The organism is uncultured Winogradskyella sp. (genome assembly GCF_937958655.1).
Taxonomy (GTDB): Bacteria; Bacteroidota; Bacteroidia; order Flavobacteriales; family Flavobacteriaceae; genus Winogradskyella.
In genome coordinates, this window is the sequence record NZ_CALGNH010000055.1 from 1 (window position 1) to 45,257 (window position 45,257).

Consider the following 45,257-nt stretch of genomic DNA (forward strand, 5'->3'; position numbering starts at 1 on the left):
GGCTTCTGTTAGAAATTACAGAAATAAAATTTCTCAAAAAGGTTTTTAATATGCCCTATTTCATCATAGACAGAGAATCGAAAGAATTTAACTTCTTCGGTTCTTTGCCTGTTATGATTGAAAGTTATGATTTAGACAAATCAACTTTAGAATATCATTTCAGCCGAAAAAAAGAAACGAAATTTGAAGATGAACACTACGAAATTTTTAAGGGTAATTTAAAAAGGGGTGGAAAAAAAATAAAAGAAAAAGATGATACGCCCGAACCATCAAATGGAGCACCTACTTAGGCTATAATTTATATGCGGTGTTGTGGTGGTGAAGCGGACGTTTTGCAAACTAAACTTCAAATCTTGCAATACATTAATTGCAAAATGCACCACAACGTTTAGTATAACACATCGTTTTAATGTGTGTTATACATTGTTAACTACTGGGCGTGAATTAATCAAAAAACTTTATTAAATGAACAAAATAAACAAAATCAAAAAAGACTTACAGATAAAAACGAGCGAGGACTTGTTTGATATAAGCGACCAACCAAAAGAGCAATGCCCTTTAATAAACGAAGTTATAAGCCAATTAGTTGATAAGAGTAAAGAAGTAAAAGATGTTTGGCAAAATTTACGAGATGTAGAAGAAGCAGAAAGCTATTTAAGTACACTTGACTGGGCGGAATATAATATAAGAAACTTAGAAAGAAATATGGAAGAAATACGAACCAATGTAGAAAAGCTAAGAGCTTGGGGTGAAGAATGGAAAGATTTTGCTAAACAGCTTGTGATAGATAGACAAGACTTTTTTGATTTTGTGGCAAGCAAACACCAAATTAAATTAGAAGAACTAAGTGAGCCTTGTAGTTAACGTTATACATATATGAATAGTTGCGATAATAATAATTTAAAACAACAAAGAATGACAGAACAACACTTAAAAAATTTAGGGTTAAAAGACTACATTATGAACCCAAACGACCACGCTGAAGACCAATACTCTTTAAGTGATTTATTAACTGACTTTGCAAGAGAATACCATACCAAGCAATTATTTATATATGGTGTTGTAGGTAGTAAAAAAGACGTGCCTAAAACACTAAATATTTTGCTTGAAATGCTTGAAGCGTATAATTACCACGATAAGTCTTTAAAAGAAGTAAAACCATTAGGAAGAGAATACTTTGAAATATTGGGTAGAAGAGAAGGATTTTTGAATGCGATAGAAATCTTTACAGGATTAGAATTTTAGCTTTTTTATTACCTACAACGGTTAGCATAACACCTGTACGGCAAGTAAGCCCGAAACATTGAACAATCACAGAACTAAAAATAATTAAACATTTTAAAGCGATGGAAAAAACTAAAAAGAAAGATACTGGTTGGCGCAATTATTACCAAATAGCAAATAGTAACGGAACTAGGTGCGGTAATATGAAATGCCACAAATGCAAAAAGACTATTCAAGGAAATTACCTTATTAGAGATAAACAAAACTTTATGCACCGTGGAAATGAAACTGACGAAAGGTATTTGTACCACAGGAACTGTAGTAACAACAAAAGTATTTGGGAAAAATTTGACAGGGAAGAGGCTGAAAGAAAAGACAAACTTAAATTAAGGCAGAAACAAAAGAAAGAGGTTATGGCTTTGATTAATAAGTATGGATTTGAAGCTGATGACTTGTTTGATATTTATTACCATTATTAAAAATAGCGTTGGCAAAAAATGTTTAATTATTTCGGATATGTACTACACTTTGATTAAGCAGCGACCTAAGTATAGGTGTTATGCATTGTTAGTATCTGGTGCGCTCATATTCATTTGAGTGAGCCTACCCATAAAGCGCACTTGATACTAACGGTTAGCATATGATTTGACACGACTTTAAAAAGAACTAAACTTAAATATAAACGAAATGGAAGCAAAAAAATTAATGGTAGGTAATTACGTAAAAGACCCTTATGACAATACAATTAGACTTGTGTCGGTAGAAAAAGATGCAAGTATGCTAAGACCACTACCAATTACCGAAGAATGGTTAAATGATTTTGGATTTGAAAAGACCCAAAGAAGGGATGCTCATGTAATTAATGTTGGCGAATATTATTTATACGTTGCCGTTAATGCATTCTCTGGCACGTTGGAAAAAGACCCTTCTTGGCATTGTAGTGTTGATACTGGATATGGAAGCCAACCAATGTCGATTATGAAAATGTATGTTCACGAATTGCAGAATTTATTTTTTGCGCTTACCGGTACTGAACTTAAAATTAAGAAAGAAGTAAGTGTTTAATTATATGCATTGTTATCTTATGTTGCGCCTAAGCGGTGGGCTAATGCACTTGGCGGATGTACAACGTCATTTACGGCAGGACGAGGTGATTTCGATTATCACGGGCGCAATTGAAGATAACGATTATCGTATATGAAACGTTAAAATTTAAAAAAAATATATAAAAATGAATAATAAAAAAAGTTTACTATTTGGGTTAATTGAAATGAATGCAACTATGTTTAATGTTTTATATACGTTGTTATGTTTAGTTGTTTTAGCAAGTACAGGAATACTTCTATTAATAGCCTTAATGCTTATAAATGATACTGTTTTTTGTAATGAATATACAGGAAGGTTTGTTGTTTTATGGCTTAGTATGTGGTGTTTTTTGATATGGAAAGTTTTCGACTAAGTAAAACAATTGAATATAACACAAAACTATGATTTGTTGCTTTTTCTGCAATAAATTATAGTGACTGTTATCGACAGTTGCAAAGCTATTGTCGAAATGAAATTTTAATTGTAAAAAATAACTGTAGAATCTTAACACGTTTTCAGTTCATGTTAGGAAAATGCAGAAACATTAACATATATAAAAATATTAGTCAATTAAACTATTTCAACCATTAAAAATATTCAGTAAATTACTATATTTACAACTCAAATAGTTTCAAGTCCAAGCATCTTCTGCAGGGTAAAATAATTTCAAAAATACTTTCCTTCAATATTTGCATATCTGCAAACAATAAGGCATAAATGCAAACGTAGCTCACTTGGTTAGAGCTGTACAAAAAAACTTAAGCGAGGTTTTAAAGTTTTACTTTTAGTACGTGTATAGGTTCGGTTCCTATCGTTTGTCCAATATATTGATGATAGATTGAATTTTAGAAAAAACCCCTCGGTTTCATTGGAATTAAAAAAGCCGAGGGGAATCATAGCACAATGACACAAAACCCAAAACGATTTCAAACACCAGTAACCTTTGGTAATCATGGTTGCATACCATTAGCAATAATAAAAAGTGGATTGACTTTAGAACAGATACTAAAGGACATCAAAAGACAAAAAGAAATCGAAAATAAGATCATGCACCTGTATAATAAAAACAGGACACCAGGTGAAATATCGAGACTTCTAAAATTAAAATTGAGCAAGGTAAAGCATATTATAAGGTTTGACAGTTTAGGACTGACGTATAGAAAGGTTGGAAAGAAAAAATAAAATGATTTGGAAAACCCTTACATAAATACAAAAGTAGTTCACAGTCAAATTAAATCTTCATATAATATTGTAAGTACAACTTTAGGTAGTAAGTATAAAATAGCAAGAGTTCCTTATATAATCATAGAAGGAAGTAAAATGCAAACAGAAATTCAAAAAAATGAAGCATTAAGACATGCTAAATTCATTAGCTACTGCTTTAATAATGTAAATAGAAAATGACAGATTCTACCTTTAAAAAATATTGCCTAGTTATAGATGAATGGTTTATCAATGGATGGAATGGTGTTCAAGCATATCTTAAATTCTACCCTAAAAGTAAATACGAAAGTGCAGATTCTTCATTTAGACAAATCCTCGAAAATAGTCGAATTACCGAATATGTTAAAGAAAAAAAGAATAGTGCACTAATTACCCTTAAAACGTCTCACGAAGCACTTTTAAAAGAGCTTGAAAACTGGGCATATTCGGATATTACGGAAACAATATGTTTAAAGCCGGATGAAGTCAAAGAATTACCTGGTTACATAAAACGTCTAATCACAAAATACAAACACACAAAGCGCGAAATAAAGAATAATGAAGGTAAAACCATTGAGACGATTGAAATTATTGAATTGCAATTCGTTTCAAAAGAACGCGCTATGGAAATGATACACAAGCATACAGGATTCTACGAAAAAGACAACCGCCAAAAGACTTTACCTCCACGTCAAGTCGTAGATATGAGCGATTATAAAAACAAAGTCAAAGAGTGAGCCTAGCCTATACTACGACATACTGGAAGATAAAGGAACTCGAAGCAAATCCAGACATTAATATCTATTTGCTTCAGGGCGGTCAATCCGCGGGAAAAAATGTGGCTATGGCCGTGCGGTTATTGGAACGTGCAGAGGATGAAAAGATATTCCGTGACACCATCACCATAATGACCGACACCTATGAGAATCTAAAGGATGGTGCTATTGCCGACTTTGAATTTGTGTTTGGGCTTTGGGGAATAGAATTTTATGATTATTACAACAAGCAAGAAAAGACCTGTTACTATTGCGATACGAAAATACAGTTCCGTTATCTCGATGATAATAAGCCCAACAAAGGTAAAGGTCCAAGACGTGGGGTTCTATACATCAACGAGGGCAACCGTGTAGGTTGGGAAGCTGTAAAACACTATATCGCAAGGTCGAAAGAAGTATATGTAGACTTTAATCCAGATTATGAATTCTGGGCGCACACACAGCTTGAAGTCATGGACAACTGCGAAAAAATAATCATTACCTACAATGATAATGAGATGTGCCCAGATAACGAACGTAATTATATAGAAAGTCGAAAGGATAATGAAGAATGGTTTAAGGTATATGGACGTGGTGAAACTGGAACCTACTCAGAGCGCAGAATGTACCAATACAAAACCACTGATACTCAACCACCAAACGCTATAAGATTACCTAATGGTATGGACTTTGGTTCGTCGCCAGACCCTACTTGCGAAGTGGAAATATACTTGGACGGTGCAAACCTGTACTTAAAAGAAGTCTTTACAGAACACAACCTACTCACCGAGAAAATAAAAGGCGCTGAGCGTGACAGTATCGTGGATTATAAAGATAGATTGATACTGAAAAAAGTAAGAGAACAGTTCGATGCCAAGGATTTCACCAAAGACGAAGCCTATTATTTCGGTTACGATAAGGAAAAGTACAAAAACGTCAAGGAAACTGAAACGGATAAAAAGATTAAGATTGCTATCCAAAAACTTAAAAAGCATTTGACTATTGGTGATAGTTCTGGTGCAACGGAACTTAGGGATATGCTAAAACACGGCTATACTGTAAGAGGTGTAAAAAAACCTAAAGGCTCAAAGATGACAGGCGTAAACCGTATGCGAAGCTATAACATCTTTGTACTGCCAGATAGCCCAAATATTATTAAAGGCATGAACAGCTGGATGCGAAAAATAGATAAAAACGGAAACATCATCCCAGAACCCGACGGCCACGAACCCGACTGTCTTGCAGCAGCTCGGTATGTGATGTTGGCTAAAGCACTATGGTAATTATGTTCAGAATAGTAAAAAAACCAAGAGGATGGATAGTGGAAAGACAAGTCTTTAAATATAACTTTTTAGGGCTTCATTTCTGGAAGGTTTGGCGACCATTTGTAAAAACAAGTGGTATGGATTGTGCTTGGCATCATGCAGACCAAGACTACGCACTTATGAATTTATATCACGAGATTAATAAACAGTTAATAACTATAAAATGACCGAAGAAGAACAAATAGAATTAATCGCAAAAGAACTTCAACAATATTGCCACAAAACAACCGAAAGAATATTAAAGGAAAATCCTACTGCGGATATAAGAACGTGCCAAGCGGTTTGGAACTTTAAAAAGCATGCGGAATACGAAATTAGATTACAACGCATAGAATCGTTACTGGCTATTTAAAAGATTATTGTAGCATGAAAATCATAAAATTAACAGAAAAAACCGAAGATATCAACAGTTCCTTGGAAATTCTTAAGAATAGAAACCTATCATTTCAAGAACTAGATACCGACTTCAATATTATCAACAGCCTTAATAAAACCAAAGTAGTTAAAGTTGTTGAATCCTCTAAAACAGGTAAACTAAACAAAAAAATTAATAAACAAATAAGATTGCACCAAGAACAAGGTTTTGAACTTATGGATATCAAACAATCATCCCATGGTTATGGTAATTACGGAAGTGAAACATATCTCATAACACTTATATTTCAATGAGTACCACCACCGAAATACGCTGTCCAAACTGCCAAAAGAAAATTGCCGAAGCTACTGGTCCGACATCGGTAAAGTGCGTATGTCCAAGATGCAGAACGGATTTTGAGTTTAGCAACATCAAAAAAGATAAAATAGTAGTAGAATCTAATATTGAAAAATAAGTCTCACGCTCGAAAGAAACCGCAAAAATTACTACATTTATGAGAACGGTAATTATACTAAAAAAGGACAATACCTATGAGTGTTTTACCACGCTCACAAAATTATGTCGTAGCAACCCTAATATTTTTAATTACGGTTATCTGAAAAATAAAACTTTTCCTTTTGCGTACAAAGGCTATGAATTTTTAAAACTGAAAGTGATATGATACAACCCAACGAACTTAGAGTAGGAAACTACGTTAAAGGCATAGATGATGCATATATAGACCGTGATAATAAAATAAATGAAAACATATTTAGAGTCTCACTTATTGCTAAAGATGTCGTAAAGTTGGATATAGGTTTTGATGCAGTACAACGTTATGAACGTAATCCTATAATTTCACCAAGTTTAAAAGAGCTAAAACCCATTCCCCTAACCGAACAATGGCTAATCGATTTTGGATTTGAAAATAAATACTGTGATGATGAAGATAATCCTATTTATAAATTTAACAGTATTGAAATTGTAAAATTACTTTTTAAAGATAAGTTCAACTTATATGCTTCTTTTCCTTCTATAGAGATTAAACACATCCACCAACTGCAAAACCTCTATTTCGCTTTGACTGGTGAGGAACTAAAACTGAATCAATGAGCAATATAGGAAATTATAAAAGCACACTAACATGGCGAAATTTTCATAAAGCAAATGCAATTCGTAAAAAGTTGGAAGCTGAAATAAAAGAAGAAAAAATACTACTTAGTATTAATGCGGTTTCTAATGAAGATATCGATATAATAAAAGAAAAAATAGAAAAGCTTAATATGTCTAGTCAAGACATGTTAGACTTTTATTGTTCCTCAACACTAAGCTGAGGGTTTCCCTAACTAAATAACTAAAGTTTCAAATAATGGAAAAATCAATTCACTACAAAGCTATGAATAATTTTACTATTTAGAAATATTCTAAATAAACAAAAAATACTATATTTGCAATAGAGTGCCTAGAGTGCCATTTACAAACCAATTCCTTAAATGGCAAATAGGCTCAAAAAATGGTATGATAAACAGATGCTCAAGACAATTGACAAGGCATCTTTACCCATTAATAACCAGTCCTTATCCTTTTTACCACCTACCACGTTTATAAATAAAGGCACACCCGTTTGGCAGAACTTTTCAGAGCTTAGATATCTTCTTAATTGCTACTATGAAAATCCTGTAGTCAACGCCGTCATAAACATTAAAGCCGAAGCCTTTGCGAATATGCGCTTTAAGGTCAAGGATTTAAAGAGTGAAGAAATCATTCCTTTAGAGCAATACGATGCCGATGGTGGAAAGCTGAAAAAGTTATTAATCAAACCCAATCCATTGCAAACAGGGTCCGAATGGTTAAGACAGCTCAAAGTTAATTATGAAGTTTTTGGTAATGGTTATATATACGGAATGGTGCCTGTAGGCTGGGAAAGCAATTTTACTTACGAGGATATCCAAGTGCTTAACAACCTTCCACCCTATTGTGTAAGTCCAGTATTAACAGGTAATTGGTTAACAGCCACTACCAAATCGGACATCATACGTAAGTACGTGCTTAAAAACTTTAACAGTAAGCATAAGGATTTAGATCCTAATCTAGTGATGCACTTTAACAACGTCAATATCAAATTTGATAACGAGTTTACCCAAGGCAAGTCGGATTTATTGGCACTTACAAAACCCATCACCAACATCAAAAAGGCTTTTGAAGCTAGAAATGTGCTCATTGAACGTCGTGGTCCTCAAGGTGCATGGACATCTGATTTAAAGGATGATGCTATGGGAAGTATTCCCCTGACAAATAACCAAATCGAAGATGTTCAGAAAGCATTTTCTAAGTATGGTTTAATGGAAGATCAATACACTCAGATTATTAGTAATATGCCATTAAAGTTTCATAAAACGGGATTCAACACTAAAGAGCTACTGCTTTTTGAAGAAGTGGAGAGCGATGCTATCGCTATTGCCAATGCTAAAGGTGTACCAGAATTATTGGCTAAATATTACACCAAGGGCGGAACTTTCGAAAACCTAAACGCATCAGAAAAACGTCTGTACGATTCTACCATTATACCAGAAACGGACGACTTTATGCAAAATTTTAACCACTTCTTTAAGACCTCAGAATTAGGAATTGAACTATTAGCGACTTACGATCATCTCAACATCCTACAAGCCAACAAAAAAGAAGAAGCCCAAACTACAGAAAAGCATTCCCAGACCGCAGAACGTGCCTTTAGAAGTGGTGCTATTAACTACAACAGCTATCTCACGGCCATTGGTTTACCACATAACGAAACCATTGGCGAAATGCATATCTGGGATTTATCCGCAGAACAGCTCAACGCTATTAACATAAAAACCGAAATCGCTCAAAATGAATAGTACAGTACTAAAAGGTCATATAGGAAACATGAATATTTCAATCTGTCCAATCACAGGTTACAAATATAATTTTCAGCCTTTTTATAAAAGAAAGACCAGAAGAGACCGCAGAAAAACAAAATGATATGGAATCGAAACTTGAAAAATTAAAAGCACTAAGGCGCAAAGCTGAAAAGAACGGTGATGAACGGTTGAAAGATTCCTTAGATAACAAGATAAAAATATTGTCCAACGCTAAAACTGTGACAAAATGAACTACATCATCAAACAATATCCGGATAAGAAGTTTACGGACAAGATGGACCAGACCAGGTTTATCAAAAAACATCTTGAGGAACTCAAAGAAATCAAAAAGGCAGAATACAAAACCAATTCACAGCCTATCATTTCTGGTCTAAAAACTAAAATGTTCGAGCCTGAAATCGAGGATATCACATCCGATTTTATTGAAGTAAAAACGGTTATTAATTCCACCAACATCATAGATAGTCATTTAGACTTGCATATGCCCAAGATTTGGAACAAAACGGTAAGCGACAATCCATATAGTCATCATTTAAAACAGCACGAGAATAAGTTCGAGAGCGTCATCTCAAAAAAAGCTAAAAGTTACAACGAAGACTCAAACTTTAACCTATTAGGTCTAGATGTAGATTTTAAATGTGTGGCTAATATCAATCAATTCATATTAGAGCGTTCAAAGATACCTTTTATGTTCGACGCCTATAAAAATGGTGATGTAGACCAACATTCTGTAGGTATGCTCTATGTGGATTTAGATATCGCCTACTACGATGAAGACAGTCAAAAGCAAATGGACTTCTTCAACGAAATGAAAGAAAAATCAGTAAACCCAGACGTTGCAGAAGAGTATGGCTATTTCTGGGTCATTTACGAAGCCAAAAAAAGAGAGGGAAGCGCAGTTGTATTTGGCAGCAATAGCGTTACACCTACCCTTTGGGTAAAAAACTATGAGCCGCAAAACAGCACTCAAAAAGAAGCCGCAAAAGCACTTCACGCCAGAAAACAATTAATTATTAATCATTTAAACAATTAAAAATGAAACTAAATTCAAAATTAAAAACAGCACTTCCATTTTTATTAAGTGTGTTGTTTTTTGTTGCATTGACCCTTTTAACTTCATCACCTGAAGTTGGCGGTATGGGTGCTATTTCTATGGCAACATTAATACCTATTTGGGGCAATATTAAAGACGGAACCTTTAAGGAACTTTCCGTAGATGAAATCGCAAAGCTATCTGACGAAGACCAAGCGAAGTATTTTTCGGATAAGGCTGCTAACGACCAGCAAAAATTAGATACGCTTAAAACCGAACTAGTTGGTTTGATTGCTAAGTCTAAAGCCGATTTGATTTCTAAAGAGGATTTTAACACCGAACTAGAAAGTATCAAATCACAATTAAAAGCGATTGATGCTGAAAAGTTCAATAAGTTTAAAGAAACGCTTAAGAAATTAGAAGAAATTTCAAAAACTCAAGGTACTGAACTAGCGAAATTAAAAGATGGTGGAATACCTACATCATCTAAAAACGCTTTCAAATCAGAAATTAAAAAAGCTTTAGAAAGTGAAGAATACAAAGAGTTTGTAGATTCTAACGGAAAAAAGAAAGCTTCTTTTAGTTTAAAAGCAGTATCTATTACAGATGATTACACAGGTAATAGTCTAGTTCACATTACTTCAAGAGATAGCCGAGTAGTTGATCATCCTGAAGTAACACGATTGAACGTTAGAGACTTATTAACAGTAATTCCAACTGATTTACCATACTTAGCATTTACAGAAGTTTATGACTGGGATAGAAGCACTGGTACAATAGGTGAAAACGGTGAACTAGCAGAATCTAGTTTTAAAGTAAGAGAAGCACAAGTAGATGCTAAACGTATAGGTACGCATATACCACTATCTAAAAGAATGCTTCGATCTGCATCTTTTGTCTTAGGTCACATTATGCAGAAAATGCCAGCAATGGTGAGATATCAAGAGGATTTCCAATTATTATATGGTGATGGAAATGGTGATAATGTATTGGGTGTTGACAAAAAAGCACAAGATTTCGCAACATTAATAAATACATCTATAACAGGTACCGCTGGTTCAATTGCTTCAGTTGCAACTTACGATGGTGGTGCAAAAGCTTTAATCACTTTTGCAGCTAATCAAAACCTTAATAATGGTGATACTATTACTATTGCAAATGCTACGGCTGGTGCATATAACGCGTCACATACAGCAATTGTAAAAAGTCCAACAGAAATTTTAATAGAATTAGCTTATGTAGCCGAATCCGATACGTCTGAATGGACATTTACGGTTAACAGTCCGTTTAAAGATTCTATTGAAGCCGCTCAAGAAATCGATGTACTTAAAGTCGCTAAAACTTTAGTAACTGCACAAGAGTATATGGCCACAGGTATTGTGCTCAATCCTATAGATGCAACCAAAATCGAGACGCTTAAAGGTAACGACGAGCATTACATCGATGTACAGCGTTTAGAAAATGGTGTGTTGACTATTGGCGGATTGCCCGTTGTAGAAACAACAGCAATGCCAGCAGGTAAGTTTATCGTTGGTGATTGGGTATTGGCAGCAGCTTTAGCGCAATTTTCAGAATTGACCTTGGAATTTTCAGAAAGCACTCAAGAAAAACTCAAGAATATGGTTGAAGCCATAATTCAAGAGGAAGTCTTGTTCCCAATTTACAACCCTTATATGTTCGTTAAAGGAAACTTTACAACAGCTAAGGCAGCAATCGGTGTATAATGGGAAAGTTGATTTTTGAAGGTGATGATAAAACACTAAAAATCGTTTACAAGTCTAACAGACTTCGTGTTAAAAAATACGGTTTAACAGTGTGCATGGAAACTGAAGAAGGCGCCATGATAATACCTTCCGAAGAATCACCAGAAACAGAAGGAGAAGAATCTCAAGAAGAATCTCAAGAAGAATCTCAACCATATCCATACCAAGGTACTCCATATTTAGAAGTGATTGCTTTGGTTAATGCAGTGACAACTCTTGAAGAACTTGCGGTTTTTGAATCCGACACGAGAGTAACGGTACAAACTGCCGTAGAAACAAAAAGAGCCGAAATATCGGCATAACAAATGATTACAACTAGAGCATATTTCACGCTTAATTCTGAACTACCGTTTGTATCGGATGATGTTCCTAGCGCAAGTCTCGTTGGTAATATATCCGAAGCAGACAATGCCATAAAACGCTATGAGCCAGAAATCCTAACAAAAACTTTAGGATATCCACTTAAAAAAGCATTTATGGACCAGTTCGATTATAACTCGCAAACCAATTTGAATACCATAAAAGATGACGCAGACCAAAAATGGAAAGATTTGCTTAAGGGTAAAACTTACACCATGTACGGTAAAACGGTCATTTGGCGAGGTATCATATTTACTGACGAGGACGTTGATCGTAGCTTCATTACTAATTACGTGTATTGCAAATGGTTAGAAAAAGATACGAGCAAGCACCTTGGCGTAGGGTTGAGCAAACCAAAAGCCAAGGGCTCGACTCGTGTACGTCCAACCTATAAGTACACCGAAGCTTATAACGAATTTGTAAGTATGGTAGTCGGCAACTATTGCCATGGTAATAGCGATGTTATCGGTACAGGTGAAAGAAGTCTTTATGAGTTTTTAAACGATATGAACGAACTAGATGCTAGTACGTACCCAAATTGGTTGCCAAAAGCATTTAGTAAAGTCAATGTGTTTAGTCTATGATACAGTTAGAGGATAGATTTATTGAGGTGTTCGATACCATTCCAAACATTACATTTCAAGGTGTAAACCTTAAAAGTAAGTACGATTTTGGTACCGAAACCGATTGCATACGTTTTTTAACTGTGAACAGCAAGGGCAAAGATAAATACCCTTTGATTTGGTTAGAAACACCAATCAATCTAAAAGGTAAAGAGCCTTTGTTTAACACAGGTCTAAAATTCATTCTGGCATATCCAACGGAAGCTCAAATGGAAAACAGACAGCGTTTACAGACCTATTTTAAAGACGTTTTAGACCCGTTGTACGCTTATGTAATTACCGCTTTGCAACAATGTGGCTTTGTAAGGTTTATTAACCAGAAGCAAAACACGTTTGCCAGGCATTACAATTACACCAACGTTACCGAGGATAAAACCGAACTCGACCTATGGGATGCCATAGTATTTGGTAGAGCATGCGAAATCAACTCAAGTTGTGATATAAAAACAATTAATTATTAAAATCATAAAACAATGATAAACGATAGATGCGGAACTACTACAGGTTCCCAAAAAAAAACAGGTGCGGACAAGCAATGCTTAACCAAACCAACTGTAGGCTATGCCTTAGCAAAGTCGTCTCAAGCGTTTGCCGATGCAGCAGCATTTAGAAGTAAAACAGCCTGGGATACTGCCAAACAAGCAGAGGATGTCATCATCATGTATTTAATAGATACCTCTGAACTTGCTAATGTTGACCCATCGTATTACGAAGGTAGAATCTCCAAGATTGAAACTAAAGAAGGTCGTAAGGGATTACGAGTAAAACATCTTTTAGGGTATTGTTCCCATGGTGCTTTGTTAAGCTATAAAGAAAGTGAGTACAACTACATCTATGAATTTACTGAAGACGGTTTAGTTAAAGGTATAGAGCAAACAGATGGAACAATTAAAGGTCAGGAACTAAGTAATTTCTTAGTGGGAATTGCCCAAGAACCAGTTATTGAAGGTGATCCTCAGCATTGCTTTGTAGAGATGATCTATGCTGACCCTAACGAAATGTCTAATAACGGAGCTGAAGTTAAGCCAGACTTTAATGTATTAAAGTACAAGGGTGTTTATCCAGCAACCTTAACAGTAGTTGGTTCGCCATCTGCTACGGAATTGGTAGTAAGAGCGACTTACGGTTGTGATGGCAAACCTTTAACCGGATTAACACTTTCAGACTTTGTGCTTAAAAATGGTTCTGGTACAGCACAGACACCAGACAGTGTTAGTGCTGGTACAGGTGATGATGCCAACCTTTATACGTTCGTTGATACGGATTTAGCTACAGGTACTATTGAGACGATTATCGTATCACAAACCTTGGCAATGTTTGGTACGGAAGAAGCCGTTGCATTTACAGTAAGTTAAATTTAAAATCCAAAAACAATGAGCAAATTAAGAAGCTATAAAGGCAGAACATTTAGAGAAGGCTACAACCCAACAAAGGCAGAGTTTAAGAAAAGCCACGGAAAATTCTATTCCGAGGAAGAACTAGAAGAGGCCTTTAAAGTGTTGCAAGGTAAAGAGGACAAAAAGTAAAATGATGCATGGCCACACTTCAACAGCAACTTGCAAGGGTGCAGAAGTTAACGCCAACGCATATGAGCAATGTACTTTTTGAATATCTCAAATCCTTAGAAGATGAAATGGCGGAACTCAACCGCCAACAACTCTTTAAAAAGAGTGAGGATATATTCGGACAGCCTTTGGGAACATACTCAAGGGCTACCGAATACATCACCACAAACGAGGCTTTACTTGGTAAGGAAACTATTATAAAGCGTGAGGGCGAACCCTACGATTTTAAACAGACTGGTGTATTTCTACCGTCCATTTTCGCAAAGGTGGTAAATCAACAAGTAATTTTTGGTAGTACAGATCCAAAGCTCAGTGAGATTTTCGACAACATAAGGCTAAAGAGTAAATCCTTTTTTGGGCTTCAGGATGTTAACAAAGTATTTATACTGCAAGAGCGTGTCCTACCCTATTTACAGAATTATATCCGCAAGGAACTAAAACTATGACCTATACCTATACTTCATTAGACACCGTACCGCTAAAGCTGTTCTTTCAGGCTTTAAGCACTAATGATGCGTCGTTATTAAGCAACAATAAGGACGACCTGTTGCGGATGCCAGAAGTATTAAAGCAACTAAAAGCAGATTTTGAACAGTTAGATCCTAACAACAAAATCCAAAAAACCTTTAGAACGCTAAAAGAAATAGAGGAATACAGGTCACAGTACAACGGTATTCAGTTTGCTATCGAAGCTTTAAGATTTGATAGAGATTTAGACCTAGAAAACCAATTGCGTGAGTTTGGTTTTAAACTCACAGAAGACAACTTTATCAATAACCTCGATGTTATAAAAAATGAAAGTCAAGCGTTGCTCATGTTCATCGAAGAACTAGAAGTGTTGCTACCAAAGCACAACGATAAAAAAGCAAGCAACATAGATGAAGTGATACTAGGCTATTCAAGCTACACCAATCTACAATATACAGACACCAATAGCATCACAGTAACACAGTTCTATGCACTAAAAAAGGTGTTTGACGAAAAACTAAAAACTGCACGAGAACAGGCTCGTAAAAACAAAAGATAATGGCAGAAGGTACACTCATAAAAGACCAATTAATTACCAAAGATGCTTTAGGTTGGGGTTTAGAATATGAAAAAAACCTCAATATTGCCATTGCCAAAAATGAAGAACTTAAAAAGTCTGCCATAGAACTATTTGACATCTACAAACAATTGCAAGGTGTTTCTAATAACAAGCAACTCGGCACACTACAACAAAAACAGATCACCATTACCCAAACCGCAACCAAAGCCTATGAAGATCAAGGTAAGGCATTGGCAAAAGTAGATGAAGAACGCCAAAAATCATTAACCAGTCTATTGCGCACTACTAATAAATTACAAAATGTCAATACCCAGACCAATAAACAAAATATTGAAGCACGCGAAACCCTTAGACTTCAAAACCTAGAGATAAAGCGCAATCTCACGTTTATGGGCAGGCTTACTAATGAGCGTGATAAAGCACGTAAGTCAGTTCAAGAACTTCAAGCAAAATTGGCACTTGGCAAAAAACTGAGCGACCAAGAGCAAAAAGAACTTAGGGAAAGCACTAGAGAATTCAATAAATACGATAAAGCTGTAAAAGGCATCCGTAAATCAACCAACCAATTTCAAGAAAACGTTGGTAACTACCCTAAGTTTCTTCAACCTGCCATTGCGTCTTTAAAAACGTTTATTCCATTAATAGGCGCAGGTCTAGGTTTACGTGAAGCCTTTAACTTTGCTAACGAAGCAAGACAGTTAGCCTTACAAGCAAAAGGTATAGAGTTCGCTTTTGATAGAGTTAATAATTCAAGTGAAATACTAAACAGAACCTTAAAAGCCACTCGAGGTCTGGTTTCAGAACTCGATGTTAAAAGAGCAGTTGTACAATTAGATAATTTTAATCTAAATGTAGAACAAACTGATACTTTATTAGAATTGGCGGCAGTTAGAGCAGCACAAACTGGAGATTCTTTCGAAGACATGCTTAATCAAGTGGTTTTAGGTCTCGGTAGAGAAAGTACAGCTAGGTTAGATGATTTAGGTATCACCCAAAAACGAATAAACGAAGAAGTCGATAAAGGCAAGGAATTTATGCAAGCCTTTGTTGATGTAGCTAAAGAAGAAATTCCAAGAGCTGGTGCTGTTTTAGATGAAGCTGCAAACTCACAACAGAAATTTAATGCCGCTTATGAAGATTTTCAACTATCTGTTGGAAAGGGCTTGATTTCAAAAGCTGGTGATGCTTTTAATAGGCTTGGTACTTTTATTTTAAAAGCTATTACACCAACGAAATCATTAACCGAAGAAGTTATACAACAACAAACAGAATTACAGACGTTACGATTTAGAATATTTAATGTTAATACCACTAATGAAGAAAGAGTTAGGTTAATTAATCAACTCAAATCGGTATATCCAGATTTATTAAAAAATATAGATGCTGAAAAAGTATCAAACGAAGAACTTCAAATAGCCATTAAAAGTGTCAACGATGAGTTAGTGAACAAAATCCTAATAGCTCAAGCAGATGATAAAATTGCAGAACAAGCTATAAAAACAGCAAAGGTCAAAGAAGGACTTTTATTAAATCAAGTTGAACTAGAAAATGCAGTTGCTGAAGGTTTAAAAAAAGCCGAAGGTTTTAAATTAGATTCTACCAAAACTGATATAGAAAACGCAAGAGCTTTGACAGAGTACTTAGATTCTAAAGAAACTTTTAATAATCAATATGCGGAACAAATAAAACTAATAAATTTTGGTATCAATAATATAGAAGTTCAGCAAAAGAGATTAAATAAGCAAGAAGAAGAAGGTATTAATCTATTATCAGCTAAGGATGAACTGCTAAAGCGTTTAGGAATTGAAACCAAAAAACAGTCCAACGACACAGGTGAAATAACCGAAGCCCAAGCTAGAAATGTAAAGTTCATTCAAGAATTAATTAATAAAGAACAGGAAAAACTAAAATTAGCAACTAATCGAGACGAAGCTAAAGCGATACAAGACCGTATTGTATTATTGCAAAAAGAACTACAGGCAATTCTTGGAAATAATAAAGCTTTAAAATCAAAACAAGATTTTTCACAACAAGACGCCTTCAACCTATCCAAACAACAACTACAATCCCAAATAGATGCTCAAAAACGCATTTTAGATAGCGACGACGAAACCACATCAAAACGTTTAGCATCTGTTGTTAATTACACGGACAAGTCCATACTTCTTTTACAGTTAGAACGCAAACGTGCTATTGAACTCGCCAAAGGTAGAACCGACGAAATAAAACGTATAGAACTCGCCTATTCCGATGATTACGATGCACTAATACGAGAACGTGAGGATAACGTACAGGTCATACTGCAAAGCAGTTTTGAAAAGACAAAAGCTAGAATTGAAGCCGAAAACCAGTTACAGGTCAATGCGACGAACCAACGTATCAATGAAGCACAGGCAAGATTACGAGCAGATTTAGAAACGCTTAACGGTCCTGCACGTTTGGCACGCATCCAAGCCTATGAGGATGAAGTGACCAAAATAGAACGTGAAGCTGCTGAGGAACGTCTAAGAAATCAAATAACAGTTATTGAAAAGGAACTAGCAAATCCGATGCTAGACCCAGAGCAACGTATCGCATTAGAACGTATGCTTACGGATGCCAAAATAGCACTATCCGACGAAGCAACCGAAAATGCCATTGCCAACGCAGAACTGCAAGCACAAGCCGAACAACGATTGTTCGACATGAAGCAACAACTTATCGTTCAAGCTTCACAAAACATTGCGGACAGTTTGGGTCTTAACGCAAGGAATATTGAGAACTTCTTCAATGCCTTTTTATTAAAAGCCGAAGAAACAGGTGATGCAGTTATAGATAAATACAATCAAGTATCGCAAACTTTATCGCAAATCGGATCAATAGGTGCAGTTACTGGTGATATCTTACAATCTGTATTCGAAGCCAACATTCTAGGTATAGATGAACAAATAGACGCACAAGAAGACTACTACGAACGACAAATTCAATTAGCTGGTGAAGACGAAAGCCAACGCGAAGCATTAGAACAAGAGCGAGAAATAAAACGTCAGCAGTTAGAAGAAAAGAAACGTCAGGAACAAATAAAAGCTGCAAGATTCGCAAAAGCATTTTCAATTTTTAATATCGCTATCACCACAGCTCAAGCAGCAATAGGCGCACTTGCTCCACCTCCTATTGGATTAGGTCCAGTATTAGGTATTCCTTTAGCGGCAACAGCAATCGGTTTCGGTGCTTTACAAATAGGTGCTGTACTTGCAAAACCTATACCTAAGTATCGATATGGTACTGAAGATCATCCAGGTGGACCAGCCGAAGTTGCAGAAGTACGACCAGAGGTTATTTTAGAGCCTGGTAAAAAACCATACATCCAAAAAACGAGGGCTACACTCAATTTAGCACCACATACACAGGTAATTCCATCCGTAGAAGAATTCTCAAACCAAATGATTGCAGCGTCTATTATGACGAGTTTAGCTTACGAAAAACGTAATCTCAACGACTATGAGACCTTACTCGCTTTTGAAAAATATAGCGGTGAAATGGTAGATGAGCTTAAGAACAATACCAAAGCGGTAAAAGCCTTAAAACTACGAGTTAATGTGCATAACCAAAAGTATGACATACCCTATCAGTTATTTCGTTCACAAAACATTAAATGGCCATGATAGATACTGCATACATTAACCGTACAGAATATGAAATCCAAAATACCAACATCGGTAATTTTGAGGTGGCTTCTGAGGATATCATTGGTTGGAACGACGACGAAAAAGAGTATGCACGTAACGATGATTACGAAGGTATTTTCGCTAAATTTTCCAATGCGCTGAGTTTTAAGGGTGATGCCAAAAACTGGCTTAATAATGCTAGAGATACATTAGGTATCAATGCTAAACTTAGATTGGTAAAAAACGCTTTAGACAATGAGCTAAAATGGCATCGTGAGTACACAGGATTTTTATCGATGCGCTCTTGGGAATTTAAAGATAACATTACCTCAATGAAATTTGAGTCTGGTGGATTAGAAACTACTCTAAAAGCTAGACGCAAGGATAAAGTAGAAATAGAACGTACACAGACCTTTGATGGTCGTATAATACCAGCATTGGAATTAAAGCAATTGAGTCTACCTGGTCGTCGAATTTTTTTAGAAACCAATACTGCAACTGACGATATCAATAATCAAGCCAATTGCCAAGTAGAATCCAACGCAGGTAATACACGTCATCAAATCACAGGAATTCCATTACAAATACAAGGGCAATCCCATGATCTAGCCAATAATGTGTTTTTACATTCTTCAGGTACAGAAACCCAAGGAACCACAGGAATGATGTTCTATGCCCTTAATGACAGAGAGCGAAACATGAATATTAGTTTAGATGTTGCTTTGGATGCATTTTTTCAACAGTATGAAAATGTACAATGGTGTCGTTATAAAATATGCTTGACTACCTATCAAGATGGCGCTAATTATAACATAAAAGAACGTCGTGTCCTGTATGAATTGCGATCTGAAGACCCTATAGAATCCGACGATCCTAACGACTCAGAATTAGTATTACCTAATAATGTTGATTATAATTATGGAAGTTTCATAAAAAAAATCGCCTTTAGTCATGTGGAAGATATCACGCTTTTAGAAGGTGAAAGCCTAGCTTTAGAATGTTACTTAAAATCGGATATGTTTGGTTCAAACCTCAATCCTAGAAACAATGCAGGGGTGAGAGTATTTGCACAAAACATTGTTGCTAATCTTAAAATTGAAGAAGACAGCTACTACCCACCTACCCTAACCAATGGTGTATTGGCTTATGAGTTATTAGAACGTTTAGTAGAGATTATGACGGGTGACAAATCTAATTTTAAATCCGATTATTACGGTCGTGTAGATAGAGGTTATCCGGTAGATGGACCTGGGGCTTATACATTTTTATCTCATGGCCATTGGATAAGACAATTCTCCGCAGGTGATGACCTGTACAAACCATTTTCCACATCGTTCTTAGATGCTTTTGAAAGTTTAGAGGTACTGCATGATGTAGGATTAGGTATAGAACGCATCGGTTTTAAGGAACGTATTATTCTTGAAGACTCTAAATACTTTAACGACAACAATGTTACCCTACGCCTGGGTAAAGAAGTTAATAACACATTTCAATACACCCAAGTTAACAATGTTGAGCGTAAAATAGCCGAAGATTATTATTATTCCTCAATCGTAATAGGTTCAGAAAAAGGTGGTGATTATGAAGAAGTGATGGGCTTACAAGAAACCAACACTCAAGCCAATTTTACAACCATAATTGAAGGTGTTGCCAATGAATATAAAAAAACAGCAAAATACCGTTGGGATCCTTACGGTGAAGAAATCATTAGACGACGCAACAAAATAACGGCACCGACTACGGACCAAAGTGGCGACCTAGATATCTGGGCTCACGATGTAAAACCAAGCTTATCCAATGTTTTAGAACTGAAAACATGGCAGGATGTGCTCGATGCAGAACCTATTGGAATGTTTGACCCAGAAAGCAGTTACAATTTCCTTTGGTCACCAGTTCAACTCTTATTAAAGCATGGCCATAAGATAAGCGCTGGATTAACTAAATATCCATTGAACAGTATCATTTTTGGAAACTCTACAGGGAAAAGTCAAGTTATAATTCAATCCCAAGGTAATCCACCTTATGCAGAAAATGGCAACATACCAAATGCCGATTTAGAACCAGCTAGGGACGTGCCTGAAGAAATAAAGTTCAATTATAAGGTAGACAGAAATTTCATTCAAAACGTAGAAGGATTCACGACGTTGCCTAACGGAAACAAAGTGCCAAATCTCTATGGCAAAGTTGAATTTTTAAATGAGTTTGGCGAATTGGAAAAAGCAAAAATAATCAACTTAAAGCCAAATGGTGATGGTGAATTTACAGTAATAAAAAGCGCAATATGACCTACTCACAAATAACATTGATATTCGATACAGATTTAGCGATAAACGAAAGTATACTGTTTGATGCCACAATCAATAATGGGTTTACCTTTCAAGAAATTTGGGTCAGTCTTAGAACTGGTGTTGGTAAAGTAACCCAAGGTACACCAACAAATATAGATGGTGAGCGTTCAGCAATTAATTTTGTAACAGCTTTTAATCTCGATTTCAACAATTCTAATATCTACGAAGTTACTAGAACTTATAACACGGTAGTTATTGCATCGACTATTGCTAATAATGATTTTGACAACTTTAGCAATATTGCCGATGTCACTGCAAATCCCACTACAGAAAGCACTAATGTAAGAGCAATAATAGACAATTTCGACGGTGATGTTCTGACAATAGATTCATATAGTATAATTCAAGCTACTGAAAACGGTGCCTGTTCTCATTATAGATTTCAAGTAAACACAAGCATTCAAGCAGATGAATATTATTTCTTTAATGATTCAGAAAACAGCGTCACGGTTAATAACAATCCGTTCTTTTTCGAAATACAGCGCAGTATTGGTTTTAGTATTACAGTAGTTAAAGATGAACAAATACAATTCTTAACACTTCTACCAGATGTTATTCCAAGTTTATGGAATAGCGCCAACATTAATGTCATAAGTAATTATTCGCCTAATGGCGGAACGGTAACCATAAATCTTAACAATGTTAATAATGTCGGTACTATAGAATATTCTTTAGATAACAGCAATTGGCAAACCTCAAATACATTCTCTGGTTTAGTTGCAGATGACTATACGATTTATGTTAGAGATGGCTTAGGATGTTTTCATAGTCTCGATTTTACGGTAGATAGTAATAACATTACAGAACCCTATTCTAAAATTAGTAAAAGCAACTCTATTCGTTTTGCGGTTCAAGAATCCTTTGAACCTTGCAGCGCATCGGTAAATGATGAAAATACGCTGAGCTATCAAGCTTTTGCACGTAACCAAAGACTAGCTTATAAAGAATCTTGGAAATTTAACAGTTGTGATATTGTTCCTAATCAAATATGGTCCAATTATGCCAACATCGCTATACAAGTATTAAAAGCTGATGGTAACACAGATGTAATTATTCCAACGCAATTGACCTATAATATAGGCAGAACAGATGCTAGGGATGCGATGGCTTATGGATTGGAAAATGATAAAACAGGGATTTATTTTCTTACTGGTAATCTGTATGATTTTGACACCAATTTAGATACTGGGAATGACTATACTTTAAACGGAGGTCTGCCTGAATGGGGCGTTATTGGAAATTATATGCATTATAACAATGCCTGGTATCAAATAGAAAATGTGTTTTACGATGATGACCTACAAGCAGAAGTTTTAGCTATTAACACCTTGTTCACACAATTAACTGCAACAAGCAGTATCGTTAAATGCCAATACAATAGACAGAATTTTGAGGTGTATGAATTTAATGTTGCTATGGCAGCTTATAACAATACCTGCATTCAGGTACAAATTGTAGAAACCGATAGCAGATTTCCAACTAAAACAAGACTGTCGGAATTTATTAGCGTAAAGACCGAGCATAAGGACTGTATTAAAATGATTAGTTATTCTGTAGATAATACTGATGTGTATTACCAATCTGGCATACAACACATTGCCCACTTACCAATAATAAATATCGAAGGTGGTTACGATCAAGAAAGTGAAATAAATAAAGGTGATAACGCCAGTGGCTTAATTTCAGGATCCTTATATGAAACCAATCTGTTCATTATAGGTCCTGTAACAAAGGAACACTACAGGCAAATTGTAGAACAAGCGAGTAATGAAATTGTAATTATCAACGGAACGTATTATGTAAAGAATGGTAATGTGGAAAAAGATGGACCATTAGAAGAAAGTAATTTATATGAAGTGCGATTGAATATGTTGAAATCTAAAGGTAGAGGCACATTGAATGCTTCAGATGAATTATTAAATACAAACGAAAACTTAGAGGTGCCTAATCTTGTGATTGATTCTGATGGTAATGTTGTGAGTTATCAACAATAGATTTTAAGGTCTGTTTATCGATATGAAGATGGTTATGTGTTTCGGACGTATAGTGATGATTTATAAAAGTGGTATTGGATTGCTGTTCAGCATCAGGAATGCATGAAGCAATGACTTTACCGATAAGATAACCACCAAGTGTAAAACTGATAAAAATTAAAACAACCATAATTCAAAAGTAATTGAAATAGTGAAAACTATATGATTTTTCAATTATTTAGAATTATTCTAAATAACAAAAATTAAGTATATTTGAGCATGTCTTGGCAACAACAAATACTACAGCAATTAAGTAGCATACAGAGTTTTATATCCAACTTAAATGCCAATAAAAAAAATGTTAATGATTTCGACCCTGTTTCTAATATTGAGGGTTCGGATGTATTGCATATTTCACAGAATGGTATTGATAAAAAAGCTTCCTTTACCACCGTTTTAAGTTACCTAGACAACAGTAATCTGTTTACAGAAAACAGCTATGATACTTTAGAAGGTACCAATCCTTTGCTAACTCAGCAAAACGAACAAACTACGGGTAAAATACAGTATGTAGAAGATGCTAGGCTACCGGACGAGATTACAAATGGTGATGACGTGTATTATGCCTATTACGAAAAGTTATCAACAAACACACAAAGCTTATCAGACTATAGAGAATTGACCAATGATGAAGTTAGTGTTATCGAAAACTCTCAATCTTGGCAAAACAAACTACTAAAAGTTAAGCAAGCCGATTTTTCAGATTACAACAATATGGGTGATGGTTTGGTATTTGCTATTGAAACCGATGGCAAAATAACCTCTCTAATATTTGATGTTCCGTATTCCGAGGTATTAAGAACAGATATCGGACTTTTTGAAAGTGGTAAGTCGGTTATTTTTAAGTTCTACAATGCAACTCAAGGTAAACAGATATACGGTGAAGTTAGTAATATAGAACTGGTACAATCAGACACTTTAGTTAAAGTAGATTTTGGTAATGACATTGATACGCTTGATCTTTTAGAGTATGATAATTTGCAGTTGGGTTTGCCACTAACCAATATAAGTGATGATTCTAGTGGTGGTGGTGGTGGTTTATTAACAGTAGAATCAATCACAGATTTAGCTTCTGTAGATATTAGTGTGCGCAATATAGTTTACGTTTTAGAAAATGGTCGTGGCGGAATATTTTATTATGATTCTGATGCATCAGCGGAAAATGAAGATGTAGCGTTATGTGGTGTAAAATTTCCATCTACAGGAACAGGAGCTTGGGTAAGAGATTTAAACAGTTCAGAGGGTTGGATCAAAACCGAATGGTACGGTATGAAATTCGATGCTGATTATGATGAGTGGGTTAATAATGGTACACTTAATAACTCTACAGACGAGCAGGATAAGTTTCAAGCCTGCGCAGACTATTGCTATCAAAACAAAAAGAACATGCTTTTACAAGAAGGCACAATCCTTTTGAATGGTGGTATTCGTGCATGGGTCCGTTCTACTTCGGGTGAGAAGATTGTTTGTAAAGGACAAGGAAAGGATAAGACATTTATATTTAACACCGCTATAACTTCTACTGGTGATTTGTTAGTTAATATTCCTGTAGGCGGTCAAAATACAGATGCACCAGGCATAACTGAATGGCGAGATTTTACAATATTAGAAACAAATAACGGCAACGCAAACGGTACAGGTGGCACAAATCCAATTGCATCTGCATATTGTGAGGGATTAATTGTTGAGAATGTAGATATTTTAAAGTCAGGTAATAGAGGTGTGACGGCTGAAGCTTTTGAGCGCCTTAGATTTTTTAAAGTTAAAAATGTATTTATTGGTAATAGTAATAAAAACGCTATACAGGTTGGAGGTGTAGAGCATACAGGTGAGTTACGTTGTGATATAGTTTTAGATAACGTTAAAATTGACGGATACAACTTAGTAGCTACAAGACCTAACGGAAATGTTACAGAAAATGCAGGTTTTAAAGTAACCGCATCCAATACGTCCGATTGTCACTTAACAATTATAGGTACATTGGATATTAAGAACGGACACGCCAAAGCAATAGACTTGGGCGGTTGTCAAGTGAGCAATAGCGGTGCTATTAAGATTAATAATATAGACACTCCAGATGATAGTACTATTATTAATCAGGTAGCTATGGAGGTAGGTCAAGTCAATCAAGATTTACCACCAATATTTATTGAGAATGTTACCAATGGTGGTGGTATCATTTGTCAAAATAATGATAATGGTCAAAAGGTGACATTTAACGGTGTTTATATTAGGGGCGCTGAACTCTTCGATATGTGGTCGAGATACACAGCCACCTTTAATAACTTAGATTTTAATAGAGAAGATTTAAATGCCTCATTTATAAGTCAAGAGCAGAAAAGGTCAACAATTACAGGTTCAAAAATAGATGCAGTGAGACCTTTTGAAAATGTGAGCGGTGCTTTTCTATATCCATCTAATTTAGATATAGATATTGTCGGTAGTAAAATTACGCATAAAGGCAGTCGTTACGGAGAAGAATTTTTCTCTAAAGCTAATTTCAAAGACACTCGATTGATTTGGTCGGGAAGTGGCGACCTTTTAGACGACTTTGTAATTAAAGGCGCAACCAACGCTATAGGTGTTAGTCGAGAACCTAACGGTATTCGTATCAAATCAGAAAAAACAGGAAACGGTTATATTCAGTTAAACACTAAAGTCAATAATATTGCTGGAACTTATACCGTAAAATTTAAGTTAGCTGAAACTAATGGTCAACCAATACGATTACACGCTACGCATGGATCAATTACAGACGATCAAATAATAGAAACAACAAGTACAACGGAAGTTATAGTAACTCAATACGAATTTAGAGATCAAGATGTAACCTTTAAAATAGGAAAGTTAGACGGCTATGCAGGAGACGTAGTATTGGAATATTTTAGTATTGAGCTAGATAATTTTGAACTTGTAGATAATGGTGATTTTGCAAATGGAACAGCAGATTGGCTTGAAGAGCGTGGTATATTTAGCGTGGTCAACGAGCAGGGTCAGTTACAACCGCAAAACTCTCAAACAGCTTTTGTTGTAAATAATTTAGGCTCTGTAAATTCTGGTACAGAACTCAGGATTAGAATGAATTACGTATCTGGAGCGCAAGGTTTACGTGTGCTTATAGGAAGCTCGAAGGGAAGTGCTTCAAATGGTGGGTTTCAGGATTTTACAAATACAGGTGAAATAGATTTTAATATCACAACAGCGAACACACGTACATTCTACATTAGCGTAGTGACATTAGGATCAGCGGACACGGACATAGAAACTTTTGATAATGTAAGTGTACAAGCAGTTATAAATTAATTTATCATGAAAAAACTAATAGCAATAATAGCAATAGTATTCACACAATTTTGCAGCGCACAAGAGCTAATAGAAATTACTCCAGATAGCATTGCAATATATTTAGATATTGTAGCAAAAGGTCGTTATAATTATGTGTTAAGGGATGGCGACAGCATTTCAAGAAGCACCTTAATAAACAAAGCGAATAGTCAAGCGTTATTGCAATCTATCAAATATCCAAACAGTAATATTACAGTAAGTCAACCAGACTTAGAGCCACGTACAAATTTTAAAGTCTTTATAGATAAATCAAAATTACAAGCTGGTGATAATTCGGATTTGCAGGCCCAAATAGATTCTCTAAAACAGGCTGTCGAATTTCAGGCATCTGCTATTAATAATTTATACTTAGAAGAAATACCAAATCTAAAAAGGCAGATGCAATTTGCGGATAGCCTTAACTCTAAAAAAATTGATGTGCTGAAAGCGCGGATAGAGACCTTGCAAACTTTTATAAGGGATAGCATTGCATTTGTAGTTGAAAACCCAACACAACCTACTACCAACTTATTAGGCGATTTAAGAGGTAATACAGGCGACTGGCAAGTAAGTGATAAGAGTTACACTTACATGGGCAACGTCAGTAACCGATACATTACATTTAATCTTAAAGAGCCTATACAGGTTGGTGAACGTATTAAGATAAGTTTTCATATCGAAGCACCAGACAAAATCGCAAGGCTTAGTATATGGCTATATGAATTAGAGGGTGTGGAATTACCCGCCGAATGGGAAAGCCCTAAGATTACAGATGAGATAGAAGTAGAAAATGGTTACAATGAAATTATATATAAAGTGAAATACGTCGCTAGAAATAGCATAGGATTTAGGGCAAATATAGCAGGCGGTCAGTTCACTAAGTCTAACATAAAATTAGAGCGATTATGAGTGTTCAAGCAAACGCTGTTAGGGAAGATATAATTTCTTATTTAAGTTTTTTAAAACAGTATAATTTAGAGCCGTCAGAGAGTAGTTTAGATACTTATTACATAGGGCGAACACCAAAACATCTTTATAGAACAGTAATTATTATATACTGTTTTAGATATGTAAAAAGGGTTTTTGCAGTTCAAAAAATAAGACTATTTGACGTCAAAGAATGTATCATTGAAGCAAAGCAAAAAATAAAATTGTTTGCAGATATAAATAAACGAAAACAAGAGTGGGACACTATATATAGTGTTATATAATAAAAAATAAATTTATATGGAAACCGTAATTAATATTTTATCTCAGTTTGGAGTAAGCCTTTTAGGTATGTTGCTATATACTTTTTTAGCATTTCAAAGATTTTTGAATTTAACAGATTTAAAATCATCTGTTTTTTGGGAATCTGTAAAATCAGAGTATGGTTTATCTTGGAAGATACACACCTTAGTTTCAGTTGTAATCGTTTTAATAATTGTGATAATTGTTAATGTAGTTCCAAAATCTGATGAAGCAATACAATCAGTTTCTGGCTTAGCTGTTGCTACAGAGATAGCGTCTTTTCTAACACTTGGATTTACAGTATTAGCCGGAAAAGACTCTAAAAAATAAAATAATGTCATTAAAGTGATAAATACATTACTACAAGTAGAGATTGCAAAAGATTTATTGAGCGCAAGGGATATAACGATTATAGGTGTCCTTTTAGCTATAATTGTCATACTTATATACTACATAAGTAAAAAAGATAAAACAATTGAAGCTAGAGATGCTTATATAAGAGACCAAGACAAAGAGACTTTAAAGATTTTACTAGAACTTACGAATACTCTTAAAGATAAGCAAGAATATGATAAGGAATTGAAATCGGGTGTCAATAAAATTAAAAATACAGTTACAGATAGTAATAGTAAAATAAACACACTTAATAACGTAATTCATCAGAAGTTGCTAAATATGAATTAATGAAACCACAAAGCGCACTTAATATAGCTAAAACCAACCTAAAGTTAAGATTGATGGCTGGGTTAACAGGCTTTAAAACTATTGAAACTATTGATATCCCCAAAGTAATAACAAAGTTTCCAAAAACAAAGGATGATTGGTGCTCTGTAGATATTCCGCAATTAGATAACGTTTCTTCTTGTATTTACAAAGGTTGTAAAAATAGTGTTTTTGACCCTCATTTACACAAAAAAAGACGAGAGCATTTAGCAGTGATGAATGAGGGAGGTAAGTTAACACTTTACGTTAAAGATTATGGTACTTATGTTTTAGAATACCCTAACGCTATTGTAATTCCTGAAGGTGTTGTCCATGCATGTGAATTTAACACTTATACTGTTTTAATGATATTCTGGCATCCTAGATTTAGGAAGTCATGGGATGCAGAATTTGAATCCAGTGATGATAAAATTAAATAGTTATGAAAGGCTTAGAACTAAATATTAAAATATGCGTAACCATTGCAGTCATTTTAGGTGTTTTTATGGCTATATTAAATCTTTATGGCAGTTGGTCTCAGCATCATCTTACCGTTTATGATCCATTTTTATATGCCACGCTATGCTGTATTGCATTTGCTTTTATAATGGCGTCAGTAGCTCATAAAGATCAAGATTTAAGACTTACTAAAATTTTATGGTTCAATTATCGTTTAGAACACGCTCTTAGGCTTACCGCTTATTTTTTTGGTGGTGTTATAGTTTTTGGTGTTAATAGTCCTTTAAAATGGATAGAGATAGCGCATTTTATTTTTACGGGATTAGGTATAATAAGCGGATATTTTAGTTTGCTTTTTTGGGCTAAAACTAAACAGCAAAGATTCTGGTCATACGCTGCCCTTATTGTCTGAATAGGCGGCTTTGTTCTAGGTTTTATTTTTAAGATATATAGTACAAGCTGGGCAGAAGTGATTGCTGCATTACCCTTGGCTATTTGGTTATATAAAAGTTTGAAATGATATGATCTTAAATCCAAAAATTAAAGGCGTTTTAAATCGACTATATGACAACGACCATAAACAAACATTAGGTCATTTTATATTATACGATGGTATAAATATAATTTTTGAATGTAAATCTTTAGAGCTTCCAAACAGGAATAACCAAAGAAACATAAGTCGCATAAATGCGAAATGGTATCAATGCGAATTGCGTTATTCTAAAAAATACAGTTGGCATTTCCATGTTTTAGACGTAGAGGGTCGTAGTTGGATTCTTATACACTTCGGAAATTACTACACAGATATTAGAGGTTGTATTTTACTCGGGAATGATTATGTAGATATTAATGGTGATGGGCATTTAGATGTGACAAGTTCAAGAAAGACTATTAGACGACTTCTTGAGGTTGCGCCAAAAAGATTTAATTTATTAATTAATGATTTAGACAAGCCAGGATGACAACACTATACACATGGTTTAAAATACAAAAGCCTTTGGTGAAAGTTCTAATAATTGCTTTAGTGGCAGCTATTAGTTATGGTGCTTATATCACAGCAAAAGCGACTTACAACGAGTACCGATTTATAAAAGAACGTGCTCAGCGCGTAGAATTTATTGAAACTAGGATTGACACCTTAGAAGCTCGTAAACAAAAGGAACTCGAAAACATTGGCAAAACCGTTAAAAAGTCTAGGTCCAATATCTCTAAAATCAATAAAAAGAAAACTCAAGATGAAAAAACTATTGATAGTCTTGGTGTTGATGCTAATAAGCGTAAACGCTTTTTGTCAGATTACGAAAACTGATAGCACAACACTATCTAATAAAGCGCTGGATAAGATGATTCTTGATATTGAAAAATACAGGAATTTAAAAATACGTTATGCGGAATTATTAGAAGAAGTTTCTCAACTTCAAGACGAAGTGGATGTTAGTTTGGGTAAGATAAATCTGTTAGAATCCGATAAATTAAGTTTAACTTCTGAGCTTAAAACAATTAAAGAAACAAAACCTTTAAGTGATTTTAAACGCTTTAATATTAGTATTCAATTAGGGGCTGCTCCTTTGTTTAAAGAAGATGATTTTAGTATACGGCCTTACTTTGGTTTGGGTGTTGGTTGTACAATTTTTAGATTTTAATTGTTTAGCTCTTGCATAAACAACAATAACTGATCATTAAATTACTTATAAGTGTGTATCCTTCCGGACAACATAATTAAAATTCTGGTGAGTTTTCAACAATATCTCGCTTATAAATACCTTTAATCTGTTTTACGTAATGTTCTGTCATTCTTTTGGTGCTATGGCCGTATTGATTTCTAATTGAGTCTAATTCGACACCAGCTATGATTTTATCGTCACCACCTTTATGCTTATAGCTGTACATGTTAACATCGATGCCTAAACCGTTCAAATTCAATTAATTATAAATTAATGTGAAATTTTAACATATTTTGATGTGAAAATATTTCTTAAATGTGAAATAACTTCATATATTTGTATTCACGGACTACAAAGTAATAATAAAACAGGGAATTAAAAAAGGTTTGCTAGTCAATTTAACCCTAAAGCATAATACAAATGGAAACGAAACAAACAACATATCTCAAAAATATCTACGCCAAAAGGCTGTGCATACTTAGGCAAAGATGGAATGCTTTAATGCAAGAGCAAGATACTCTTAGTCACGACGAGATCATTTCTGACAGTTTCCAAGCCAAGCGTAAACGTATAGGTAACTTGTATTCAAGATTGCAAAAAATCATTAACGAACCCACAAGCAAAGCTTTACGTGCCATGCTTACCAGTGTTCATCAAAACAGATTTAAACTACCAACTGGCATTATTACTTATAACATCCAATAACATGAAACTATTAACTAATAATTTTTCTGGATATACGCCAAGCGGCAATAGATATAAAATTACCATGAAAACTGCACCATGCGCTGTTGAAAAATACACAGCAATACACGTCTGTTTGTTTGAAGAAATTGAAGGCATCAAAAACTCTTTTTGGTCTCTACAGGATAACGTATGCAATGTTTATGTAAATCAAGAAGAATACAACGAAGCATTAAAAGTTGCTCTAATAGATGCTGAAAAAAAATTCGGAATCCAATTATTAAAATCACCTTTAAAAGTAGCAAGTTAATGGCACTAGAAGCAGGAAACTATATCAGTGTAGACATGTCCAATTTCATAGAACTATGGACATCTACCGACGAGCAAAAGGAAATTGCCATTAAGCATGATTGTTCCGTGGACCTTGGACGAAAGCTTATAAGACGAGAGCGCAAAATCACTGATAACAACCTCAGTTTTGTTACGGATATCATTGCCAAAGCTGTTGAAAATCGCAAGAATAGAATTTCATCAGATAGTAAGACCAATAAAAAAGCTTTAAAAATAATTTAAAATGTTAAAAGCACTTACACCATCAGAAAACGAAGTGATACAACTTAAGGCATTAGGCTTTATTGAAAAAGAGATAGCAGACCAACGCTGTGTATCTATCAATACAGTAAAGGCACAAGTAAAAAGCAGTATAAGAAAGTTGCGAGTACGTACAGGTTACCAAGCAGTAGCAAAGTATGTAGCAACGCATCCAGATAGGTTTAAACACATGATCGTAACGCTGTTTATAGCAATACAGAGTATCGTAATGTTCAACGATTACCGAGAAGATTACAGACGACCAGCAAAGCAAAAGACCTATAGAGTTTTTAAAGCAAACGGTAGACGAAAAAATTAGGTAAATGAGCCTTGGATACTTCTTCATGATTTGGTTAATGGTTAGTTAATAGCACCAAGGCTCAGATACCGCAATAATAAAGCAAATGGCAAACAAAAAAGACATAACAAGTCTGCGGAGACTTATCAACGAGAGTGAAGCTTTTGTAAAAAAAGGCAAAGCCCTGTTAAAAAGGCTCGAAGCTGGGGAAGAAGTTGAAAGCCCTTCCCCTACTCTGAGCAAAAAGAAAAGACGAGAGGCCTTGATAAACGAACTACTAACAACAGGCAGACGAGTTAAGAAAAAAGATATAAAAGGACTATGAAAAAGCTAAAAGCACTTTTAAAATGGTTTTTTGAGCCAAAAGAACAAGAGGATTATTACGATGATAATCAGCCTTGGTGGAACGGACAAATCTAAAAATTAACCTACTTACTTATGGACATTATTATAGGAATAGCATTAGGGCTATGCTTTTACCGATTGGTAATTAAACCCTTGAAAATAACATAAAATAATTCAATAAATCATTAATACTAAATCTTTAAAAAATGAAAACAGAAACACAAAACCAAACAGGAATAGCAACATTAGATAGCTTACCTAATCTTCACAACGCTAAAGTATCACCTAGAGAACTATCCTCTACCTATTGGACTCCAGAAGTTGAGGGCGAATACAAAGTAGGTGTTATCATGGAAATCAAAGAAGAAAACTATACAGATGATAAGTCTGGCGAAACGGTAAAACTGCCATGTATCATCATGTTAAACCAAGAGGAAGATGGAAGTTTCAATACCATCAGAAACGGATCTAAGCGATTGGTAGCAACTATTGAAAGTGCTATTGAAAGCGGTGAGCTTGTTTTAGGACAAACACCTATACGATTAAGCTACTTAGGAAAACGTAAGAACAAAACCAATTCTTACCAATCAGATAGATGGTCTGTTAAACCAATAGTACTGTAATTATGAGTGTTATTGAACAACTTAAGAAATCGATGCCGAATCTACATTCGGCTGCGGTTTCTGACGTAGAACTGTATGAAAACACCATACACGACGACCCTAAAAAATTAGGCTGTGTTGGTGCAAGTGAAGTGTCAAAACTTTTTACAAGAGCTGGATTAGATGCTAAAACTGCTCATTCATTTGCTTACGAAAAAGCATTAGAGTTAATAAATGGCTATAGAGATTATGTATCTACAAACGCCATGCTTCACGGTATCAATTCAGAGATTGATGGTTATAGAGATGTAGTAATAAAGAAATATCCTAATGCGACTTTAAGATCAGATGTTTCAATCTTTATTTCAGAAGTAGAACAAAAATCTTATTGGGCAACACCAGATGTTACAGACGAATTTGAAGGGCTTACCATAGATATTAAATGTCCTTACACACCTTACACATTTTGGAACAACGTAAAGAAAATTAACGAAGGTTACAAAGCCCAAAACCAAATGCAGATGATAGCTACAAAGCACAAAAAAGGTGCGATATGCCTTTACTTAACAAGTGCTGATGTAGATGAATTTGGAAATAAAAAGGAATACAAGATAGCACCAGAAAAACGCTCTAATTTCTTTTACCAAGATGCAGATGAAGCCATGCAAAAGGAAATTGTAAAGCGTATTAATGGCTTCTTTCCTATGCGAGACATCATCTTTAAGGACCTTACAAGCGCACCAGAAATAAGCGACGAAGAACTCTTTGATATGTGCGAAAAAAAGCAAGTCAAAAAATTTAAGGAAAACACCAATCTATTGAATCTTAACGGATCAATAGTAAAATGCAGTAACGAATATTACACTTATAAATAATGGACATCACAGGAAAATTACACTCAGTAGGCGAAACAAAAACTTTTGATAGCGGATTTCAAGTACAGGAATTCTATTTAGACCTAACAAGATTTAACCAAATGACTGGCGAAAAATACAGTAATCATGCAAGGTTTAAAATATTCAACGAAAAATGCAACCCAGACCAATATAAAGTTGGTGACATCATTAAAGTAGGATTTTCAATTAATGGAAAATCATTTGCTAAAGACGATGGTTCTGTAGGATTTGCACAAGACTTAGTTGCTTATAAAATAGACTTTGTACGTGAAGGTATAAATCAAACAGAATCACAAGAACCAATTGAAGAAGATCACGACGATTTACCATTCTAGGTTATGCTTAAACTAAATAAACATAAAGTGAAAGAGTTTTGGAAAAACATACCAAATCACGAAGGTTATGAGGCTAGTAACTTAGGTAGAATAAGAAGTAAAAAAAGATATGTTAAAAATGGTGATGATTCTTACAGATTAATTAATGATAAAATATTAAAGCCATACATGGGTAATAAAAATTTATACACTTCTGTATCTATTAGATGTAATGGCTTAAGGAAAACAAAAAGAGTACATCAGTTAATTGCTATTACATTTTTAAAAAAAGAGAATATAGACGATGTTATAAATCACAAAAATTTTGATAGAACTGATAATAGGCTTTGCAATTTAGAATACATAAGCACAAGAAAAAACACAAATAAAAAGCATTTAAAAAGCTCCAGTAAATATGTAGGTGTTTGTTTTATGAAAGACAAAAATAAATGGGCTTCATATATAACACACTTAAAGAGAAATATTCATTTAGGATTTTATGAAACAGAAATTAAAGCTTTTGATGCTAGAAAAAAATATATGATTAAAAATAATTTATATGTCTAATACCTACCAAACCTCTACAGGCGAGCGCGTAACACAAAGCCAAATAGAAATCAGAATGCGTGTAGCAAAAGAAAATGTAATACAAGCCCAATTAGATGAGTATTCTTATAATTTCTGTGTAGAGTGTGGTAAAAACGGTAACGGAACCAGGCTAGACATGAGCCACAACATCAGCATAAAATCCGCTAAAGAACAAGGTAAAACTGAATTATGCTGGGATGAAGAAAATATAAAGGTACGCTGTAGAAGCTGCCATGAGAAATTAGATAAACTCATTTTACAATTCAATAACAGATCATGAAACAAATAATTTACATCTTATTATTTCCAATAGCATTATTGGCACAAGAAAGCAATAACATAAGTGTGGTACAATCACCAGGTTCTTATAACGATGGTTTTAGTATAGGCTTACAGTACGAATACCAAAACAACACCGTATATGTTGGTGGTGAAATTTACCACTTTCCGAAGCTGAACAATTTAGATTATTCACATCTCATAACTAGAATAGGACTTAACACAAAAGCATTAAGAGTATTTAGGCTATATGCTGGTCCTAGAATAGGTGCAATTTATAGAGAAAGCAGAATACATGCCTTATTAGGCTTAGAAGCTGGATTAGATATTAACATCACCAAAAACATCTTTATAGGTGCATCGTATGCCAGTGATATGAAAACCGATAGTAAGTTATGGGGAAATGAAGATTACCATACAGTTAATAGTGGACTTGTAAGACTTGGATTTAAATTTTAAAGCCATGAGCAAAAAAAGAGACATAACACAGTCTGTAATCCTGTTAGTGATACTTGCAATACTTAATATCATTTTGAAATGAATAGAGAACTAAAATTTAAGGCTTGGGATAGCTATAAAAAAGAAATGATTGACCTAATCAGTTTTGATACTATCTGTATAAATCCAGATTTAGACTTTGCAAATTATGAAGTGTTACAATTCACAGGCTTTAAAGACAGCCAAGGAAAAGACATCTACGAAGGTGACATTTTAAGCGATGAAGTAATGACAGACGAAGGCTTAAAAATGAGCTTACAACAAGTCTTTTTGGATGATAATAAAGGATGTTGGATGTTAGACTTTAGCCACTCACAAAACAAATCAGCTTCAGATATGCTCTACAGCCAATTATTGGCTTACGATTATAAAATCATTGGGAACATTTACGAAAACTCAAAATTAATTAGCCATGACAAAATGTAGCACAGAAGCCTTTTTAAAAGGTATCAACAATGGCACGTTCAACAGCCAAAAATCAAAGATATACGCTTACATAAAACGCAACCCAAATCATACCATTGAAGATATAAAGTTCTTCTCTACAGGTATGCGAGAAAGCTCAATAACTGCAAGAGTATCAGATTTGTTAGATATGGGTGTTATAAAGATTACAGGACAATTTGAAAGCAAAGTATCAAAGGTTTCAAAATTAGTAATCGTAACCGACCCAAAAGAGATTGAGCAACTAGCAAAGGACCGTAACAGGTCCAAAAAAAACCACGCTATAAAACGTCTTTTAAAAGAGGACATCAGCGACGAAACCAGAGATGTATTATTAACAGAATTAAGCGCATAGATGCCAACGATTATAGGGAAAATAGGCAGAACCATAGCCAGCGAAAACAAAAACAGAATTTTTAGCAAGGTAGAGATTATAGACTACCAAAAGCATAGGTCTTTTGTAGAGTTTAGAGGTGATTTAAAGCTAATGGTAGATAGTATAGAACCAGGTAACAACATTAAAGCCGAAGTCTATATACATGGCAAGTTATCCGCTTCTGGCCATCCTTATAACAATATCATTGCAACATCAATAGAGAAGTTATGACACCATTAGAGACCATATACAAAACAGTTACAGACTTCTACGGAAAAGAAGAAAGTTTTATTGTAAAGAAAGACATGAATAGAGAAAGAACTTACATACGTCAGTTATTTCACTATATCTCAAAATCATTAAATGGGTATCTAATTTCATTAAGTGAAATAGGCGCATTCAATAACAATGACCCTTTTAATCATGCTACAGTGCTTTATTCTGTAAAAAGGATTCAAGGGCTTATAGAAGTCGATAAATACGTAAGAAGTGAGGTTTTGAACATTTTAAAAAAACTACCATCAGACCGAAAAACAGAACACGTCATTAAAAAAATTGAAAGGTTAGAAAATGGCAGATAGGTATCACGACATCATAAAAGATGAAATCATGTACTGGTTTGATGTATTGCAAAATAACAGCCTTAATAACATTTCTGAAATAACAGGAATACACAAAGACAAAGTGAGAAAAGTATTAGATAATAAATTAAAAATGTCAGCTTAATGGATTACATAGAGTTCTTAGAAAACAAAATCATAATAGCAGAGAATTACGGCTTTGAAATCTCAACCGATGTTCTACCAGAAATCATGCTACCACACCAAAAAGACATTACTAAATGGGCTATTGAAGGTGGACGTAGAGCTGTGTTCGCTTCATTTGGATTAGGTAAAACCGTAATGCAGTTAGCTATAGCACAACAGATCATCAAAAAAACCAATAAACCATTCTTAATTGGTTTACCACTTGGTGTTATTGGTGAATTTAAAAGAGATAACGAACTCTTAGGTTCAGAGGTTGAAATACAGTATATCACAGATAGTGATAGTATGGAGCTTCAGAAGGTTGAAAAAGCAATCATAAACTGTGGTAACACAATACCAGAATTAGAAGGTAGATATATTGATACTTTAGAAAAACAAGATGCTATTGATTTTGAATTTCAACCTAAAATATACCTTACAAACTACGAGCGCATCCGTAAAGGAGATATCGATGCTAGTAAGTTCGGAGGTGTATCTTTTGATGAAGCATCAGTTTTAAGAAATCTAAAGACCGAAACCACTAACTATGTTTTAGAGCATTTCGGAAAAGTACCGTATCGTTTTGTATTTACAGCCACACCTACACCTAATAACTACATAGAGATTTTAAACTATGCTCAGTTTCTTGGTGTTATAGATAGAGGTCATGCCCTTACACAATTCTTTAAACGAGATCCTAAGAAAGCTGGAAACTTAAAAATCAACGACACTCAGAAAGATGAATTTTGGAAATGGGTTAGCAGTTGGGCGGTTTTTATTAATAAACCTTCAGATTTAGGCTATAGCGATGAAGGCTATGACCTACCTAAAATGCATATCCATGAAATTGAAGTAGAAAACTTAACAGGTAAACCAATTGTAAATAAAGATGGTGACCTAGTAATGTTCAAGGACGTAACAAAGAGCCTTAACGATACATCTAGAGAGAAATCTGAAACCGTAGAACTTAGAGTTAATAAAGCCTTTGAAATCATAGAAAATGAATTTCCAAACTCTAATGTTATTCTATGGCATCATAGAGAAGCCGAACGCATGGCCATCGAAAAAAGATGTCCTGATGATGTAGTTTTAAAATCTGTTTATGGTAGTCAATCCAATGACCTAAAAGAAAAGCTACTAATAGATTATTCAGAAGGTCGATATCAAATACTATCTACAAAACCACAGATTGCAGGTAGTGGCTGTAATTTTCAGCACCATTGTAATCGTGCCATATTTGTAGGTATCGATTATAAGTTCAATGACTTTATTCAAGCTGTACATCGCATATACAGATTTAAGCAATTTAAGGAAGTGCATATCTACATCATTCACACCCAAAACGAGCGCGAGGTCCTTAAGGAACTCAAGGCAAAATGGAAACGCCATATAGAATTGCAGACCGAAATGATCAACTTGGTACGCAAGTATGGTCTTAATAATAACACACTAAGTAGCGACATGAAACGAAAACTGTTTAAAGACACTATAATGCATACCGTAGGTAATGCCACGGTTTATAATGGTGATTGCACGATTGAAATCGATAAAATTGAAGATAACTCTACTGGATTAATGGTCACCTCTATTCCGTTTGGCAATCATTATGAGTATTCTAACAACTATAACGACTTTGGGCATAATCCAAATAATGAAGGATTCTTTCAGCAAATGGATTATCTAGTACCTAAGTTATTGGATAAGTTAATGCCAGGTCGAATCTGTGCCGTGCATGTAAAAGACAGGATCCGTTATGGTTATCAAAAAGGTATAAGCTACACAACTATAGACGATTTTAGTGGCGAAACTGTGCGTTCATTTACTAAGAACGGCTTTCATCTTATAGGTAAAATTACGGTACCGACAGACGTTGTTCAAGAAAATAACCAGACGTATAGACTTACTTGGGGAGAATTGGTAAAAGATTCAACAAAAATGGGATGTGGATTACCTGAGTATATTCTACTCTTTAGAAAGTCGCCAAGCGATGATAAAAACGCTTATGCAGATTTACCAGTGAATAAATCTAAAAGAGAATACACTTTAGCACGTTGGCAATTAGATGCGCATGCTATTTGGCAAAGTAACGGTAATCGATTTTTAACCTTAGAGCAAGCTGAAATTTTAGACCCTAAAACGATATACGCATGGTGGAAAGAATACTGCCGTGTGGTGCCTTATGATTATCAATTACACTTGGATGCATGTGAAACTTTAGATAAAGCAGGGAAACTCTCTAAAAAAATGATGAGCCTTATGAACCGTCCTAATGGACCAGATGTAATGAACGATGTTAATCGATTAAAAACACTCAATGCTAATCAAAAAAACCGAAAGAAAGAAAAGCATATCTGTCCGCTTCAATTGGATATCATAGAACGCTTGATATTTGAGTACAGTAAAGAAGGTGAATTGGTTGGTGATCCGTTTGGTGGATTATTCAGTACAGCATATATGGCCTTAAAAATGAAACGTAAGGCATGGTCTGTAGAGTTGAATCCAGATTATTATGATGATGGGCTTTTTTATCTTAAATCCATAGAAGCCGAACTTTCGGCACCCACCTTATTCGATTTACAACCAATAACTAAAACAGCATAACATGACAGATTTTGAAAAATTAGTAAAAGCAATGCGTACAGCGCAAAAGGAATTTAAAAAAAGTAAGAGCGCAGCGTCTAGGGAAAAGAGCGGACGTTTAGAACGCCAAGTAGATGCAGAACTTGAAAAATTGAAAGGATGAAAAAGAAAAAATGTTTTGTTCTAATTATATCAGAACGATTCCCAAAAACTCACCCTAGAGCTGGCGAGGAAACTAAGTTTTATAAAAAAATATTACAGCTTTTAAAAAAGCATACGATTAGGATGAACTATGAACTTTGGAAAAATCGTGTAGAGTTAATTAATAAAGGTGAAGCTTATTTATCTATAAGAACTTGGTCTGGAAAGCCATACAGAAGCCCTCAAGTTGAGTTAATCGATTTTCATAATGTAGGACTTCAAAAGTTAGAAGCCAACATCATGGGATGGTTTATTGATGACTATGATAGCGAGATCACTACAAAAGAATTATCTGAAAACGATGGACTGAGTTTAGATGATTTTAAAAGTTGGTTTAAAAAGATACCTCAAGAACCCATGGCGTTAATCCACTTTACGGATTTTAGATATCCAAACTCAAAAAACGAAAGTGTTTCATTTAAAATTCTAAGTGAATGAGTAGTAAAAGATTTATAAAACAAATCATTCCTCTTAAAGTTTGGCGTAAGCTAGATTCAAGCTTGCGTGAAGCTTGGTATTACATGTGGATGACTTGTGATGAAGCTGGTGTGTTTTATATAGATGAGGATTTGTATGAGTTTAACAATAAAACTGAATTTCCATTAAATCAACTAAAATCAGAACTAAATGATTGGTTAGAGTTTACTGATGAAAAAATATTAATAAAAGCATTTATTCAAGTGAATTTTGGTGAAAAATTAAATCCAGAATACAATCCACATAAACCTCTTTTTAGGGCAATTAAAAAAAATAACCTAAAGCTTCATTTAAGCTTGAACCAAGCTTCATTTAAGCTTGTAGATGAAGAAGAAGATGTAGATGAAAGTGTAGATGAAGATGAAGATATAGAAAAAGCCAAAATCAAAAAAATTGAGGTTAAGGATCCTGTTGTACTTGTACCAGAATTAAAAATGCCTTTTGCTTCAAAAGAATTTAAGGATCAATGGGATTTATGGAAAGTCTTTAGAAAAAATAAAGACAAGTTTATATTCTTGAATATTGATTCTGAAAACCGAAAACTAAAAGAACTTCAAAATTTATCTAACAACAATGAGAAAACCGCAATAGCTATAATTCAACAAAGCATAGATAATGGTTGGAAAGGATTATTTGAGTTAAAATTCAAATCAAAAGGTAAAAAAAAATTCGTAAGTAACCGATGAGAGAAAATAGAGTACATAAGGTAGGAAACATCCTCGATAGGGAATTTGGCAACATCGAAAAACCAAAGGGCGCTAATCAGAATTCTAAACAAGTAAAGTCAAAGCCAATTCAGAAAAAGGTATTTAAGATTACAAAGGCATATATCTGGAAACTTTTTAAGCAATTCTACCAATCCGAAAACGGAAAGTTATTTATTGAAACTGAAGACTCCTTAAAAAACATTGAGCCCATCATCAAATATTTTGTGCATGATGAAAGCTTTTTTGATTGTGAAAATCTCGTAAAATTATTTAATAAACCATCTTTCGATAAAGGATTGCTTGTTATTGGGCCTTATGGTAACGGTAAGACCACGATAATGAAAACCGTATCAAAACTGTTTAAGCATTATCAATTACCGATGCGGTTTAATACGGTCAATGCTCACGACCTAGTTACAGAATGGGAATGCATAGCTAACCAAGGCGATAAATCACTATTCTATGAACGCTATACCTGCAAGGTTTTATTGATAGATGATGCTAAAAAAGAACGCAAAGCATCTAATTACGGCATCAGTGATGTTGTAGGTGAATTGCTTCAAAAGCGATATGATCAAAAATTATTAACACACATCACCTGCAATCCGGTAGATGGTGATGAAGAACGATGCATTGAAAATGCCTTAAACGAATTTAATCGATACGGTGGACACATGCACGATAGATTGTTCGAGATGTTTAATATCATTGAATTTAAAGGTAAAAGTTTTAGATAATGAGCTATTTACCATAAATGACATTCACAACAAGCATCGGACGAACCTATACTAAAGTAATTAAAAAAAAACTTGACTTGTATTAGGTATATACCTATATCTGTAGAATAATGATTTAATAACCATTTAAAAATAAATATCATGAACTTTCAAGTAACAGAAACATTTAGCAACGGAACTTATAACGAATTAGGAACTTTCAAAACTGAAACAGAAGCAAGAAACTTTTTTGCTGAACAATTAAAAGAAGATGGTTTTCAGCCAACAGATATGAAAAGTTGGGATTTAGAGTTGAATAAATTAAATCTTGACGAAGATGGTGATATAGAAGGTATTGAAAATATCGAAAGTCAAACACTTTATAATGAAGGAACAATTGATAGAAAAAACTACAAAGGTGAAAGTGCTATCAATTACGGATTTGAAAGTGTTTGGAATGCAGAAAAAAAAGAATTAGAATACACTTTCTATTTTCAAGGCGAAAAAGAAGAAGGAACTGTTTTAGAATCTGAACTTAAAAACTGGTATTTCTAATGGATTATAAAGAAATCAAAAAAGAACTTAGCTTAACCGATGCGGACATATCCGAGTTCTTTGATTATAAAAACGCAAACAGCTTTGCCACGTCCAGCGCAAAGAATAGGATTGAAAAAGGTTTAGCAACTTTTTACACGCACTCAAAAAAAGCGTGGGAAGAAAAAATGAAAGGCTTAAAATTATTTATTTGGAAAGATGTACTAGCTAACTATACAAGTGGAATTGCAAATGCAATAGTTGAGCAATGGTTTTTAAAAAGCGTTGGCGAAAAAATATTATTACGTGATGATATACACGAACCTTCAATTTTAGCACAAGTCTAAGCACTTGCAGGTATCGTTAAAATATAAGAATAGTAGTGTTTGACATACAAAAATGATAGACAAGATACTTTGACTATCACAAAAAAGAAATAATGATAGACTAAAACACTGCCTTAGCTATTATTTCACGTTCTAAGCATATGAATTGTAGCCTTTGAAATCACTAAATTATGAATTTAGAAATAGTAAAAAAAGCATTATTAGAAATAGATGATAGTATTGATTTATTGTCTACTTGGTTTCAAGTAAATAAAAATCTAAAACTTAAAATTGATAATGGTGAAGAAAGTGATTGGGACTCTCCAGAAGATATAGAAATAGAAAGTTTTTTATTTGTAGCTACTTTTTATGATGGCGAATATTCTTTTGCAATTGATAAAATTGACATTAATAATAACCAAATAAATATATGGGGATTAGAAGGTGATAGTAAATTGTTTTCAAGTTTTCAAGAAACTATTGAAGAAGAAAATAATTTAGAATTACTAAAGCTAATAGCTTTACGTTACGAAAAATTAGAGCAATTATCTTACGCAAAGCCACAAGAGTGAGCGCCTATTTTTTATTTTTTATTGCAGGTAATGTTAAAATGTATGGTTAGTGCTTGAATTAATTACTAAAATTAGAAATAATGAATAAAGAAATAACAGACTTAATAGAAAAACTTACAAAAGACAAAGCATCTAATAGTAAGTTGACAAACATAGACGATTACAAAGCTGGTTTAAAAGCAATGGCTAAAGCATTAACTATACATAGTGTTGTTGTGCCGAAGGGTACGTTTGCTTGCCAAGAAGAATTAAAAGGTAAGCAAAAATGCGATAGACAATGTAGTAGAATAGATTGTCATTACTTAAACCAAGAAGCAAGCTGATGCACTACAACGGGCAGCGTGTATGGTTTGTGGATGCGCAGCAGACACGTAGAAACCGATTGAGCTGTGCATCTATAAACTTTACACTTTGTTAGGTTGTAGTTGACCAGCGATTTAGAAAATAATTAAATAAATAATCTATAACCTAGTCGATGCATAGCCATACGCTGCCCGTTAGGTAGAATAGAGTGTAACAATAGAAATTTTAAAAATTTGTAAATATGACATTTCCTTTAGAATTATTAAACGACCAAGCAGAATTACTTAGAGATGAAATGATGTATGCAGAAGGTGAAGAACTTATTGAGAATAAACAACGACTTTTAGAAGTAAACCAAGCGATTAAACTGCTTGAAAATTTTTAATGTTTCGTTACACGTCCCTCGATGGGCTATTCTACCTAACGTTTAAATATAAGAATAGTAGCGTATAAATAGACCATTTGCCCGACGTTGGGAATATGGTTAGTAAATAAAAACAGAAGTAATAGTTAAACACTGCCTAGCTATTATTTTTATATAGTGTTGGCAGTAGTTAATTTTAAAGCAATGAGCAATTTAGCAAGACAAATAATTTTAGATGAATTAATTGAAAACTCTCACGTTGAAAAAGTAGAAGATGTAATTTTCTGGGCATTAGAAAAATATTACAAAGATAAAAATACAAATGGTTCTTTAGTAGCTTATTCTATTGTGCAAAGAATAAAAGACGCAGAAAATGGTGATAATGACGGATTCTTAAACCCTGTAACTGTAAAAGAAGTATTCTCTTAATTACTGCCAACGGTTAGCATAAGAATAGTTGCGTATTTAGAACAGAATTTAGTAAATAAACCAAAAAAATAAAAGGATGAGCCTTAACAAAAACTTTAAAAAATGAAAATAGGAACATATAAAGACAAACCAGTAAAAGTACACGATAGCGGATTTAACTTTATTATCGAATTTGAAAACGGTGCAACTATAACAACCACAGACGTTTCGGAAGTGCAATTTGATGAATAGGCTTATTGTACATAACGATCTACGCATATGAATTGTAGCCCTTGTAATCACTAATCTTTGAATTAAGCACCTACCTTTTTTCTTTTATTTTTTTGAGCGGTGGCAAATGCCTGATAAGGCAAGTATTTACAAAATAATTAAAATATTTTGCTTTTTTATTTGGTAGTTACAAAATAAGTCATATATTTGTAGTGTAATAATTAATCAATAACAATTTAAAAATAGAAATTATGACAACTACAGATTTAAACACAAAAGCAAACGAGGTTTTAAACAACATCTCAAAAGGTAAAATGAAAAGAGTTTATGTAACCGTAGAACACTTTCCTTTCTTTGAAAATTTTGGACACGGTTCAAAAGTTGGAAATTTTATTTACGGTGGTTCAAATGATAACGGTCAGCAAGCTTGGTTAAACCAATCTATCGAAGCTGTTTTAAGTGAAAGAGAAATGCAAGTGTATAGCTTACAAAATGAAAGCGATGCTTTGATAGCTGAAAAACTTGAA

The 45,257-nt window shown here is 34.3% G+C and carries 68 protein-coding genes; 66 read left to right on the forward strand and 2 right to left on the reverse strand.

Going from position 1 to position 45,257, the window contains the following annotated elements:
* The 27 genes from Q0800_RS10450 to Q0800_RS10580 all read left to right on the forward strand — a co-directional run.
* Positions 1-290, forward strand: a 290-nt coding sequence (locus tag Q0800_RS10450) for a hypothetical protein (RefSeq protein ID WP_299129355.1), incomplete at its 5' end; no start/stop codon positions are given.
* Between the two features lie 175 nt (positions 291-465).
* Positions 466-864 (forward strand): DUF2203 family protein, encoded by a 399-nt coding sequence (locus Q0800_RS10455; protein ID WP_299129356.1) that lies wholly within the window; start codon positions 466-468, stop codon positions 862-864.
* A 51-nt stretch (positions 865-915) separates the two neighbouring features.
* The gene (locus Q0800_RS10460; RefSeq protein WP_299129357.1) at positions 916-1,245 is read left to right on the forward strand and encodes a hypothetical protein; all 330 of its coding nucleotides are present in this window, start codon (positions 916-918) and stop codon (positions 1,243-1,245) included.
* Positions 1,246-1,346: 101 nt separating this feature from the next.
* The gene (locus tag Q0800_RS10465) at positions 1,347-1,703 is read left to right on the forward strand and encodes a hypothetical protein (protein ID WP_299129358.1); all 357 of its coding nucleotides are present in this window, start codon (positions 1,347-1,349) and stop codon (positions 1,701-1,703) included.
* Between the two features lie 226 nt (positions 1,704-1,929).
* Positions 1,930-2,289, forward strand: coding sequence for a hypothetical protein (locus tag Q0800_RS10470; protein ID WP_299129359.1), 360 nt, complete (start codon positions 1,930-1,932; stop codon positions 2,287-2,289).
* A 924-nt stretch (positions 2,290-3,213) separates the two neighbouring features.
* The gene (locus Q0800_RS10475; protein WP_299129360.1) at positions 3,214-3,492 is read left to right on the forward strand and encodes a hypothetical protein; all 279 of its coding nucleotides are present in this window, start codon (positions 3,214-3,216) and stop codon (positions 3,490-3,492) included.
* A gap of 218 nt (positions 3,493-3,710) precedes the next feature.
* Positions 3,711-4,250 (forward strand): terminase small subunit, encoded by a 540-nt coding sequence (locus tag Q0800_RS10480; RefSeq protein WP_299129361.1) that lies wholly within the window; start codon positions 3,711-3,713, stop codon positions 4,248-4,250.
* The gene (locus tag Q0800_RS10485; protein ID WP_299129362.1) at positions 4,247-5,551 is read left to right on the forward strand and encodes a hypothetical protein; all 1,305 of its coding nucleotides are present in this window, start codon (positions 4,247-4,249) and stop codon (positions 5,549-5,551) included. Before Q0800_RS10480 ends, Q0800_RS10485 begins: the two co-directional genes overlap by 4 nt.
* A 2-nt stretch (positions 5,552-5,553) precedes the next feature.
* Entirely contained in the window at positions 5,554-5,760 is a 207-nt protein-coding gene (locus tag Q0800_RS10490) for a hypothetical protein (RefSeq protein WP_299129363.1), read from the forward strand.
* On the forward strand, positions 5,757-5,945 hold the full coding sequence (locus Q0800_RS10495; protein ID WP_299129364.1) for a hypothetical protein: 189 nt from the start codon (positions 5,757-5,759) through the stop codon (positions 5,943-5,945). The genes Q0800_RS10490 and Q0800_RS10495 overlap by 4 nt, the downstream gene beginning before the upstream one ends.
* Before the next feature lie 14 nt (positions 5,946-5,959).
* Positions 5,960-6,262 carry a hypothetical protein gene (locus tag Q0800_RS10500; RefSeq protein WP_299129365.1) on the forward strand — a complete coding sequence of 101 codons (303 nt, stop codon included), beginning with the start codon at positions 5,960-5,962 and terminating at the stop codon, positions 6,260-6,262.
* Positions 6,259-6,423, forward strand: a complete 165-nt coding sequence (locus Q0800_RS10505; protein ID WP_299129366.1) for a hypothetical protein — start codon at positions 6,259-6,261, stop codon at positions 6,421-6,423. Before Q0800_RS10500 ends, Q0800_RS10505 begins: the two co-directional genes overlap by 4 nt.
* Before the next feature lie 203 nt (positions 6,424-6,626).
* On the forward strand, positions 6,627-7,061 hold the full coding sequence (locus Q0800_RS10510; RefSeq protein ID WP_299129367.1) for a hypothetical protein: 435 nt from the start codon (positions 6,627-6,629) through the stop codon (positions 7,059-7,061).
* On the forward strand, positions 7,058-7,282 hold the full coding sequence (locus Q0800_RS10515) for a hypothetical protein (RefSeq protein WP_299129368.1): 225 nt from the start codon (positions 7,058-7,060) through the stop codon (positions 7,280-7,282). The genes Q0800_RS10510 and Q0800_RS10515 overlap by 4 nt, the downstream gene beginning before the upstream one ends.
* Positions 7,283-7,441: 159 nt before the next feature.
* Entirely contained in the window at positions 7,442-8,827 is a 1,386-nt protein-coding gene (locus Q0800_RS10520) for a phage portal protein (protein ID WP_299129369.1), read from the forward strand.
* A gap of 250 nt (positions 8,828-9,077) precedes the next feature.
* Positions 9,078-9,884, forward strand: a complete 807-nt coding sequence (locus Q0800_RS10525) for a hypothetical protein (RefSeq protein WP_299129370.1) — start codon at positions 9,078-9,080, stop codon at positions 9,882-9,884.
* A 2-nt stretch (positions 9,885-9,886) separates the two neighbouring features.
* A complete protein-coding gene (locus Q0800_RS10530; RefSeq protein WP_299129371.1) occupies positions 9,887-11,608 on the forward strand; it encodes a phage major capsid protein in 1,722 nt (573 codons plus the stop codon).
* Positions 11,608-11,949, forward strand: coding sequence for a hypothetical protein (locus Q0800_RS10535; protein ID WP_299129372.1), 342 nt, complete (start codon positions 11,608-11,610; stop codon positions 11,947-11,949). The genes Q0800_RS10530 and Q0800_RS10535 overlap by 1 nt, the downstream gene beginning before the upstream one ends.
* 3 nt (positions 11,950-11,952) lie before the next feature.
* Positions 11,953-12,591: a hypothetical protein gene (locus tag Q0800_RS10540; protein ID WP_299129373.1), complete on the forward strand. Its 639-nt coding sequence runs from the start codon at positions 11,953-11,955 to the stop codon at positions 12,589-12,591.
* On the forward strand, positions 12,588-13,091 hold the full coding sequence (locus Q0800_RS10545; RefSeq protein ID WP_299129374.1) for a hypothetical protein: 504 nt from the start codon (positions 12,588-12,590) through the stop codon (positions 13,089-13,091). Before Q0800_RS10540 ends, Q0800_RS10545 begins: the two co-directional genes overlap by 4 nt.
* Before the next feature lie 12 nt (positions 13,092-13,103).
* On the forward strand, positions 13,104-13,985 hold the full coding sequence (locus Q0800_RS10550) for a hypothetical protein (protein WP_299129375.1): 882 nt from the start codon (positions 13,104-13,106) through the stop codon (positions 13,983-13,985).
* An 18-nt stretch (positions 13,986-14,003) separates the two neighbouring features.
* Positions 14,004-14,156 (forward strand): hypothetical protein, encoded by a 153-nt coding sequence (locus Q0800_RS10555; protein WP_299129376.1) that lies wholly within the window; start codon positions 14,004-14,006, stop codon positions 14,154-14,156.
* 8 nt (positions 14,157-14,164) lie between these two features.
* Positions 14,165-14,641, forward strand: a complete 477-nt coding sequence (locus Q0800_RS10560; RefSeq protein WP_299129377.1) for a hypothetical protein — start codon at positions 14,165-14,167, stop codon at positions 14,639-14,641.
* Complete coding sequence (locus Q0800_RS10565; protein WP_299129378.1) at positions 14,638-15,222, forward strand: hypothetical protein; 585 nt, start codon at positions 14,638-14,640, stop codon at positions 15,220-15,222. Before Q0800_RS10560 ends, Q0800_RS10565 begins: the two co-directional genes overlap by 4 nt.
* Complete coding sequence (locus tag Q0800_RS10570; protein ID WP_299129379.1) at positions 15,222-18,887, forward strand: hypothetical protein; 3,666 nt, start codon at positions 15,222-15,224, stop codon at positions 18,885-18,887. Before Q0800_RS10565 ends, Q0800_RS10570 begins: the two co-directional genes overlap by 1 nt.
* A complete protein-coding gene (locus tag Q0800_RS10575) occupies positions 18,884-21,175 on the forward strand; it encodes a hypothetical protein (protein ID WP_299129380.1) in 2,292 nt (763 codons plus the stop codon). The genes Q0800_RS10570 and Q0800_RS10575 overlap by 4 nt, the downstream gene beginning before the upstream one ends.
* On the forward strand, positions 21,172-23,232 hold the full coding sequence (locus Q0800_RS10580) for a hypothetical protein (protein ID WP_299129381.1): 2,061 nt from the start codon (positions 21,172-21,174) through the stop codon (positions 23,230-23,232). The genes Q0800_RS10575 and Q0800_RS10580 overlap by 4 nt, the downstream gene beginning before the upstream one ends.
* On the opposite strand, the gene Q0800_RS10585 is transcribed toward Q0800_RS10580, so the two are convergent.
* A complete protein-coding gene (locus tag Q0800_RS10585; RefSeq protein WP_299129382.1) occupies positions 23,183-23,401 on the reverse strand; it encodes a hypothetical protein in 219 nt (72 codons plus the stop codon). The two genes, Q0800_RS10580 and Q0800_RS10585, sit on opposite strands and share 50 nt — an antisense overlap.
* Positions 23,402-23,490: 89 nt before the next feature.
* Here Q0800_RS10585 and Q0800_RS10590 point away from each other — a divergent pair, with 89 nt between their 5' ends.
* The 10 genes from Q0800_RS10590 (at position 23,491) to Q0800_RS10635 (ending at position 30,629) form a co-directional block, all read left to right on the forward strand.
* On the forward strand, positions 23,491-26,574 hold the full coding sequence (locus tag Q0800_RS10590) for a hypothetical protein (RefSeq protein ID WP_299129383.1): 3,084 nt from the start codon (positions 23,491-23,493) through the stop codon (positions 26,572-26,574).
* 6 nt (positions 26,575-26,580) lie between these two features.
* Positions 26,581-27,504, forward strand: a complete 924-nt coding sequence (locus tag Q0800_RS10595) for a hypothetical protein (protein ID WP_299129384.1) — start codon at positions 26,581-26,583, stop codon at positions 27,502-27,504.
* A complete protein-coding gene (locus tag Q0800_RS10600) occupies positions 27,501-27,806 on the forward strand; it encodes a hypothetical protein (protein WP_299129385.1) in 306 nt (101 codons plus the stop codon). The genes Q0800_RS10595 and Q0800_RS10600 overlap by 4 nt, the downstream gene beginning before the upstream one ends.
* 16 nt (positions 27,807-27,822) lie before the next feature.
* Positions 27,823-28,155 (forward strand): hypothetical protein, encoded by a 333-nt coding sequence (locus Q0800_RS10605; RefSeq protein WP_299129386.1) that lies wholly within the window; start codon positions 27,823-27,825, stop codon positions 28,153-28,155.
* A 15-nt stretch (positions 28,156-28,170) separates the two neighbouring features.
* A complete protein-coding gene (locus Q0800_RS10610; RefSeq protein ID WP_299129387.1) occupies positions 28,171-28,509 on the forward strand; it encodes a hypothetical protein in 339 nt (112 codons plus the stop codon).
* Positions 28,509-28,967: a hypothetical protein gene (locus Q0800_RS10615; RefSeq protein ID WP_299129388.1), complete on the forward strand. Its 459-nt coding sequence runs from the start codon at positions 28,509-28,511 to the stop codon at positions 28,965-28,967. The genes Q0800_RS10610 and Q0800_RS10615 overlap by 1 nt, the downstream gene beginning before the upstream one ends.
* 2 nt (positions 28,968-28,969) lie before the next feature.
* Complete coding sequence (locus Q0800_RS10620; protein ID WP_299129389.1) at positions 28,970-29,398, forward strand: hypothetical protein; 429 nt, start codon at positions 28,970-28,972, stop codon at positions 29,396-29,398.
* A gap of 109 nt (positions 29,399-29,507) precedes the next feature.
* Complete coding sequence (locus Q0800_RS10625; protein ID WP_299129390.1) at positions 29,508-29,948, forward strand: DUF5675 family protein; 441 nt, start codon at positions 29,508-29,510, stop codon at positions 29,946-29,948.
* Entirely contained in the window at positions 29,945-30,295 is a 351-nt protein-coding gene (locus Q0800_RS10630) for a hypothetical protein (RefSeq protein ID WP_299129391.1), read from the forward strand. Before Q0800_RS10625 ends, Q0800_RS10630 begins: the two co-directional genes overlap by 4 nt.
* 34 nt (positions 30,296-30,329) lie before the next feature.
* A complete protein-coding gene (locus Q0800_RS10635) occupies positions 30,330-30,629 on the forward strand; it encodes a hypothetical protein (protein ID WP_299129392.1) in 300 nt (99 codons plus the stop codon).
* Positions 30,630-30,705: 76 nt separating this feature from the next.
* On the opposite strand, the gene Q0800_RS10640 is transcribed toward Q0800_RS10635, so the two are convergent.
* Entirely contained in the window at positions 30,706-30,909 is a 204-nt protein-coding gene (locus Q0800_RS10640) for a hypothetical protein (RefSeq protein WP_299129393.1), read from the reverse strand.
* Positions 30,910-31,070: 161 nt separating this feature from the next.
* Here Q0800_RS10640 and Q0800_RS10645 point away from each other — a divergent pair, with 161 nt between their 5' ends.
* From Q0800_RS10645 to Q0800_RS10785, 29 genes are all read left to right on the forward strand, one after another.
* Entirely contained in the window at positions 31,071-31,355 is a 285-nt protein-coding gene (locus tag Q0800_RS10645; protein WP_299129394.1) for a hypothetical protein, read from the forward strand.
* 1 nt (position 31,356) lies between these two features.
* A complete protein-coding gene (locus Q0800_RS10650; protein WP_299129395.1) occupies positions 31,357-31,644 on the forward strand; it encodes a hypothetical protein in 288 nt (95 codons plus the stop codon).
* On the forward strand, positions 31,644-31,907 hold the full coding sequence (locus Q0800_RS10655; protein ID WP_299129396.1) for a hypothetical protein: 264 nt from the start codon (positions 31,644-31,646) through the stop codon (positions 31,905-31,907). Before Q0800_RS10650 ends, Q0800_RS10655 begins: the two co-directional genes overlap by 1 nt.
* Position 31,908: 1 nt before the next feature.
* On the forward strand, positions 31,909-32,244 hold the full coding sequence (locus Q0800_RS10660; RefSeq protein WP_299129397.1) for a LuxR C-terminal-related transcriptional regulator: 336 nt from the start codon (positions 31,909-31,911) through the stop codon (positions 32,242-32,244).
* An 85-nt stretch (positions 32,245-32,329) separates the two neighbouring features.
* Positions 32,330-32,548, forward strand: coding sequence for a hypothetical protein (locus Q0800_RS10665; protein ID WP_299129398.1), 219 nt, complete (start codon positions 32,330-32,332; stop codon positions 32,546-32,548).
* A gap of 226 nt (positions 32,549-32,774) precedes the next feature.
* A complete protein-coding gene (locus Q0800_RS10670; protein ID WP_299129399.1) occupies positions 32,775-33,191 on the forward strand; it encodes a hypothetical protein in 417 nt (138 codons plus the stop codon).
* 2 nt (positions 33,192-33,193) lie between these two features.
* Positions 33,194-34,045, forward strand: coding sequence for a recombinase (locus tag Q0800_RS10675; RefSeq protein WP_299129400.1), 852 nt, complete (start codon positions 33,194-33,196; stop codon positions 34,043-34,045).
* Positions 34,045-34,401, forward strand: coding sequence for a DUF3127 domain-containing protein (locus tag Q0800_RS10680; protein WP_299129401.1), 357 nt, complete (start codon positions 34,045-34,047; stop codon positions 34,399-34,401). Before Q0800_RS10675 ends, Q0800_RS10680 begins: the two co-directional genes overlap by 1 nt.
* 3 nt (positions 34,402-34,404) lie before the next feature.
* Entirely contained in the window at positions 34,405-34,947 is a 543-nt protein-coding gene (locus tag Q0800_RS10685) for an NUMOD4 domain-containing protein (RefSeq protein WP_299129402.1), read from the forward strand.
* Positions 34,940-35,248, forward strand: a complete 309-nt coding sequence (locus tag Q0800_RS10690) for a hypothetical protein (RefSeq protein WP_299129403.1) — start codon at positions 34,940-34,942, stop codon at positions 35,246-35,248. Before Q0800_RS10685 ends, Q0800_RS10690 begins: the two co-directional genes overlap by 8 nt.
* Positions 35,245-35,706, forward strand: coding sequence for a hypothetical protein (locus Q0800_RS10695; protein ID WP_299129404.1), 462 nt, complete (start codon positions 35,245-35,247; stop codon positions 35,704-35,706). The genes Q0800_RS10690 and Q0800_RS10695 overlap by 4 nt, the downstream gene beginning before the upstream one ends.
* A 78-nt stretch (positions 35,707-35,784) precedes the next feature.
* Entirely contained in the window at positions 35,785-36,171 is a 387-nt protein-coding gene (locus Q0800_RS10700; RefSeq protein WP_299129405.1) for a YopX family protein, read from the forward strand.
* A complete protein-coding gene (locus Q0800_RS10705; RefSeq protein WP_299129406.1) occupies positions 36,158-36,544 on the forward strand; it encodes a hypothetical protein in 387 nt (128 codons plus the stop codon). Before Q0800_RS10700 ends, Q0800_RS10705 begins: the two co-directional genes overlap by 14 nt.
* Positions 36,545-36,796, forward strand: a complete 252-nt coding sequence (locus tag Q0800_RS10710) for a hypothetical protein (protein ID WP_299129407.1) — start codon at positions 36,545-36,547, stop codon at positions 36,794-36,796. It begins immediately after the preceding gene.
* Complete coding sequence (locus Q0800_RS10715) at positions 36,793-37,146, forward strand: helix-turn-helix domain-containing protein (RefSeq protein WP_299129408.1); 354 nt, start codon at positions 36,793-36,795, stop codon at positions 37,144-37,146. Before Q0800_RS10710 ends, Q0800_RS10715 begins: the two co-directional genes overlap by 4 nt.
* Positions 37,136-37,291: a hypothetical protein gene (locus Q0800_RS10720; protein ID WP_299129409.1), complete on the forward strand. Its 156-nt coding sequence runs from the start codon at positions 37,136-37,138 to the stop codon at positions 37,289-37,291. The genes Q0800_RS10715 and Q0800_RS10720 overlap by 11 nt, the downstream gene beginning before the upstream one ends.
* Entirely contained in the window at positions 37,291-39,912 is a 2,622-nt protein-coding gene (locus Q0800_RS10725; RefSeq protein ID WP_299129428.1) for a DNA methyltransferase, read from the forward strand. Before Q0800_RS10720 ends, Q0800_RS10725 begins: the two co-directional genes overlap by 1 nt.
* A 1-nt stretch (position 39,913) precedes the next feature.
* Entirely contained in the window at positions 39,914-40,054 is a 141-nt protein-coding gene (locus tag Q0800_RS10730; protein WP_299129429.1) for a hypothetical protein, read from the forward strand.
* A complete protein-coding gene (locus tag Q0800_RS10735; protein WP_299129430.1) occupies positions 40,051-40,530 on the forward strand; it encodes a hypothetical protein in 480 nt (159 codons plus the stop codon). Before Q0800_RS10730 ends, Q0800_RS10735 begins: the two co-directional genes overlap by 4 nt.
* Positions 40,527-41,255 (forward strand): hypothetical protein, encoded by a 729-nt coding sequence (locus Q0800_RS10740; protein ID WP_299129431.1) that lies wholly within the window; start codon positions 40,527-40,529, stop codon positions 41,253-41,255. Before Q0800_RS10735 ends, Q0800_RS10740 begins: the two co-directional genes overlap by 4 nt.
* Positions 41,252-42,013: an AAA family ATPase gene (locus Q0800_RS10745; protein ID WP_299129432.1), complete on the forward strand. Its 762-nt coding sequence runs from the start codon at positions 41,252-41,254 to the stop codon at positions 42,011-42,013. Before Q0800_RS10740 ends, Q0800_RS10745 begins: the two co-directional genes overlap by 4 nt.
* A gap of 141 nt (positions 42,014-42,154) precedes the next feature.
* Positions 42,155-42,547 (forward strand): hypothetical protein, encoded by a 393-nt coding sequence (locus Q0800_RS10750; RefSeq protein ID WP_299129434.1) that lies wholly within the window; start codon positions 42,155-42,157, stop codon positions 42,545-42,547.
* Positions 42,547-42,873, forward strand: coding sequence for a hypothetical protein (locus tag Q0800_RS10755; RefSeq protein WP_299129436.1), 327 nt, complete (start codon positions 42,547-42,549; stop codon positions 42,871-42,873). The genes Q0800_RS10750 and Q0800_RS10755 overlap by 1 nt, the downstream gene beginning before the upstream one ends.
* A gap of 170 nt (positions 42,874-43,043) precedes the next feature.
* Complete coding sequence (locus Q0800_RS10760; RefSeq protein ID WP_299129438.1) at positions 43,044-43,424, forward strand: hypothetical protein; 381 nt, start codon at positions 43,044-43,046, stop codon at positions 43,422-43,424.
* Between the two features lie 80 nt (positions 43,425-43,504).
* Positions 43,505-43,747: a hypothetical protein gene (locus Q0800_RS10765; protein ID WP_299129440.1), complete on the forward strand. Its 243-nt coding sequence runs from the start codon at positions 43,505-43,507 to the stop codon at positions 43,745-43,747.
* Between the two features lie 221 nt (positions 43,748-43,968).
* Entirely contained in the window at positions 43,969-44,112 is a 144-nt protein-coding gene (locus Q0800_RS10770) for a hypothetical protein (protein WP_299129442.1), read from the forward strand.
* 183 nt (positions 44,113-44,295) lie between these two features.
* Positions 44,296-44,520: a hypothetical protein gene (locus tag Q0800_RS10775; RefSeq protein ID WP_299129444.1), complete on the forward strand. Its 225-nt coding sequence runs from the start codon at positions 44,296-44,298 to the stop codon at positions 44,518-44,520.
* Between the two features lie 102 nt (positions 44,521-44,622).
* Positions 44,623-44,751: a hypothetical protein gene (locus Q0800_RS10780; protein WP_299129446.1), complete on the forward strand. Its 129-nt coding sequence runs from the start codon at positions 44,623-44,625 to the stop codon at positions 44,749-44,751.
* 230 nt (positions 44,752-44,981) lie between these two features.
* The coding region (locus Q0800_RS10785) for a hypothetical protein (RefSeq protein ID WP_299129448.1) at positions 44,982-45,257 on the forward strand (276 nt) is incomplete at its 3' end.

What these genes read in the sequence shown, in the direction of transcription:
- Q0800_RS10765 (WP_299129440.1), top strand. Translation starts at nt 43,505, where the DNA reads ATGAATAAAGAAATAACAGACTTAATAGAAAAACTTACAAAAGACAAA.
- Q0800_RS10740 (WP_299129431.1), top strand. Translation starts at nt 40,527, where the DNA reads ATGAGTAGTAAAAGATTTATAAAACAAATCATTCCTCTTAAAGTTTGG.
- Q0800_RS10535 (WP_299129372.1), top strand. Translation starts at nt 11,608, where the DNA reads ATGGGAAAGTTGATTTTTGAAGGTGATGATAAAACACTAAAAATCGTT.
- Q0800_RS10675 (WP_299129400.1), top strand. Translation starts at nt 33,194, where the DNA reads ATGAGTGTTATTGAACAACTTAAGAAATCGATGCCGAATCTACATTCG.
- Q0800_RS10745 (WP_299129432.1), top strand. Translation starts at nt 41,252, where the DNA reads ATGAGAGAAAATAGAGTACATAAGGTAGGAAACATCCTCGATAGGGAA.
- Q0800_RS10625 (WP_299129390.1), top strand. Translation starts at nt 29,508, where the DNA reads ATGATCTTAAATCCAAAAATTAAAGGCGTTTTAAATCGACTATATGAC.
- Q0800_RS10475 (WP_299129360.1), top strand. Translation starts at nt 3,214, where the DNA reads ATGACACAAAACCCAAAACGATTTCAAACACCAGTAACCTTTGGTAAT.
- Q0800_RS10735 (WP_299129430.1), top strand. Translation starts at nt 40,051, where the DNA reads ATGAAAAAGAAAAAATGTTTTGTTCTAATTATATCAGAACGATTCCCA.
- Q0800_RS10570 (WP_299129379.1), top strand. Translation starts at nt 15,222, where the DNA reads ATGGCAGAAGGTACACTCATAAAAGACCAATTAATTACCAAAGATGCT.
- Q0800_RS10600 (WP_299129385.1), top strand. Translation starts at nt 27,501, where the DNA reads ATGAGTGTTCAAGCAAACGCTGTTAGGGAAGATATAATTTCTTATTTA.
- Q0800_RS10470 (WP_299129359.1), top strand. Translation starts at nt 1,930, where the DNA reads ATGGTAGGTAATTACGTAAAAGACCCTTATGACAATACAATTAGACTT.
- Q0800_RS10770 (WP_299129442.1), top strand. Translation starts at nt 43,969, where the DNA reads ATGACATTTCCTTTAGAATTATTAAACGACCAAGCAGAATTACTTAGA.
- Q0800_RS10760 (WP_299129438.1), top strand. Translation starts at nt 43,044, where the DNA reads ATGAATTTAGAAATAGTAAAAAAAGCATTATTAGAAATAGATGATAGT.
- Q0800_RS10665 (WP_299129398.1), top strand. Translation starts at nt 32,330, where the DNA reads ATGGCAAACAAAAAAGACATAACAAGTCTGCGGAGACTTATCAACGAG.
- Q0800_RS10530 (WP_299129371.1), top strand. Translation starts at nt 9,887, where the DNA reads ATGAAACTAAATTCAAAATTAAAAACAGCACTTCCATTTTTATTAAGT.
- Q0800_RS10710 (WP_299129407.1), top strand. Translation starts at nt 36,545, where the DNA reads ATGCCAACGATTATAGGGAAAATAGGCAGAACCATAGCCAGCGAAAAC.
- Q0800_RS10585 (WP_299129382.1), bottom strand. Translation starts at nt 23,401, where the DNA reads ATGGTTGTTTTAATTTTTATCAGTTTTACACTTGGTGGTTATCTTATC.
- Q0800_RS10575 (WP_299129380.1), top strand. Translation starts at nt 18,884, where the DNA reads ATGATAGATACTGCATACATTAACCGTACAGAATATGAAATCCAAAAT.
- Q0800_RS10455 (WP_299129356.1), top strand. Translation starts at nt 466, where the DNA reads ATGAACAAAATAAACAAAATCAAAAAAGACTTACAGATAAAAACGAGC.
- Q0800_RS10490 (WP_299129363.1), top strand. Translation starts at nt 5,554, where the DNA reads ATGTTCAGAATAGTAAAAAAACCAAGAGGATGGATAGTGGAAAGACAA.
- Q0800_RS10565 (WP_299129378.1), top strand. Translation starts at nt 14,638, where the DNA reads ATGACCTATACCTATACTTCATTAGACACCGTACCGCTAAAGCTGTTC.
- Q0800_RS10660 (WP_299129397.1), top strand. Translation starts at nt 31,909, where the DNA reads ATGTTAAAAGCACTTACACCATCAGAAAACGAAGTGATACAACTTAAG.
- Q0800_RS10630 (WP_299129391.1), top strand. Translation starts at nt 29,945, where the DNA reads ATGACAACACTATACACATGGTTTAAAATACAAAAGCCTTTGGTGAAA.
- Q0800_RS10595 (WP_299129384.1), top strand. Translation starts at nt 26,581, where the DNA reads ATGAAAAAACTAATAGCAATAATAGCAATAGTATTCACACAATTTTGC.
- Q0800_RS10780 (WP_299129446.1), top strand. Translation starts at nt 44,623, where the DNA reads ATGAAAATAGGAACATATAAAGACAAACCAGTAAAAGTACACGATAGC.
- Q0800_RS10685 (WP_299129402.1), top strand. Translation starts at nt 34,405, where the DNA reads ATGCTTAAACTAAATAAACATAAAGTGAAAGAGTTTTGGAAAAACATA.
- Q0800_RS10590 (WP_299129383.1), top strand. Translation starts at nt 23,491, where the DNA reads ATGTCTTGGCAACAACAAATACTACAGCAATTAAGTAGCATACAGAGT.
- Q0800_RS10505 (WP_299129366.1), top strand. Translation starts at nt 6,259, where the DNA reads ATGAGTACCACCACCGAAATACGCTGTCCAAACTGCCAAAAGAAAATT.
- Q0800_RS10550 (WP_299129375.1), top strand. Translation starts at nt 13,104, where the DNA reads ATGATAAACGATAGATGCGGAACTACTACAGGTTCCCAAAAAAAAACA.
- Q0800_RS10540 (WP_299129373.1), top strand. Translation starts at nt 11,953, where the DNA reads ATGATTACAACTAGAGCATATTTCACGCTTAATTCTGAACTACCGTTT.
- Q0800_RS10700 (WP_299129405.1), top strand. Translation starts at nt 35,785, where the DNA reads ATGAATAGAGAACTAAAATTTAAGGCTTGGGATAGCTATAAAAAAGAA.
- Q0800_RS10515 (WP_299129368.1), top strand. Translation starts at nt 7,058, where the DNA reads ATGAGCAATATAGGAAATTATAAAAGCACACTAACATGGCGAAATTTT.
- Q0800_RS10715 (WP_299129408.1), top strand. Translation starts at nt 36,793, where the DNA reads ATGACACCATTAGAGACCATATACAAAACAGTTACAGACTTCTACGGA.
- Q0800_RS10495 (WP_299129364.1), top strand. Translation starts at nt 5,757, where the DNA reads ATGACCGAAGAAGAACAAATAGAATTAATCGCAAAAGAACTTCAACAA.
- Q0800_RS10580 (WP_299129381.1), top strand. Translation starts at nt 21,172, where the DNA reads ATGACCTACTCACAAATAACATTGATATTCGATACAGATTTAGCGATA.
- Q0800_RS10655 (WP_299129396.1), top strand. Translation starts at nt 31,644, where the DNA reads ATGGCACTAGAAGCAGGAAACTATATCAGTGTAGACATGTCCAATTTC.
- Q0800_RS10615 (WP_299129388.1), top strand. Translation starts at nt 28,509, where the DNA reads ATGAAACCACAAAGCGCACTTAATATAGCTAAAACCAACCTAAAGTTA.
- Q0800_RS10695 (WP_299129404.1), top strand. Translation starts at nt 35,245, where the DNA reads ATGAAACAAATAATTTACATCTTATTATTTCCAATAGCATTATTGGCA.
- Q0800_RS10465 (WP_299129358.1), top strand. Translation starts at nt 1,347, where the DNA reads ATGGAAAAAACTAAAAAGAAAGATACTGGTTGGCGCAATTATTACCAA.
- Q0800_RS10460 (WP_299129357.1), top strand. Translation starts at nt 916, where the DNA reads ATGACAGAACAACACTTAAAAAATTTAGGGTTAAAAGACTACATTATG.
- Q0800_RS10525 (WP_299129370.1), top strand. Translation starts at nt 9,078, where the DNA reads ATGAACTACATCATCAAACAATATCCGGATAAGAAGTTTACGGACAAG.
- Q0800_RS10480 (WP_299129361.1), top strand. Translation starts at nt 3,711, where the DNA reads ATGACAGATTCTACCTTTAAAAAATATTGCCTAGTTATAGATGAATGG.
- Q0800_RS10705 (WP_299129406.1), top strand. Translation starts at nt 36,158, where the DNA reads ATGACAAAATGTAGCACAGAAGCCTTTTTAAAAGGTATCAACAATGGC.
- Q0800_RS10650 (WP_299129395.1), top strand. Translation starts at nt 31,357, where the DNA reads ATGAAACTATTAACTAATAATTTTTCTGGATATACGCCAAGCGGCAAT.
- Q0800_RS10645 (WP_299129394.1), top strand. Translation starts at nt 31,071, where the DNA reads ATGGAAACGAAACAAACAACATATCTCAAAAATATCTACGCCAAAAGG.
- Q0800_RS10680 (WP_299129401.1), top strand. Translation starts at nt 34,045, where the DNA reads ATGGACATCACAGGAAAATTACACTCAGTAGGCGAAACAAAAACTTTT.
- Q0800_RS10555 (WP_299129376.1), top strand. Translation starts at nt 14,004, where the DNA reads ATGAGCAAATTAAGAAGCTATAAAGGCAGAACATTTAGAGAAGGCTAC.
- Q0800_RS10725 (WP_299129428.1), top strand. Translation starts at nt 37,291, where the DNA reads ATGGATTACATAGAGTTCTTAGAAAACAAAATCATAATAGCAGAGAAT.
- Q0800_RS10510 (WP_299129367.1), top strand. Translation starts at nt 6,627, where the DNA reads ATGATACAACCCAACGAACTTAGAGTAGGAAACTACGTTAAAGGCATA.
- Q0800_RS10750 (WP_299129434.1), top strand. Translation starts at nt 42,155, where the DNA reads ATGAACTTTCAAGTAACAGAAACATTTAGCAACGGAACTTATAACGAA.
- Q0800_RS10635 (WP_299129392.1), top strand. Translation starts at nt 30,330, where the DNA reads ATGATTCTTGATATTGAAAAATACAGGAATTTAAAAATACGTTATGCG.
- Q0800_RS10500 (WP_299129365.1), top strand. Translation starts at nt 5,960, where the DNA reads ATGAAAATCATAAAATTAACAGAAAAAACCGAAGATATCAACAGTTCC.
- Q0800_RS10620 (WP_299129389.1), top strand. Translation starts at nt 28,970, where the DNA reads ATGAAAGGCTTAGAACTAAATATTAAAATATGCGTAACCATTGCAGTC.
- Q0800_RS10670 (WP_299129399.1), top strand. Translation starts at nt 32,775, where the DNA reads ATGAAAACAGAAACACAAAACCAAACAGGAATAGCAACATTAGATAGC.
- Q0800_RS10775 (WP_299129444.1), top strand. Translation starts at nt 44,296, where the DNA reads ATGAGCAATTTAGCAAGACAAATAATTTTAGATGAATTAATTGAAAAC.
- Q0800_RS10730 (WP_299129429.1), top strand. Translation starts at nt 39,914, where the DNA reads ATGACAGATTTTGAAAAATTAGTAAAAGCAATGCGTACAGCGCAAAAG.
- Q0800_RS10605 (WP_299129386.1), top strand. Translation starts at nt 27,823, where the DNA reads ATGGAAACCGTAATTAATATTTTATCTCAGTTTGGAGTAAGCCTTTTA.
- Q0800_RS10520 (WP_299129369.1), top strand. Translation starts at nt 7,442, where the DNA reads ATGGCAAATAGGCTCAAAAAATGGTATGATAAACAGATGCTCAAGACA.
- Q0800_RS10545 (WP_299129374.1), top strand. Translation starts at nt 12,588, where the DNA reads ATGATACAGTTAGAGGATAGATTTATTGAGGTGTTCGATACCATTCCA.
- Q0800_RS10560 (WP_299129377.1), top strand. Translation starts at nt 14,165, where the DNA reads ATGGCCACACTTCAACAGCAACTTGCAAGGGTGCAGAAGTTAACGCCA.
- Q0800_RS10690 (WP_299129403.1), top strand. Translation starts at nt 34,940, where the DNA reads ATGTCTAATACCTACCAAACCTCTACAGGCGAGCGCGTAACACAAAGC.
- Q0800_RS10755 (WP_299129436.1), top strand. Translation starts at nt 42,547, where the DNA reads ATGGATTATAAAGAAATCAAAAAAGAACTTAGCTTAACCGATGCGGAC.
- Q0800_RS10720 (WP_299129409.1), top strand. Translation starts at nt 37,136, where the DNA reads ATGGCAGATAGGTATCACGACATCATAAAAGATGAAATCATGTACTGG.